Below are 56,231 nucleotides of genomic sequence, written 5' to 3'. Positions count from 1 at the left end.
GCCTGGTGGAGGGGGATCTGGTCGAGCACCCGGCCATCGGCGGCGATCACCGCCGAGATGCCGGTCGGGGTGGCGCGAATGATCGGAACGCCCTCCTCGATCGCGCGCAGCCGTGCCTGGGCAAGATGCTGGGGCGGGCCCCAGGTGCCGAACCACGAATCGTTCGATGGGTTGAAGATCACCGCCGGCCGATGCGCCGGATCGATCACCTGGCCCGAAAAGATGATCTCGTAACAGATGTCCATGCCGACATCGCCGAAGCCGGGCATGGCGATGGTGCGCGGCTTCGGTCCGGCGGCGAAATCGAAGTCGCCCGGCACGAGCCGTTGCAGCCCAACGGCGGTGAGCAGCGGCCGCAGCGGCAGATATTCCCCGAACGGTACGAGATGCGCCTTGTCATAGCGCGCGCGGATCGCCCCCGTCGCATCGATCGCGAAGATCGAGTTGGTCCCGGCCGCGAGCTCCCCGGCGCGGTCGAACTGCAGCGCATTGCCGCCACTGAGCACGATATCGCGCGGGCCTAGCAAGGCGGCGATCCGCTGGCGCACTGCGCGGGGATCGCCGCGCCAGTAATAATCGGCCGGGTAGCCATCCTCGACATAGAGGCGCAGCGCCCCTTCCGGCCACACGATCAGCCGCGGGCTGGCGCCCGGGGTGCCCGACAGTGCCGCCAGCGCGCGCAGGCTGTTCTCGGGATAATCCTGGGTCGGGCGCTCCTCCTCGCCGAGGTTGGTCTGGACGATCCGGACCCGCGTCGGCGTGGCTCCGCCGGGCGCCAGCGGCGGATGGAGCAGCGCTGACAGCGCGGCCAGCGCAGCGACCGCCACCGGCAACCGCCAGTGCCGCGCCGCGGCGAGCAGCAGGCTGCCGGCCACGACGATCGTCAGCCCCGACAGCGCATAGGTGCCGGTCTGCGCCGCAATCCCGGCAAGGCGCGGCAAGGGCACCCAGATCGCCGCGAGTGGATTCCACGGATAGCCGGTCAGCATCGTGGCGCGCAGCCATTCGGTGACGATCCAGGCCGCGCCGAAGACCAGCACATAGGCCGGGCCCGGTGCCGCACGCCGGTCGCCAGTCGAGCGCGGGCTGGCGAGGCGCCACGCGAGCCCCGCCGCCAGCATCGGATAAAGCGCGAGATAAAGCGCGGCGAGCAGCACGCCGACATAACCGAGCCAGTGCGGCATGGCGTCCTGATAGACGAACGGGTGCTGCAGCCAGTTGTTGCCCAGCGCGAAATGCCCGACCCCGAACAGCCAGCCGCGCCACAGCGCCTGGCGGAGCGTCGGTGCATCGTGGATCAGCGCCAGCCACATCGCGAAACACGCCAGCGTGACCGGCCACAGACCGAACGGCGCGAACCCGGTCGCCGCCGCCGCGCCGAGCAGGAATGAGAACAGGCCCGCGCGGCCCGTCGCGATCCGTCGCAATTCGTGGGCGCGAGTGTCGAGCAAGACCGTTCCTCCCGTCGCGCCGGACCGCTCCGGCTGCCTGGTTCGTATGCTGAACGGGAGAGCGCGGGACAAGCCTGTCAACGTGTCGATCGGTCGCGGGGTGACGCCGCGCCCGATTTGGCGCTATCACGCCGCCATGACGCTTCGGCCCTTCCATCTCGCTTTCCCCGTGCATGATCTAGCCGCCGCGCGCGCCTTTTACGGCGGTGTGCTGGGTTGTCCGGAGGGGCGCAGCGCCGAGACATGGATCGATTTCGATCTGTTCGGCCACCAGATCGTCGCGCATCTCGATCCAGCCGCGAAGCCCGTCGCGGTGGCGAATCCGGTCGACGGCCATGACGTGCCGGTGCCGCATTTCGGCGTGGTGCTGACCATGGCCAATTGGCAATCCCTCGCCGACCGGGTGGCTGCCGCCGGCATCGGCTTCGGGATCGCGCCGCATATCCGTTTCCGCGGCCAGCCGGGCGAGCAGGCGACGATGTTCTTTCGCGATCCCAGCGGCAACGCTCTCGAGTTCAAGGCGTTTGCCGATGACGCGATGTTATTTGCCACCTGACGAAGGTGGCCCAAGGAGTTCTGCATGACTGATCCGATCGTCGTCGATATTCCCCACAAGCTCGGTCTCGCCGCGGCGCGCGCGCGGATCGACAAGGGCGTGGGCAAGCTCGCCTCGTTCGTGCCGGGCGGCGCCGTCACCGATCATCGCTGGGAAGGCGACACGCTGGTGTTCACGGTCGAGGCGATGGGCCAGCGCGTCGCCAGCCGGCTCGACGTGCTCGAAAGCCGGATTCACGCGAGCTTCGATCTGCCTCCGATGCTGCGCCTGTTCGCCGAAAAGATCCGCGACAAATTATCGAAGGACGGGGCGAAATTGCTCAAATAACCGGCCGCGACCGGGGAAAACCCAACGGACCCTAGTCGGTCTGGACGCGGATCACGCCGATGCGCAGCAGTTCCTCTACGCTGCGCGCGAAGTTGGTGAGCATTCCCTCCAGGAACGGTTCGAGCTGGCGGCTCTGGATAACGCCGGAGGGCAGGCAGACGCCACCGCGGGGATCGTCGACCAGCAGGCCTGCCTCGATCATCCGCGCAACGTGTCGGCGCACCGTTTCGCGCGGCAGGCCGCTCGCGGTAGCGACGGCGTTTCGGGAGATCGGCACGACCCATTCGCGCGGCACCGGATCCGTACCCATCAGGGGCTTGGGAATGTTGCGCTCGCGCATCAGCCGCTGCACATTTGCTACCGCGACCGTCGCATAGATCAGCAATTCGGTCGGCCCGACCGGTGTGCTCGCGGCCAGCGTGCGCTGCATCGTCAGATAGAGGTTCATCAGCGAGCAGACGGCGACCCGCCAATTCTCGTCGATCCTGGCAGGATTGGTAACAACTCGTTCGCTCATCGGCATGCCCCATCCGGTGATATGGCCGGGACGGCCCTGTTACCCGTTATGGGTAACACGATATTTTCTCTAAACTATCAAACGCCTTCGGGGAAGCTATACCGCAGTCGGCGAGACTGATTCGATTGGCACGCGGGGACAGCGCGCCATCCGGTTAGGGGAGGCGCGCGACCGGCTTCTGCCGCGCACGCGCGACACGGGCTGCGGCGGCTTCGGGGGAGGCCAGCCGCAGCCCGCAGCCACCCCGCAGTTCCGCGGTTATTTCGCCGCGACCCGCCAGATCACATTGCCCACATCGTCGGCGACCAGCAGGGCGCCGGTCTTGTCGGTTATCACGCCGACCGGGCGGCCTTGTGCTGCGCCGTCCTGGTTGAGGAAACCGCTCAGCACGTCGACCGGCTTGGCGCCCTTGGCCGGGAAGCCGTTGGTCCCGAACGGGACATAGACCACCTTGTAGCCCGCGACGGGCACCCGGTTCCACGATCCGTGCTGGCCGACGAAAGCGCCGTTGGCGAAACGGGGCCCGAGCTTGGCATCACCGGCAAAGGCCAGGCCGAGCGAGGCGGTATGGGCGCCGAGCGCATAATCCGGCCGTTTGGAATATTGCTGAAGCTGCGGGTTGCCCGGCTCGACCCGCTTGTCGGGATAACCGCCCCAATAATACCAGGGCCAGCCGAAATTGTCGCCGAGCGAGACCTGGCTCATATAATCCGGCACCAGATCCGATCCGAGCATGTCGCGTTCGTTGACCGTAACCCACAGCTCGCCGCTCTTCGGCTCGATCGCGAGGCCGTTGGGGTTGCGCAGCCCGGCGGCAAACACGCGGAACGTCTTCGCCTCGGGATAGACCTGCAGGATGTTCGCGCGGTAGCGCTCGGCCTCGATCCCGTTCTCGGCGATGTTGCTGGTTGATCCGACCGTCACGTACAAAGTCTTGCCGTCGGGCGCCGCGATCACGTTGCGCGCCCAGTGATTGCCGCCCGGGCTAAGCTTGACCACGGTTTCCGGCTTGGCGGCGATCCGCGTCTCACCCTCCTTATAGGGCACGCGCACCAGCGCGTCGGTGTCGCCGATGTAGAGGTAGCCCCCCATCAGCGCCATGCCGAAGGGCGAGTTGAGCCCGGACAGCAGCACCGTCCTGCTTTCGGCGACACCATCGCCATCGGCATCGCGCAGCAAGGTGATGCGGTTGGCCGAGGGCACGCCGGCGCCGCCCTTCTTCATCAGATAGCCCATCACCATGCCGGCGATCCCGCCGCCCTCGCGTGGCGGCGAATTGGTTTCGGCCACCAGAACGTCGCCATTGGGCAACCGGTAGAGCCAGCGCGGATGATCGAGCCCGCGCGCGAACGCCTTCACGGCCAGTCCCGCTGCCGGTGTCGGCGCCGCGCCTTGTGGCCAGCCGACTGCGTCCGCCACCTTGATCGTCGGGAAGCTCTGCACGCGCGGCGACCCAATTGTGGGCCGCGGACCCATCACCTGCTCCTCCTTGAGCTGCGCGACGTCGGGCTGGCGCAGCCAGAACCAGAAGGCGATGGCGGCGACAATGAGGATGCCGGCGATGATCAGGATGTGTTTGCGCATGAGATAAGGTTACGCCAGCGTCCGGGTGAAAGGAAGGGGTATCCCCTGCGACATTACGCGCCCGCGCGCGGGCGTTCCGGTCAGGTCCCCGCGGGATGTGCCGCCCGCCCGCGCTTGTCGTGTTCAAGCGGCCTTACAGCCCGTCGGTGAAGGCGGGCCGCGGCCGATCGAAGCGGTCGGCGATCATCACCTGGTCCAGGCCGTGGCGAAATCATCGACGAACTTCTGCTCCTCATCGCTGGCGGCACAGACTTCGGCGATGGCGCGCAACTCCGAGTTGGAACCGAACATCAGGTCGGTGCGCCTCGCCGTCCATTTTTGCTCGTTCGATTTGCGACAGGTGCCGGCAAACTCGTGCTTCCCGGATGCGATGGCGCGGTGGCCTTCCAGGTCGCCGAGAAGCTGCGGGAGGCCATCGCCACCCATGAGTTCGGTAAGGTCGGCACGGTCCCCTGCAGCTTTGGCGTCGCCCAATATGTTCTGGTAGAAACCGGCGCCGAACTCATCGCGCGCGCCGATGCGGCCCTCTATTTCGGTAAGTCGGGTCGCCTGGCACCGCTGAGCGGGCTCGAGAAAGATGGGCTGACCTCGGTTGCCTAGCCGCAGGCCTGTATAGCGGGAGGTCGAGGTGGCGGCCTGAGGCCCGCCGCACGCATGTTGTGGCGCTAGTCCGGGACAGAGCCCGCGACCACGGACCGGATGGGACCTAGCACCGGCATAAGGATCGAACGGATCTGGACCGGTCTTCAAAGGCCGTGCGCGGCGTGACGGTAAATTACGGAGCAGGTGGTGGGCGATCGTGAATGAAGTCTCGGCATTTACGACTGGCGATCGTTTCAACCGCGTCGCCGAATCTGCCAGAGGACGGGTCTGGAGAGTCGCACCGTAGCGCCGTTTCTCATGGCCGGTCGCTTTTTCGGCTCCGCACGGCGCGCAGACGCGCTCGCTCAGCTTTCCCGCAGCACATCGATCTCCCGGTCGATCGTGCGCTTCAGCGCGGTGACGAGATCCGGGTCGATCGCGCTGATCTGTTCCAGCCGGCGCTGGAAGATGCCGGCGGACATGGTGAGGATCACATCGGCCAGGATCGCGCGGTCGCGCTCCTTCTCCGGCTCCGGCGCTAGCATCTCGAGCGCCGCGATTATGCTGCGCTGCAACCGATCATGCACGGATCGGAAGATGGCGGCGATGCGCGCGTTGCGCGACGATTCGGCGATGATCTCCGCGACCAGCCGGTAATCCTTGTCCCCGTCGCCGGCGACGAAATGGGCGATCCACGCACGCACCGAGTCGGCATCGCACGCCTCGACCGCGCCGCCGAGTTCGCCGACCGCGAGCAGCGGCTCGAGGTCCAACTCGACGATTGCCGCTACGATTTCCTCCTTGTTCGCGAAATCGCGGTAGATCTGGCCGACCAGCACGCCCGAATGCTTGGCGATCTGCGCCATGCCGGTATTGTGGAAACCGTTCTCCGCAAACAGCATCCGCGCGGTCGCGATGATCCGCCCACGCCGTTCCTCCGCCCGCGTCGGCGGGGCAGGGCACAGGGACAGGCCAGCCAGTTTTCCCCCGCTACAAAATGGTTTCAATGCTTGACCCTCCTTTCTCTTCGCACTAGCAGCAAATGTGAGTGAACGATCACTCACATAACGCCTCTCGTGAGAATTGCATGTCTTTTATCAGATTCGCCGCGTTGTCGCTGCTGCCCTTCGTGGCCGCCTGCGGTTCTCAGGGGGCGCAGCAGCCGCCGGCCGCCACTCCCGAGGTCAGCGTCATCACCGTGCAGCGCCAGGCCGTCACACTGAGCAGCGAGTTGCCGGGGCGCACCACTGCCTATGAGACGTCCGAAGTCCGCCCGCAGGTCAATGGCCTGATCGTCGCGCGGCTGTTCACGGAGGGCGATCAGGTCCGCCGCGGTCAGCCGCTCTATCGAATCGATCCGCAGCCTTATGTGACTCAGGTCGCCAGCGCCCGCGCCGCTTTGGCCCGCGCCCGCGCTGCGATCGCGTCGAGCGCCGCGTTACAGCGGCGTTACGGCGAGCTGGTCAAGATCAACGCGATTTCGAAACAGGATTACGACAACGCCCTCACGGCGGCACAGCAGGCCACGGCCGATGTCGCCGCGCAGCAGGCGGCGCTCGCCAACGCCCAGATCGATCTTGCCCGCACCACTGTGACGGCGCCGATCAGCGGCCGGATCGGCCTGTCGGTCGCCACCACCGGCGCGCTCGTCACCGCTGGGCAGGCGACGGCGCTCACGACAATCCAGCGCATCGACCCCGTGTTCGTCGATGTCAGCCAGGCCAGCGCCGATGTGCTCCGCCTGCGCCAGCGCATCCTGGCCGGTCAGCTTTCGCGCGGCGGCCAGGCGGCGCGCGTGCGTCTCCGGCTCGAGGATGGCAGCCTCTATCCGATCGAGGGCACGCTGCAATTCACGGACGTGAGCGTCGATCCCGCGACGGGGACTCAGACGATCCGGGCGGTGTTCCCCAATCCGCGCGGCCTGTTGCTGCCCGGCATGTATGTCCGCGCCGAGCTGGTCGAGGGTACCGAGGCAGCGGCGATGCTGGTCCCCCAGCGCGCCGTCAGCCGTGACGAGAAGGGTCAGCCGACCGTGCTGGTCGTCGGCCGGGGCGGCAAGATCGAGCAGCGCGTGCTGACGGCGCCGCGCACCGTCGGAGAGAATTGGCTGGTCACGGCCGGGCTGCAGCCAGGCGACAAGGTCATTGTCGAGGGCGCTGCGATGTTGCGCCCCGGCACGCCGGTCAAGGCAGTGCCGTGGAATCCCAATGCGAAGCCCGCGGCTCCGGCTGCCCCCGCACAGGCGAAATAACCCCTTATGTCCCGCTTTTTCATTGACCGGCCGATCTTCGCCTGGGTCATCGCGATCGTCCTGATGCTGGCCGGCATCCTCGCCATCCGCAGCCTGCCGATCGCGCAGTTCCCGTCGATCGCGCCGCCCGCCGTCACGATCAGCGCGACCTATCCGGGCGCTGATGCCCAGACGCTCGAAAACACGACGACTCAGATCATCGAGCAGCAGATGAAGGGCATCGACAACCTTCGCTATTTCTCGTCCTCATCCTCCTCGGCCGGCACCGTCACGATCACGCTGACGTTCGAGCAGGGCACCGATCCGGACATCGCTCAGGTCCAGGTGCAGAACAAGCTGCAGGCGGCGACGCCGCTACTGCCGCAGGAAGTCCAGCAACAGGGCATCCGCGTCGCCAAGTCCACGTCCAACTTCCTGGTCATCGTCGGCCTCTATTCGGCCGACGACAGTCATAGCGGGAATGATCTGGCCGATTATGTCGCCGCCCGGCTGCAGGATCCGCTGAGCCGCGTACCCGGCGTTGGCGATACGCAGGTGTTCGGCTCGCAATATGCAATGCGCATCTGGGTCGATCCGCTCAAGCTCAATGCCGTTCAGCTCACCATGGCCGATGTGACGAGCGCGGTGCAGGCGCAGAACGCGCAGGTTTCCGCCGGCCAGATCGGCGCCGAGCCGGCGCCGAAGGAGCATATGCTCAACGCCACCGTCTCGGTCCAGTCGCGCCTGCAGACGCCGGCCGAGTTCGGCGCGATCCGGCTGAAGACGAGCACGGCCGGCGCGGTCGTGCGCTTGTCCGACGTCGCCCGGGTCGAGTTCGGCGCCGAGCAATATGGCTTCAACGTGCGCTTCAACGGCCACCCGGCGTCCGGCATCGGCATCAAGCTCGCGCCCGGCGCCAATGCGCTGAGCACGGTCGATGCGGTCAAGGCGCGCGTCGCCGAGATCTCGAAGACTTTCCCGGCCGACATGAAGACCGTCTATCCCTTCGATTCGACGCCCTTCGTCCGGCTGTCGATCAAGCAGGTGATCGAAACCCTGGTCGAGGCGATCGTCCTCGTCTTCCTCGTCATGTTCCTGTTCCTGCAGAATTTCCGCGCCACCCTGATCCCGACGATCGCGGTGCCGGTGGTGCTGCTCGGCACCTTCGCCGTCCTGTCGCTTGCCGGCTTCTCGATCAACACGCTTACGCTGTTCGGCATGGTGCTCGCGATTGGCCTGCTGGTCGACGACGCGATCGTCGTGGTCGAGAATGTCGAACGCCTGATCCAGACCGAGGGGCTGAGCCCCAAGGAAGCTGCGCGCAAGTCGATGGACGAAATCAGCAGCGCGCTGGTCGGCATCGGTCTGGTGCTGTCCGCGGTGTTCCTGCCGATGGCGTTCTTCGGCGGATCGACCGGCGTGATCTACCGCCAGTTCTCGATCACGATCGTCTCGGCGATGGTGCTGTCCGTGCTGGTCGCCCTGATCCTCACGCCCGCGCTCTGCGCGACGATCCTGAAGCCGCACGATCCGTCCCGCGGCCAGGGCAATGGCCTGCTCGCGCGGTTCTTCCGCTGGTTCAACGACAAGTTCGAACGCGGCCAGGTCCGTTACGAACATGGCGTGCAGCGGACTGCGCGCAGCTGGAAGCGTTCGCTGCTCGTCTATGTCGGGATCGTGCTTGTCATGGGGCTGCTGTTCGTCCGCCTCCCGTCGGGCTTCCTGCCCGACGAGGACCAGGGCACGCTCATCGCGCTCGTCCAGGGTCCGGCCGGATCCACGACTGCGCGCACGGACAAGGGCCTCGATCTCGTCCGCGATCACTTCCTGACCGCCGAAAAGGACAATGTAGCCGGCGTGTTCACGATCAACGGCTTCAGCTTCGCCGGCCAGGGGCAGAATGCCGGCCTCGCTTTCGTTCCGCTGAAGGATTGGGAAGATCGCCCTGGCGCTGCCAACAAGGCGCAGTCGATCGCCGGCCGCGCGATGGGGCCTTTCTCACAATATAAGGACGGCCTGATCTTCGCGATCGTGCCGCCGGCTGTGCAGGAACTGGGCAATGCCACCGGCTTCGACGTTCAGCTGGTCGACGAAACCGGTATCGGCCACGACAGGCTGCTCGCCGCGCGCAACATGCTGCTCGGCATGGCCTCGCAGGACAAGCGCCTCGCCCAGGTGCGCCCGGTGAGCCTCGACGACGCGCCGCAGCTCAAGGTCGATATCGATCAGGACAAGGCGCGTGCGCTGGGCATCGATCTCGCCTCGATCAACGCGACCATCGCGAGCGCCTGGGGCGGCGCGTATGTGAACGACTTCATCGATCGCGGCCGCGTGAAGCGAGTCTATATCCAGGCCGATGCGCCCTATCGCCTGCGCCCGGAGGATATCGCCACGCTGTTCGTGCGCGGCGAGAACGGCCAGATGTCGCCCTTCACTGCCTTCTCGACGGTGACCTGGGCGAATGCCCCGGTGCAGCTGACGCGCTATAACGGCCAGGCTGCGATGCAGATTCAGGGTGGGGCCGGCCCCGGCGTCAGCAGCGGCGCGGCGATGACTGCGCTCGAGGAACTGCACGCGAAGCTGCCGCCCGGCACTGCGCTGCAATGGACCGGGCTCAGCTATGAGGAGCGCCTGTCAGGCGGCCAGGCCCCGGCGCTCTACGGGCTGTCGCTGCTGATCGTGTTCCTGTGCCTCGCCGCGCTGTACGAAAGCTGGTCGGTGCCGATCTCGGTCCTGCTGGTGGTGCCGCTGGGCGTGCTCGGCGCGGTGCTGGCGGCCGCCATCACCGGGCTGAACAACGATATCTACCTGCAGGTCGGGCTGATCACGACGATCGGCGTGTCGGCCAAGAACGCGATCCTGATCGTCGAATTCGCCGAGGAACGGATCGCCGAGGGCATGAGCGCCTTCGACGCGGCGGTCGCGGCGGCGAAGCTCCGCCTCAGGCCGATCCTGATGACCAGTCTCGCCTTCGTGTTCGGCGTGATGCCGCTTGCGCTTTCCACCGGCGCCGGGGCGGGCGGGCAGAATGCGATCGGCCGCGCCGTGGTCGGCGGCATGCTCTCGGCGACCGTGCTGGCGATCTTCTTCGTGCCGATGTTCTTCGTCGTCGTGATGCGCCTGTTCGGCCATGGCGTCCCCGCCAAGCCTGCCGCGCACGACCATCCGGGTGGCGCATCCGCCCCCCAGGGAGCCTGATTGTGAATAGCCCATCCCGTTCCATCCTCGCCCTGCTGGCGCTGTCGACCGCGCTGGCCGGTTGCAACCTTGCGCCCACCTATGTCCGTCCGGTCGGCGCGGTGCCGGCGGCACTGCCGTCAGGCGGAGTCTATCCGCCGGCGGCGACGGATGCGGCCGATGTCAGCCGCATCGGCTGGCGCGATTTCTTCACTGATCCGCGCCTGCGCTTGGTGATCGAAAGCGGCATCGCCAATAACCGCGATCTGCGCATCGCGGCCGGCAACGTGCTCCAGGCCCGCGCGCAGGTGCGGGTCCGGCGGGCCGATATGCTGCCGACGGTCAATGCCACGGGCTCAGCGACCTTCACCAACAACGCGACCGGCGCCGGCTCGGCGGGCGGCACGGGAGGCGTCGGGGCCACTGGCTCGTCCGATCTGGAGATCTATTCGCTGAATGCCGGCGTATCGGCCTTCGAGGCCGATCTGTTCGGGCGGGTGCGCAATCTCAGCCGCGCCGCGCAGGAGCAGTATTTCGCTTCGGAGGAGGCGCAGCGCGCCACCCGGATCAGCCTGATCGCCGAGATTGCGACTGCCTGGCTGACCATGGCGTCCGATCAGGACCAGCTCAGCATCTCCCGCCAGACGCTCGCCGCGTTCGAGGAGACGCGCCGCCTGACCAGCGAGCAATTCCGCATCGGCGTCGCCTCGGAGCTCGAGGCGCGCCAGGCCGACACCAACTATCAGTCGGCGCGCAACGACATCGCAGCGCTCACGACGCGCGTGGCGCAGGACCAGAATGCGCTCAACCTGCTCGTCGGCACCACCGTGCCGGTCGATCAGCTGCCCGACGGCCTCGGTGCCGGCGCCGCCACGCGTGATGCGCTGCCGGGCGGTATCTCATCCGACGTGCTTTTGCGACGGCCGGACGTGCTTCAGGCTGAACACCAGCTGATCGCTGAGAACGCCAATATCGGCGCGGCGCGCGCCGCCTTCTTCCCGACGATCTCCCTGACGGCGACGGTCGGCACGATCTCCACCGCGCTGTCCGGCCTGTTCGGTGGGGGTAGCTTCACCTACAGCGCCGGCCCCTCGATCGGGCTGCCGCTGTTCGATGGCGGCCGCAACCGCGGCAACCTGGATTATGCCAAGGCGTCACAGCAGGTTGCCGTCGCAACGTATGAAAAGGCGATCCAGACCGCGTTCCGCGAAGTCGCCGATGCGCTGGCGCAACGCGGCACGATCGACGAACAGGTGTCGGCCCAAGCCGCGCGCGCCAACTCTGCCCAGGTCGCCGCGCGCCTGTCCGATGCGCGCTACCGGGCGGGGGTGGATTCCTTCCTCGTCGCCCTCGATGCGCAGCGCACGGCCTATGCCGCGCAACAGCAGCTCGTCACGACTCGCCTGTCGCGCGCGAGCAATCTGATTGAGCTGTACCGGTCGCTGGGTGGCGGCCTGCAATAAGCGGCTTGCGTAGAACAGGAATTGGCATACTCTCCCTTCAAAATAGGAGAGCAAGCGATGGAAAACCTGAAGACGCTCCAAGGCTCGGGTGACGAAAGCCTGGTCATCCTGCAGAGCCTCATATGCCTGCTGCGCGAGAAGAACCTGCTGAGCCGCGCCGATATCGAGGAATTGTGCGACCGCGTTGCGCTCCGCGCCAAGCAGTGTGAAAACGCGCCGTTCCCGTGCAGCGAGAATATCGCAACCGCCGCCGCCACCGAGATGGCCCGGATCGGCGGCTATATCGGCACCCGTTATGGCGGCAAGCATCGCCGCGGCACCATCTCCGGCGGGCATTGATTCAGCCGGTTTGATGGACTTCGGCGCTGGGCTCGTCCGTACCGCGCCCTCGATCGACTCAGCCTCGGCGCCGTTGACGCGAGAGGCGTGCCTGTACGGCGTACCGTCCCGCGCTTTCTCCTGACGGCTTCCGCCGCGAATTCAGCCCCGCGTCAGCCTTCGTCGGTCTCTTTCGTATGCGGCGGATGCAGGCGGACCCGCTCGACTCGGGTCGGCTCGGCCTCGATCACCTCGATCGTCCAGCCGCTCTCATGCGTGATGCATTCGCCCTTTTGCGGCACATGCCCTGCCAGCACCGCGGCCAGGCCACCGATCGTGTCGATATCGCCATCGACTTCGGCCAGCCGAGGGTCGATCGTGTCGCCGATATCCTCAAGCTCGGCGCGCGCGTCGGCTTCCCAGGCGCCGCCGTCTAACGGCACGATCAGCGCTTCGGGCGCATCGTCATGCTCGTCCTCGATGTCGCCGACGATCTCCTCGATCAGGTCCTCGATCGTGACGAGACCTTCGGTCCCGAAATATTCGTCGAGCACGATGGCGAGATGCACGCGCTTCTGCCGCATGTCCGCCAGCAGATCGAGCGCCCCGCGCGACATCGGCACATAGAGCGGCTCGCGGATCAGATCGGCCAATGTCTCCGGATGCGGCGCGCCGGTCGCCAGGATCGCGAACACGTCCTTGATATGGACCATGCCGATGATCGTATCGAGTTTCTCGCGGTACACCGGCAGGCGGCTGTGCCCGGCCTCGGCGAACAGCTTCACCAGCGCGTCGAAACTGGTCTTCTCTTCCACCGCGACGATGTCCGCGCGCGGCACGCCGACATCGCCCGCGTCGCGCTCGCCGAAATGCAGCAGGTTGCGCACCATCTGGCGCTCGAGCGGGGAAAGGTCGCCGGCCGCATCGGGCTCGGGATCGTCCTCATGCGCGTCGATCGCGTCCTCAAGCTGTGCGCGGAGCGATTCGTCCCCCGGATCACCGAAGATGAAGGAGCGGAAGGAACGCCATATGCTGCCTTCCCGGGATCCGGCCCCGTCGGTCTGGTGTGCGGTGCCGGTGCTACTGTCGCCGTCGGGCATGGTGGTGTGTCAGTCCTCGCGTATCAGATAGGGGTCGCCGAGCCCGAGGGATTTGAGCGCATCGGTCTCGATCCGCTCCATCGCCTCGGCCTCATGGTCTTCCATATGGTCATAGCCAAGTAAATGCAGCGTGCCATGCACGATCAGATGCGTCGCGTGATCTTCGAGCGAAATCGCCCGCTCGGCCGCTTCGTTGGCGCAAACCCCATGGGCCAGCACGATATCGCCGAGCAGCACTTCGCCATCGTCCGAATTCTGCCCGATCGTGTCGAGCAGATCGGCCTGCACCATGGGGAAGCTCAGTACATTGGTCGGCCTGTCCTTCTGGCGGTACTGCGCGTTCAGCGTCTGCACTTCCTCGTCCGTAGCGAGACGGACGGATATCTCGATCAGTGCGGTCGCGGTCAGCATGTCGCCATGCTCGGTACGCTCCATCGCAGCAGTGGCGGCGCGCAGGGCGAGCGCCTGCCAGTCGATGGTCTCGGGCCAGGGGGCTTCGATCGAGAGGGCCGTTTCAAGCATCAGGCGAGGTCCGTCCTGGCGAAGTCGTCGCCCTTGTAGAGAAGTCGGGCATCATTGGCCTTGGCGCAGGCATAGGCGAAACAATCGCCCATGTTCAACGCAGCCGGGTGGCGGCCTTTGCCATAGGCTCGATAAGCTTCGAGCGCGAGCGCCGCCTCGCGTCCGCCGATCGGAACGAGCCGGAGTGGGCGGGCGGCCGCGGTGTCGGAGACTTCGCGTCGCGCATCCTCGACCGGATAGCCGTAGGAGCGGCACAATGCCGCCACTGCCTCCCACTCCGTCATTGCTGACCACAGGGGATCTGCATCATCGCGAACCTGGATCGCTAGCGAGGCTTGTTCGGGTTCCCCAGCAATGATCGCGACCAGCGCGGAAGCATCAACGAAAAGGGTCAACGACATCCTCCTCGCCGGAGAGCCAGTCGTGAAACGCCTTGTCGGCCTTCAACCGGGTCGGCTTTGGCATAGGATGGTCGCGACGATATTGCGCCAGCCATTCAACGAAATCAGGCCTGGGCTGCGCTTCGCCCAATTCGGCCTTGCGGCGTCGAAGCAGATCGCGAACGATTTCGGTCTTGGTAGTGCCCAATCGGGCTGCCAGCTCGGTCGCGAGCGCTGCCGTTTCGCTGTCCTTGATGAAAAGGGATGCCATGGTGAGGTCTCCGGGATATCCCTAATCTATAGCGGGATATCCTTATGTTCAAGCATCGACACCCTCGTAAGCCTCGACGATCCGCCCGACGATCGGATGCCGCACCACGTCGCCGGCGCCGAAGCGGCAGATGGACAGCCCCTCGACGCCCTCCAGCCTGCCGACGGCGTCGTTCAGCCCTGAAGCCGCCATCCCGCCGGGCAGGTCGGTTTGCTTGGGATCGCCGCACACCACCATTCGGCTGTTCTCGCCAAAGCGGGTCAGGAACATCTTCATCTGCGCCGGCGTCGTGTTCTGCGCCTCGTCCAGGATGATGAAGGCGTCGGCCAGCGTCCGGCCGCGCATGAAGGCAATCGGCGCGATCTCGATCTCTCCGCTGAGGATGCGGCGCTCAACCTGTTCGGCCGGCAGGCAATCGTTCAGCGCGTCGTAGAGCGGCCGCAGATAGGGATCGACCTTCTCTTTCATGTCGCCGGGAAGGAAGCCGAGCTTCTCGCCCGCCTCCACTGCCGGCCGCGACAGGATCAGCCGCTGCACGCTCCCGGTGATCAGCTGCGCGACGGCCTGCGCCACTGCGATATAGGTCTTTCCGGTGCCTGCCGGCCCGAGCGCGAAGATGATGTCGTTGTCGAGCAGCGCGCGCATGTAATGCGCCTGCGCTATGGTGCGCGGCACGATCGTCTTCTTGCGCGTGCGGATCATGATCTGCGGCCCGCCGACATCGGCGCGGACGATGCCGTCCAGCGTCGGCTCGGCGGACATGGTGATCACTGCCTCGACCAGGCCCTGATCGACGCGCTCGCCCCGGACGATGCGGTTGTACAGGCCCTGCAGCACGTCGCGCGCTTCCGCGACCGATTCCGCGCGTCCTTCCAGCCCAACGCGGTTGCCCCGCGCTGTGATGTACACACCCAGCCGGCTCTCCAGCTGCAGCAGGTTCTTGTCGAACTCCCCGAAGAGCTGCGGCATGAGTTGGGGCTTGTCGAACACGATCTCGGCACGGCTGCGATCACCGGACTGGGCGGGGACAGGCTTGCGGCTCATGCGGTTCCTTCAGGCGGGAGGGAGGAGAGGGCAACGACGCCACCGGAACGGGCCGCGAACGGCGGTGTTCCGGAAAAAGGGCGAGTCTGCTGCATCCGCTCGCGAGTTTGGCAGGTCGCGTGCCGCTAGGACAGAGGCAAACGCGCAACAGTGCGATCTTTCCGACGCAGACGCTCAGGCGAACTCGCGCACTTGCTCCACGCCCGACACCGAATTGGGCCAGGCCGCTTCGATCTCCACTTCGACCATGTCCCCGATCACGCCGCCCGAGACGAGATGCACCGATTGCAGCCAGGGCGACTTCCCGATCAGCTGGCCGGGTAACTTGCCCTTACGCTCCAAGAGCACGCCGCAGCGCCGCCCGACGCTCGCCCGGTTGAACGCCTCCTGGTCGCGGTTGATCGCTGCTTGCAGCCGCTGCAGGCGCTCGTCCATTACCTCGGCCGGGACCTGATCGGCCATGTCGGCGGCCGGGGTGCCGGGGCGCGGGCTGTATTTGAAGCTGAACGCCTGCGCATAGCCTACCGCGTCGATCAGGCTCAGCGTGTCGGCGAAATCCGCCTCGGTCTCGCCCGGGAATCCGACGATGAAATCGCCGGACAGCGCGATGTCCGGCCGCGCCGCGCGCACGCGATCGAGGATGCGCAGGTAGGAATCGCGGCTGTGGCTGCGGTTCATCGCCTTGAGGATGCGGTCGCTCCCCGCCTGGACCGGCAAATGCAGGAACGGCATCAGTTTCTGGACGTCGCGGTGCGCGTCGATCAGGCCCTGAGTCATGTCGTTGGGGTGGCTAGTCGTGTAGCGGATCCGCGCCAGCCCGGCGATCGAGTCAAGCTCGCGCACCAGCGCATCGAGTCCGCCGGTGCGCCCGGTCGCATCCTCGCCCGTCCAGGCATTGACGTTCTGGCCAAGCAAGGTGATCTCGCGCGCGCCGGCATCGACCAGCGCCTTAGCCTCGTCGACGATCGCCGCCCAGGGCCGGCTGACCTCGGCGCCGCGCGTATAGGGCACGACGCAATAGGTGCAGAATTTGTCGCAGCCTTCCTGCACCGTCAGGAACGCCGATGGCGGTACGCGGCGGCGCGCGGGGAGGTGGCCGAACTTGGTCTCGACCGGCATGTCCGTGTCGAGCGCCGTTTCGCCTCGCGCTGCCTTGGCAACGAGGTCGGGCAAATTGTGATAGGCTTGGGGCCCGACCACGATATCCACCTTGGCGCGACGCACGATTTCCTGGCCCTCCGCCTGTGCGACACAGCCGGCGACCGCGATCATCGGCGCGCGGCCATGTTTGCGCAGCCGCCCGATGTCGGAATAGACCTTTTCGGTCGCCCGCTCGCGGATGTGGCAGGTGTTGAGCACGATCAGGTCGGCGGCGTTGGCGTCGTCGGTCGCGGTCATCCCGTCGGCGGCCATCAGCTCGCTCATCCGGTCGCCGTCATACATGTTCATCTGGCAGCCGAACGACTTGACGTGGAAGGTCTTGGGGGTGGGTTTCATGATGGCGGCGCTATAGGCGGGGGCGGGCGGTGCGGCAAATCCTCCGCACCCTTGTCGGTGGCAGGCGCCTCGTAGCGCACCGCGTCGACTGCATGCGCGAACGGACGCAGCGGGTGCCCGAGTGCCTCGATCAGCGCTTCCTCGATCCGCCGCCGGCTCTCGGCCGCGATCGCCTTGCGGCCCGGAAAATCGTGTGGGTAAAAGGGTTCGAGGAAATGCACGCGCATCCGGAACGCGCCGCGCCGCGCCAGCAACCGCTTGGCATTGTCCAGGCCCGTTTCCGCGCCGATCCAGCCGATCTCCTCGCCGGCCGCGCCGTAATCGAGCAGCACTGGCTGCACCAGCACGCCGGGCGGCGGTGGTTCGAGCACGCGCAGCATCGGTGTCTTGAACGGCAGCAGCGACTTGCCGTCAGTGGTCGTGCCTTCGGGAAAAACCGTCACCGACCAGTTCTCGGCCAGCGCGTCGCGCAGCTGATTGATCTGCTCGGCGACGCCCAGCCGGTTCTCGCGCTTGACGAATACGGTGCGGTTCAGCGTCGAGAGCCAGCCCACCACCGGCGCCGCGCGGATCTCCTCCTTGGCGACGAAGGCAGTGCCACTCTGCCCGGCGATCGCCAGGATATCGATCCAGCTGAGATGGTTGGAGATGTAGAAGACGTCGCGCTTCAGCGGCACGCCGACCCGCTCGACCCGCGCGCCGGAAACGCGCGCCGCCCAGCCGAGAAAGATCTTCGGCCAGGGCGATCCGATCCGGAGCATGCGCCACAGATAATGGAGTGGCACGGTGAGAAGCAGCCCGAGCACGAGCCCCGCGGCGCGCAACGCGATGCGCAGACGGCCGGCCAGATCGATCGGCGAAGGGCGCCCCGCAGCTGCTTCGGCGCGCCGATGCGCTGCCACGGCCAGAGCTTCGGCCAAGCGGCCTAGACCTTGCGGTCGAGGGCCACGCCGTACAGCTCCATGCGGTGGTCGACGAGCCGGAAGCCGAGCCGTTCGGCGATAGCCTTCTGCAATTGTTCGAGCTCGGGATCGACGAATTCGATCACCCGGCCAGTTTCGACGTCGATCAGGTGGTCATGGTGCGATTCAGGTGCCGGCTCGTAGCGCGAGCGGCCGTCGCCGAAATCATGGCGATCCAGGATCCCGGCCTCCTCGAACAGCCGCACCGTGCGATACACGGTCGCGATCGAGATGCCCGGATCGATCGCCGACGCGCGAGCGTAAACCTTCTCGACATCGGGATGGTCCTCCGCTTCGGACAGGACGCGCGCGATGACGCGGCGCTGGTCGGTGATGCGCAGGCCCTTTTCATTGCACAGGGCTTCGAGATCAATCTTGCGTGGCATGGCCAGCATGTAGTCTCTTTGGGGTTATTGATAAAGGGCAACCGACTCGCAATAAGCCGCCCCGCGCCGCCCCATGGCGCGCCGGACGCCGGGTACGGCAGCAGCCCCGTCCTCATCGGACAGGGCCGCTGCCTTCCCTCGCATCGGCGCGATGCGTCCCGTTACCGGGTCTTGCGGCGCTTGGTGCCCAGGCCGATCTTCTTCGCCAGCGTGCGGCGCTGCTCGGCATAGTTGGGCGCGACCATCGGATAGTCGGCGGGCAAGTTCCACTTGGCGCGGTACTGCTCCGGCGTCAGCTGATAGTGGGTCATCAAGTGCCGCTTCAACATCTTGAGCTTCTTGCCGTCCTCGAGACAGACGATGAAGTCCGGCTTGATCGAAGAACGCACTGAAACAGCCGGTTCCTGCTTTACTTCGGGCGCCGGCGCGGCGCCGCCCAGGCCAGCGAGTGCGCCATGCACATTCGCGATTAGCACCGGCAGATCCGAGACCGCGACGCTATTGTTGCTCACATGCGCGGCGACAATATCCGCAGTCAGCGTAATCAAGGTCTCCTGCAACTCGTTTTGCGTATCCATTGAAATCCTTTCGACCCGTTATTCAGCCGCATTGATTGCGCAGCCTTGGCGAGCGCTATCCTACTTTGGATCGCAACACGCAAGTAACAAGTGGAGAGTCGAAAAAGAGCTCAGCGTAGATCGCGGCTATAGGTAAACGCGTTGAAAGCCTGGCCGGCGTTGCCGCGGTAATAATTTCGGCGTTCACCGACCTTAACGAATCCTGTATGGTGATAAAGCTTAATGGCTTCATTACCTTCGCGGACTTCGAGGTGAAGATTAATCGCTTTAAAACTATTGGCATCGTTAATGACGGAACTTAACAATGCCGCTGCAACGCCGCGCCGCCGAAGTGCCGGGACCGTCGCCAGCAATAACAACTCGGCTTCGTCGGCGACGACGCGTGACAAGGCAAAGCCGGCCGGCACCCCGTCCAGGCTTGCGATCGTCAACCATACGCCCGGCATGGCGAGGATGCCGAGGCACTGGTTGCGCGTCCACGCCTCGCCGTAGCGTGGGTCGAACGCCTGTTGCATCACCTGATCGACCAGGACGAGATCGGCCACGCCGCCGGTGCGCAATTCGATCATCTGCAGCGTGGTGCTCATGCGACGGGGGCGGGAAGCGGCTTCGCGTCGGGCGCGCGGCCATAGATCGGGCGCGGCGGGAGGGCGGTGAGCGGCGCCGGCAGCAGCACGGCATCGGCCGCGCACGGCAATGCCTCGGTCAGCGACGCGGCGGGATCGAGCGGCAGCAGGAAGCGCACGCCATTGCCGATTGCGGGGCGGGCGCCGAGCGCGGCGAGCGCTGCTTCGGGCCTGAGCGAGGCGAGCGCCGAAAGCGGCGCGAGCTGAGCATCGAAGGACTGCATGAAGACTTCGCCATGCCCGCCTTCCAACACGACGGCAAGGCTGGACCATCCCCGATGCTGTGCGAAACCGGCCGCCGCAACCAGTGAGAGCGAGGAATAGCCGAATGCCTCGGCGCCCCAGCCAAGCGCCAGCCCGCGCGCGGCGGCGATGCCGACGCGCACGCCGGTGAAGCTGCCGGGCCCGCAATCGACCAGGATACGCGGCGCGCGCCCGCCGTCGGGCAGCTCGGCGATCATCGGCACCAGCCGCTCGGCATGGCCGCGCCCGACCACCTCATGGGCGGCGGCAATCACCGCGCCTTGCTCGATCAGCGCGACCGAGCAGGCAGCGGTGGCCGTTTCGATGACCAGGGTGCGCGCCGTCATGCGCGCTCTCCCCGGAGGGCAGAGGTCAGTTCAGGCAATAGTGTTGAACCGTTCGAACGCGGGCCGCGGCGAGCGATCGAAGATCGTCGCGGGATCGCCATGCCCGAGGGTGGAGATGAAGTTGGAGCGCACCGCCGGCGTATCGGCGAAGAAGGCCGCATCGACCTTGCCATTGTCGAAGCCCGACATCGGCCCGGTATCGAGCCCGAGCGCACGCGCCGCGACGATGAAATAGGCGCCCTGCAGGGTCGAGTTGCGCATCGCCGAGGCTTCGCGCAGCTCGGCGTTGCCGTCGAACCAGCTCTTCGCGGTCTGGTTGTGCGGGAACAGTTCGGGCAGATGTTCGTGGAAATTGGTGTCCATGCCGACGATCACCGTCACCGGCGCAGCGAGGATCTTCGGGGCGTTCTGCGCGCTGGCGCAGGCGGCGAGCTTCGCCTTGGCCTCGTCGCTCACGCACCACACGAGCCGGGCGGGCAGCTGGTTGGCCGAGGTCGGGCCCCATTTCATCAGGTCCCAGATCGCATGCAGCTCGGCTTCGCTGACCGGCGCATCGGTATAGCCGTTATAGGTCCGCGCGGTGCGGAAGATCGTATCGAGTGCAGCGTCGGACAGCTTCTCGCTCATGCAATATTCCTCGATTCAGGGGCATCCTGCCGGTGAAAGGGGTAAGCACCGGGCCCGGGCAGGCCGCGCCGCGCGCAGATCAGACCGCGCGGACTTCGGTGACTTCCGGGACATAATATTTGAGCAGCTGCTCGATCCCGTTCTTCAGCGTCGCGCTGGACGACGGGCAGCCGGAGCAGGCGCCCTGCATCTGGAGATAGACCTTGCCCTTGTCGAACCCGCGATAGACGATGTCGCCGCCATCGTTCGCCACGGCCGGGCGCACCCGCGTCTCGATCAGTTCCTTGATCTGCACGATGATGTCGGCATCGGCCGGATCCTCGGCGAAGCTCTCGTCGGCGGATGGGACCGCGATGGCGCCGGCATTGCCGGGCCGGAACAGCGGCATGTTCGCGCTGAAATGATCGAGCAGCAGGCCGAGCACGTCGGGTTTCAGGTCGATCCAGTCGACGCCGGGCGCCGCGGTGACGGAGATGAAGTCGCGCCCGAAGAACACGCCGGTCACGTCGCCCAGCCCGAACAGCGCATCGGCGAGCGGTGACGCTTCGGCTTCCTCCGGCGTGGCGAAGTCGCGGGTGCCGGCATCCATCACGGCGCGGCCGGGCAGGAACTTGAGGGTCGCCGGATTGGGCGTGGTTTCGGTTTCGATCAGCATGAGTCGCATGTGGGCCGGCGCGCGCGCCGGATCAAGGCGCGATGTGGAAACGCAGCGTTGGGCCGCCGACAAGCCAGGCCGCATTGCCTCCGTTCTGGTGCCAGCCCTTGTTGACCGCTTTCCCGCATTCGCCACAATTTCAGGCACATCAGGGAGGATAGCAGCATCATGTCGACTCAGCGCTCCGCCAATGTCAGCGTCACCAACAACACCAATGGCAATGCCAATATCGTGCTGTTCCACAGCAACAGCAGCAACGGCACTCAGCGCGGCACATGGTCGGTCGGCCCGGGCGAGACGACGCCCCCGATGCAGGTGCTGTTCCGCACTGGCTTCGGCGCCGGGGGGACCCTCGATTACTGGTCCGTGATGCTGTTCGTGAAGGACGGGTCGGACGCCGGGCTCTATATCAACAGCGGCACGGTCACGGATCGCTACTGGAAGGAATGTCAGCTCCAGCGCGCGGATGCCGATCAGTCGATCACCCTGTCGGTCAGCACCGGCACGTTCGACGTCGCGCTCCATTCCGGCGGCTGCAAGGACGAGATGACCCGCCTCACGCCCGCGCCCGCCCAGCCGATCAGCCACGTGTTCGTGGTGATGCTGGAGAACCGGTCGTTCGATACCATGTTCGCGATGTCGGGCATTCCCGGCATCACCGCGGCGACGACGCAGGATTCCAACAGCTATACCGATCCGAACGGCACCATCACGACCTTCAACGTCCAGTCCGGGGCGCCGCTCAGCATGCCGACCGATCCGGGGCATGAATTCCTCGACGTGGTCGAGCAATTGTGCGGCCAGAATTCCACTTGGACGCCGGGCGGCCCTTATCCGTCGATAAACAACAGCGGGTTCGCGGCCAATTACGCGACCTCCACCACCGAGGACCCGCATGTCCCGCCGACGCTGGACGAAGTGCAGTTCATCATGGACTGCTTCGACACGCAGCAGCAGTTGCACGTGATCAACACGCTGGCCCAGCAATTCTCGCTCTGCGATCGGTGGCATTCCTCGATCCCGGGGCCGACCTGGCCCAACCGGTTCTTCCTGCACGGTGCTTCGTCGTCCGGGTTCGACGACAGCCCGAGCAAAGGGCAGATGGCCGGCTGGGAGCTGCCGCGCGGCGGCTTCCAATATCCCAATGGCTCGATCTTTCAGCGGCTCGATTCCGCGTCGATCCCGTACCGCTTCTACAATGATTCGAGCTCGACCTTCCACAGCCTGTACAGCGACGATCCGTTTGCCGGATCGGCGCTCGGGGCCGTCCCGCAGGTGTCGGCACTGAGCGGCGTGACGGTGACGGACATATACTCGCTCGATCACTTCGCATCGGATCTGCAGGGCCCCTATCCCTATCCCTACACCTTCATCGAGCCGCATTATGGAGACATCAGCGGGGGCACCTATGCCGGCGGATCGTCGCAGCATCCGATGGACGACGTCTATGGCGGCGAAAATCTGCTCTCGGCCGTGTTCCGGGCGATCCAGACTTCGCCCTACTGGAATTCGAGTTTGCTGGTGATCCTCTATGACGAGCATGGCGGCTTCTACGATTCCGTCCCGCCGCCCGGTGCGATCGCCCCCGGGGACAACCCCAGCTACGGCTACAACACGCATGGCTTCGATTTCACCACGCTCGGCGTGCGCGTGCCGGCTGTGCTGGTCTCGCCGCTCGTCGCATCCGGATCGGTCGATTCCACCCTTTACGACCATTCCTCGGTGCCGAAACTGCTCGAGTCGCTGTGGGGGCTCTCCTCCCTGACCGACCGGGACGCGGCGGCCAATTCGCCGCTCGGCACGCTCTCGCAGGCCAGGCCGCGCACGGACCGGGTCGAGCTGCCGACCCCGCTGCCGCCGATGCGGGCGGCCAGGGTGCCGCTCACCACGGCGCAGCGCTCCGCGCTGCTGGCGCAGCCCGTGCCCGAATCCGGGAACCTGGTCGGTGCGCTCGCCAATCTGCGCAAGGCCGATGCCGAGCTGTCGGGCGGCACGCCCCCGGAACTCGCCGCCATCGCCGCGCGCCAGGCGACGATCCGCACCCGCGGCGATGCCGAGGCCTATGCGGTCGAAGTGCTGAGCAAGGTGCGCCTGATCCAGCAACAGCGCCGACTGGCAAAGCTCGGCGCGGTCTGACGCGCCGGGGCCGATCGCGGCGATTCCCACGCTGACCTTTCTTCCTCCTGCTTGCGGGAGGGGCCGGGGGAGGGCATGCCCGTGCGCTGGACGGGAGAAGCAAGTGACGGCCTCATGAAGCGCATCTTCCCGGCCGCGGCGATCGGCGGCCTGCTGGTCCTCGCGGCGTGCCAGCGTAAGGTCGAGACGCCCGTGCCGCCGCGCGTCGAGACGCCCGCCGTGTTTCCGGATCGCTCCTCCACCATCGTCGTACCGATCTCGGCGCGGCTGGCGGATCTGGAAAAGGGGCTCAACGCGCGCATCCCCAAGGCGCTGTGGCAGACCAACAAGCCGGGCCAGAGCTGCGTCCCGCCGCAAAGCGTCAAGGTATTCGGCAAACGGCTGAAGGTCACCCCGACGATCCGCTGCACCATTATCGGCCGGGCAGAGCGCGGCTGGATCCGGCTGGGCGGGCAGGGCGACATGCTGACCATCACCATGCCAGTGCACGCGACGATCAGCGTGCGGGATGTCGGCGGCATCATCAAGCAGGAGACGGCAACCGGCGCGGCCGAGGTGCGCGCGCATGCGCGGCTCTCGATCGACAACAACTGGGCGCCGACGGCGAAGGTCCGCATCGATTATGACTGGACCGATCCGCCCGGCATCGATTTCCTCGGCCAGCGCATCCGCTTCGTCGAAAAGGCCGACAGCAAGCTGCAGGGCGTGATCGCCGGCCTCGAAAAGAGCCTGCCCGCCGAGCTGGCGCGGATGCGCGCGCAGGATCGGCTGGCCGAGCTTTGGGCCAAGGCCTTCACCTCCGTCATGCTCAATCGCGAGCGGCCGCCCGTATGGATGCGGATCACGCCGCGGCGGCTCGGCTTCGGCGGCTATCGCATCGCCGGAGGGCAGCTCGAGTTGAAGCTCGCGGCGGAGGCGCTGACTGAAACCTTTGTCGGCGATCGCCCGGCCGATCCCGTGGCGACCCCGCTGCCGCCGCCATCGCGCGACACCGGGGCCGAGGGCCTGCGCTTCTACATCCCGGTGCTGGCCGATTTCCGTCAGCTCGAGCCGGTGGTCGAGCGCGCGCTCCGCAAGCTCGCGCGCAAGGGCATCAACCTCGCCGGGATCGGTCCGGTCGATGCCGAATTCGGCAAGGTGACGATCTATGCCACCACCGGCGGGCGGCTGGCCGTCGGCGTCAAGGCCAAGGTGAAGGCGCGCCAGGTCGGCTTCGCCGCGGCGCAGGGCGAAGTTTGGCTTTCCGCCGTGCCCTATAACGACGCGAACTCGCAGGTCGTGCGGGTGCGCGATCTGCAGCTGACCGAGAAGATCGACAGCACCGCGGTCAACCTCCTGCTCTCGCTGTTCGGCGACGAGCAGGTGCGCGAAGGCATTCGCGCCGGCCTGGTCCATGATTTCGCGCCCGATTACCAGAAAGTGCTGCTCGCCGCGCGCAAGGCGATGACCGGGCGGCGCGAAGGCGATTTCCTGATCGACGCGACGGTGACGAAGGTGACCAACGGCACGATCCAGGTGACGGGGCAGGGGCTGTTCATGCCCGTCGCGGCGGACGGTGAGGCACGGATCCTGTATCGGCCGGTGCGATAGGGTCCGCGAGATCGTAGCGCGGTTGTTCGGGAAGGGGTGAAGTCGATGCGGTGGATGGCAATGATCGCGGTGGGCATCGCCCTCATCAACACACCGGCGCTCGCCGAAACCCGCTATGTCCATGCCGGCCGCCTGATCGATACCGAAAAGGGCGTGGTGCTCACCGATCGGCTGATCCGGATTGAGGATGACCGCATCGTCTCGGTCGCGCCCTGGGCGCCGCCGCCGGCCGGGGCCGCGCTCATCGACTGGTCCGCCTATACCGTGCTGCCCGGGCTGATCGACATGCACACGCATCTCGCCGACTGGGGGCAGACAGCCAATGTCGCCGAGCCGCTGCTGCACAGCCAGCAGGAGATTGCCTATGTCGGCCTGCGCAATGCGCGCGCGACGCTGGAGGCGGGGTTCACCACCGTGCACGATGTCGGCACGTTCCGGGCGTTCGGCGATGTCGAGCTGCGCAATGCGATCAACCGCGGCGACGTGGCCGGCCCGCGCATGAACGTGGTCGGCGCCTATATCACCATTCCCGGCGGCGGCGGCGAAGTCACCGGCTTCGCGCCCGACGTGAAGGTGCCGGACGACATGCGCGTCGGCGTCGTCACCGATGCCAATGATGTGCGGCTCAAGGTGAACCATCTGTTCCAGCGCGGCGCGGATTCGATCAAGCTGATCGCCACCGGCGCGGTGCTGGCCGAGGGGACGGAGCCCGGCACGCTCGAATTGTCGCCAGAGGAGATGCGCGCGGCGGTGGAGACGGCGGCGGCGCATGGCAGCTGGGTCACCGCGCATGCCCACGGCGCGGCCGGCATCAAGGCGGCGATCCGCGCCGGCGTGCGCTCGATCGAGCACGCCTCGCTGATCGACGACGAGGGCATCGCGCTGGCCAGGGCGAAGGGCGTGTTCCTCGACATGGATATCTATAATGGCGATTATATCGAGGAGATCGGCAAGCGCGACGGCTGGCCCGCCGACCATCTGCGCAAGAACCGCGAGACCACCGACGCCCAGCGCGAGGGCTTCCGCAAGGCCGTGAAGGCCGGCGTGAAGCTCAGCTTCGGCACGGACGCCGGCGTCTATCCGCACGGCCGGAATGCGCGGCAGTTCAGCTATATGGTGCGCTACGGGATGACGCCGATGCAGGCGATCCAGGCCGCGACATTCGTCTCGGCCGAGCTGCTCGGCTGGTCGGCCGATGTGGGCGCGATCGCGCCCGGGCATTTCGCCGACATGATCGCGGTAAAAGCCGATCCGCTGGCCGATATCGCCGCGCTGGAGCGAGTGGATCATGTGATGAAGGGCGGGGTGGTGGTGCGCTGAGATGGGGCGAACGGCCTGTTTGCAAGCATAGGGGCGCGTGGGAGCGTTCGGTCGCGGCGGGGGCAAAGGACTCGTGTTGGGGAATGTGGCGATCTGCGGAATTTGCCGGAGTAATCGCCGATTTATGTCACCCGCTTGCGAGAGGCGCGTTTTGAAGCTGTTCTTCGGGCGTGCGGGGCCTTTATTGAGGGTTGGCATTTCCATGCTTTTCTCAATTTGGGGCGCTAGTGATGGGCGGCGCTGGCGGTTCATGTACGGCATTTGATCTATTCCTGCCGAGTTATGTCACTGGCATGGGATTTTCTTGGTTTATAGTTTGAGGCTCGTTTTTGGGGCATTGTGCGGACTCCTGGCCCTCGGTCGGCCTCGGGAGATTTCAGCATGGATGCGGGGTTGGTTGAATCGGTCAGCCGCTCAGCTTTTTAAAGCCGGCCCTGTGAGACTGCTGGCGCTGGGCACATCGCAAAGTGATTTTGGCAATTCGGTTCGATCGTGATGTCGCGCAAACGCTCACGGCGAAGCGCGGGCCGAAGACGATTGGATTCAGGAGTTAAGTAAACTGTCACCGAAATTCATTGCCCCTCGTCGGAATTAGGTGCGGCGATAGTAGCGGTTGAACCGTTGGGCTCAGGCCTTACCTAGAGATATGTTCTCGGCATGTCCGGGTCGGGGGTGTCAAATGGAACTAATCACTGTCGGTGAGATGGACGATCTGCCCGACGATCCGGCAACGGCCTTCGTTCAGCTCGAGCGCATTTGCCGCACACGCCTCAATGCAATGACTGGCGAAATGGAGCGATATGAGCACGGCGATGATCTGCGACTTGAGTATATCACGGTCGTGGCTGCTGCTGCTGCTGCCTATGGGATAGCGGACTTTGGTGAAGCGAGCGAGCTTCGTCACGACGATTTCCGGACGGTATATCAGCGAGCAATAGCGGTCGCTACCAGACTGGCTATCGAAGGTAAGCGGGCGAGAGAGCTAACAAGTGTTGCCCTCCCGATCGCGGCAAAAGAGCGTTTGAAGAAGCATTTGTTGGAATTGAGGGCGGCGGTCCAGCAGTCGGGGTTGGACGACCGCAAGAAAGCCATTTTGAACAAACGCCTAGACTCATTCGATTCGGAGCTAGGCAAAGAAAAGAGCAGCGTCACGATTATCTTAGTTGGAGTAGCGCTGGTGACGGCTGCTTTGAGCCAAGGCACGGGTGCGATCACTGGTGCCGAAGACGCTATCATTAAACTGCCGGAGACGGTCAACGCGATCAACATTCTGCTAGGTAGGGAAAAGTTACGGGAAATTGAGGCTGCGCCGGATCCGCTGCCTCTCCCGTCTCCCGTCCTGCCGAAGGCCCTTCCCAACCCTGCGAAGCCCGAGGTCGCGTCGCGAACACGCGCTGACTTCGCTGATGACCTAGATGATGTGCCGTTCTAGGCATTCCGTCTGACGAGGACGGCCTGCGCCGCACCTTCGGCCATCTCCAACGGCGCTATACGAGCTACATCAACGCGCGCGCCCGGCGGACCGGATATCTTTGGCAGGGCCGCTTCGGCTCGGTCGCGGTCGACGAGCCCAATCTGTGCAATGCGCTGCGCTACTTCAGCCTCAACCCGGTTCGCGCCCGCCTCGTGAAACGCGCCGCCGACTGGCCTTGGTCGAGCGTGCGTGCGCACCTCGCGGGCAGCGATGACGGGCTCGTCACGGTTGCGCCGGCGCTTGCGCGGATCGACGACTTCGCTGCGTTCCTGGCGGACGATATCGACGAGGCCGCTGCCTATGCAGCACTGCGCAAGGCGGAGAGCCGTGGGCGCCCGATCGGCGACGCGGATTGGGTCAAGATGCTTGAAGCGCGGACAGGGCGGGCGCTCACTCCGGCGAAGCGCGGCCGAAGGCGCGCACGGGGTAAAGGGGTTAAGTAAACCGTCACCGAAACCGGTGCCAGAGAAGAGCGACTAGGCCGCCTTGATCATTTCGCAGCTGTACAGGCGAGCATTGAGCCGTTCGAGTTCCGTGATGCGACCGACAGCAGTAATGCGGTCACCAATCTCGACTATCTCTAATCGCTCTCTGTCTCGGGCAAAGTGAAGCCATATAAACCGTACCAAGTGGTCAGGATGCGAGACCATGACTAATGTTTCGTCCTCGCTCTGGCTCACATTCTGGACCGCCAACGAAACCTCGATCCACTTCCCTAAATACGGCCGTGCGATAGCCGCTGCCTGAATGTTGGTTTTACCCACCAGCATGTCCATCAGTTCAGGCAAGGTTCGATTCTGAACAAAAACCCGATCCCTTGGATCTTCCCATCGCCGTATATGATCTAGAGGTGACTCAACGGCGGTAGGCAGGTCTTGAGGTTCGGTAGACACTGGCAATGGTTCCGCGCGTGCTTTTCCGGCCTTGCGCTCAAGGTGCGCGATGCTGTCATCACGCAATTTGATCCGGTGTTCTAAACCATCAATTACGGCTCGGTATCGCCATTCCATCAAACGCCAGACCGCCACCGCAGCGATTATCACGCAAACCGCAAACGGGACAGGGGCTTGGCCGACCACTGCTAGCTGGTGCCCAATGGATGCCGCGAGATCGTCAAAACCCATGCTGGCGTCATATCGCTAGCGCCTTGGGTTTGTGAACTGTACATCGCTAATAAATTGCGAGACGAACGCTGGACAGTCAAAACCTTAGAATTGGCGCTTTTTTCGTTCTCACCCGCGGTTCGTCGTTACCATCGATTCAAACTCCCCGCCAAATCGCGCATCCAGCGTCCCATGACCCAAGGACGCCCCCCGACCTACGCCCCCAAAAACGCCGAGATCGCGCGCAAGGCTTATGAGCTTGGCGCGGTCGACGACGATGTCGCCGACATGTTCGATGTCTCGGTGCGCACGCTTTATCGCTGGCGCATCCAGCACAAGGCGTTCGCGGATGCCTGTGCGGTCGGCAAGGAATATGCCGACGAATGGGTCGCGGCATCGCTGTACCAGCGGGCGCGGGGGTTCGAATATACCGCCGAACGCGTGTTCATGTTCGCCAAATCGGAAGAACCGATCATCGCGCGCTATGCGAAGCGGGTGCTCGGCAATCCGCGCATCGCGCTGCAGTGGCTGCGCATCCGCCAGCCCGAGAAATGGCGCATCCCGCGCGACGACGAGGGCAAGGAAGAACTCTCCGACATCATCGAACAGGCATTCGCCCGGGCAGCGGAAAGGCGTCGCAATGAGCAGGATAAAGACTGAATCGAAGCGCCGGCTGGCCGACCGGATGGACGAACTGCGGCACGATCCGCTGGGCCATGCCAATCTGGTCTATCCCTGGGGGCACGGGGTGCTGCGCGGCGTCTCCGGCCCCCGCGCCTGGCAGCGCGCGGTGATGGAAAGCATCGGCGCGCATCTCGCCGATCCGGCCACGCGGCACACGCCGTGCCGCATCGCGCGCGCTTCCGGCCACGGCATCGGCAAGTCGGCGCTGATCGCGATGCTGATCAAATGGGGGCTGGATACCGGCATCGACACGCGCATCGTCGCCACCGCCAATACCGAGAGCCAGCTGCTCACCAAGACCGGGCCGGAGATCGTGAAATGGCACAATCTGTCGATTACGAAGGACTGGTTCCGCGCCACCGCGACCGCGCTCGTCTCCACCGTGGCCGATCATGATCGCAGCTGGCGATCGGATCTCGTCACCTGGAGCGTGGTCAACACCGATGCCTTTGCCGGGCTGCACAACCAGGGCAAGCGCATCATCCTGATCTTCGACGAAGCTTCGGGCATCGCGTCGAAAGTATGGGAAGTCGCGCTCGGCGCGCTGACCGACGAGGAGACCGAGATCGTCTTCCTCGCCTTCGGCAATCCCACGCTCAACAGCGGCGCGTTCCATGATTGCTTCAACCGCCACCGCCATTTGTGGGACACGCAGCAGATCGACAGCCGGACGGTCGAGGGGGTGAACAAGGCCTATCTCGACGAGCTGGTCGCGACCTATGGCGAGGACAGCGATATCGTCCGGGTTCGCGTGCGCGGCCAGTTCCCGACGGCGTCCTCGATGCAGTTCATCTCAACCCTGCTGGTCGATCAGGCGCGGATGCGCGAAGCGTACGGCCTCTCCACCGATCCGCTGATCTTCGGCCTGGATTGCGCGCGTTTCGGCGACGATCATTCGACCTTGGCGATCCGCAGCGGCCGGGATGCGCGGTCGCGCCCGTGGAAGCGCTGGCAGGGGGTGGATGCGATGACGCTCGCCGGCGACGTCGCGTTCCAGGCCGAGATGCTGAAGCCCGATGCGGTGTTCGTCGATGCCGGCAATATCGGCGCCGCGGTGATCGACCGGTTGCGCCAGCTGGGCGTGGCGAACGTCCATGAAGTGTGGTTCGGCGGCAAGGGCCGCGACGCGCAATGGGCGGGCGAACTGCGCGTGCAGACCGCCAACAAGCGTTCCGAAATGTGGACCAACATGCGCGGCTGGCTGGAGGGCGGGGCGATCCCCGACGACGAGGAACTGGCGACCGACCTGACCGGCGTGGAATATGGCTATGCCGCCGACCAGGTGTCGATCCTGCTCGAGAAGAAGGCGCACATGAAGGCGCGGGGCCTTGCCTCGCCCGACGATGCCGATGCGCTGGCGCTGACCTTCGCCGAACCGGTCGAGCCGCGCGAGAGCGTCTATTGGCCGCCGCCGCGCCGCCGCGATAATTTCAACGAGATGACCGAGGAGGAAATCCACGCCTGGACCTACCGCGAGGTCTATGACCCGAGCTTCGATTATTATTATCGGCCGTGAGAGGGGCTTCTAATCCCTCCCCTTCTAATTCCTCCCCGTTCCGGGGAGGAATTAGCGGGAGGAACTACACATCCAGCTGCTTCACCGCTTCGTTCCATGTCTGGATATTGTTCCGCGCCTCCTGAACGAAGGCGGAGCGGCGCACGACGCCGAGGAACAGGTCGGCGACCCATTTGCCCGGGCGGCGCAGCGGGCGTTCGAACTGGATGAGCAGCACCACGCGGGTGCCGGCCGTGTCGTTCCACACTTCGTGATCATAGGTGTCGTCGAACACCAGGGTCTCGCCCTCGGCCCAGCGCACGGTGCGCTCGCCCACGCGCATGCGCACGTCGCCGTCGCGCGGCACGATAAGGCCGAGATGGCAGGTGATCAGCCCCTTGGTCACGCCGCGATGCGCCGGAATGTGCGTGCCCGGCGCGAGGATCGAGAAGAAGGCGCTGTTGAGCCGCGGGATGCGCGCGACGATCGCCGCCGTCTTCGGGCATTGCGCGAGATTGTCGTGGATCGGGTAGCTGTAGCCCCACAGGAAAAAGGAGCGCCACATGTTGGGCGCGGCGATCGCGCGGTGATCGGGCGAGATGGTGGCGAGGCTGGGCGAGGCCTCGCCGGGCAGCGCGGCGGCGATCGCCTCGTCGCGGATATCCCGCCAGTGCGCGCGCAGCAGCGCCGTCCAGGCAAAGGTGCGCACGTCGATCACCGGCTCGTTGGGGACGAGCGACGAGGACGCGATCAGCCGGTCGAACAGGCCGCGGAAATGCTTGCCCCATTTGATGATCAGCGGGCGGTTGCGATCGGCCGACAAAGCGGGACGGGCGGCAACGCCGTCACCGCCGGGAATCCGGCCGCTGCTCGCGGGCCTGCCCGATTCGCGCCACAAAGCGGCCCCGCCCGATTCCATACTGACGCCCATACGCTACGCACCCGCTCGCGATGCGCCGGCCCGGAAAAGCCGCACTCGCACCCGCCGTCGTCCCGCCCTGACGATGGGACAGCCGAGTCGTTAACCGCTGTCTTGGTCCAAAACGTGGCGATGGCGTGGAGTTTCACGGCAGGTTCATCTAATCGACACCAACGCTGGCGGCGGCCGGACAAGGCCGTTAGGATCGTCACCATGCACTTTACCCCGCGCGCGCTGCGCCTTTCGCTCATCGCTTCGCTGCTGCTCGGCCTCGCGCCGACGGTCAGCGGCCAGACCGTCCCGGCGACCGCCCCCGCGTCCGGCTCCAACATCGCGAACCGCGATCCGTGGCTCTACAAGGGCAGCGACATCATTCCCGACGCCGCCTGGCGCTTCGGTACGCTGACCAACGGCCTGCGTTACGCGGTGCGCAAGAACGGCGTGCCGCCGGGCCAGGTCTCGGTGCGGGTGCGGATCGACGCGGGCTCGCTGATGGAGACGGACGACGAGCTCGGCTATGCCCATCTGATCGAGCATCTCTCGTTCCGCGGCTCAGAATTCGTGCCCGACGGCGAGACCAAGCGCGTGTGGCAGCGCTTCGGCGCGACCTTCGGCTCGGACAGCAACGCCCAGACCACGCCGACTCAGACGGTCTACAAGCTCGACCTGCCGAGCGCGACCGAGGCCTCGCTCGACGAGAGCCTGAAGATCCTGGCCGGCATGGTCAGCAAGCCCAACATCACGCAGGCTGCGCTTGCCGCCGAGCGACCCGCGGTGCTCGCGGAGCAGCGCGAGCAGCCCGGCCCGCAGGTGCGCCTGTCGGATGCGATGAACGCGCTGCTCTTCGCCGGCCAGCCCTTTGCCGACCGCTCGCCGATCGGGCACACCAAGACGCTGGAGGCCGCGACCTCGGCCACGGTCAAGGCGTTCCACGATCGCTGGTACCGGCCGGAGCGCGCCGTCGTCGTCGTCTCGGGCGATCTCGATCCGGCAGTGTTCGAACGGCTCGTCGCCAAATATTTCGGCGCATGGCGCGGCACCGGGGCTGCCCCGGCCGAGCCCGATTTCGGCGTGCCCGATGCGAGCAAGCCGACCACCCGCACGATCGTCGAGCCCGGCCTGCCGACCATGGCGATGATCGCCGTGCTGCGGCCGTGGAAATTCAACGCCGATACGGTGGTGTTCAACCAGAACCGGCTGGCCGACATCATTGCGACCGCCGTGATCAATCGCCGCCTGGAGACGCGCGCGCGGGCCGGGGGCAGCTATCTCTCCGCCCGGGTCGGCATCGACGATCCGGCGCGATCGGCCAATGTCACCTTCGTCCAGGTTGCGCCGGTCGGCGACGACTGGGAAGCGGCGATCAAGGACGTCCGCGCCGTGATCGCCGATGCCCAGGCGGCGGCGCCGTCCCAGGCCGAGATCGACCGCGAGCTGGCCGAGCAGGGCTCGGGCTACAAGACGATGGTCGATACCGCCCGGGCCGAGGCCGGCAGCAAGCTGGCCGACGACATGGTCCAGGCCGTCGACATCCGCGAGACCACGACCACAGCCGCCGTGATCCAGGACGTGTTCCTCGACGCGCGGCGCAAGGGCATGTTCTCCCCGGCACGCATCCTCGCATCGACGAAGCGCATCTTCAGCGGCGTCGCGACGCGCGCGATCGTCAACGCGACCAAGCCGGAAGACGATGCCGCGACCCGGCTCGCCGCGGCGCTCAACGCCGATGTGAAGGGGCTCGCCGGCGCGCGCACCACCCAAGCCGCAGTCGATTTCTCGAAGCTGCCCAAGCTCGGTCCGCCCGCCACCGTCGTCACCCGGCAGCGCATCGCCGAGTTCGACCTGGAGAAAGTGGTCTTCTCCAATGGCGTGCGGCTGATGGTCTATTCGACGCCGTCGGAGGATGACCGGGTTTATGTCCGCGTACGCTTCGGCGGCGGCTATAACGCGCTGCCGGCCGATCGCGAGACGCCGGCCTGGGCGGCCGATTTCGCGCTGATCGCCGGCGGCATCGGCAAGCTCAAGCAGGGCGATATCGACGCGATGGCCGCCGGGCGGCGCATCGGGCTCGATTTCGACGTCGACGACGATGCGTTCCAGCTCGCCGCGCTGACCTCGCCGCGCGACCTGTCCGACCAGCTCCGCCTGATGGCGGCCAAGCTCGCCGCACCGGCCTGGGACCCGAGTCCGCTCGCCCGCGCCAAGACGGCTGTGCTGGCCAATTATGCCGGGCTCGAATCGTCGCCTGACGGCGTGCTTGCGCGCGACCTGGACGGCCTGCTCCGCGCCGGCGATCCGCGCTGGGGCACGCCGAGCCGCGACGAGATCCGCAACACCACGCCCGAGGCGTTCCGCGCCCTGTGGGAACCGCTGCTGGCGACTGGCCCGATCGAAGTGCAGGTGTTCGGCGATATCGGCACCGAGGACGCGATCAAGGCCGTCGCGCGCAGCATCGGCGCGCTCAAGCCGCGCACGCCGTCCGCCGGACCGGTGCCGCCGGTGCGCTTCCCCGATCATGTCGCCACTCCGGTGGTGCGCACGCATGACGGCCCGGAGAACCAGGCGGCAGCGGTGATCGCCTGGCCGACCGGCGGCGGGATCGAAGGCATTTCGGACAGCCGCCGGCTCGACGTGCTTGCCGCGATCTTCAGCGACCGGCTGTTCGATCGCCTGCGCTCCGAGGCGGGAGCGAGCTACAGCCCGAGCGTCTCGAGCAACTGGCCGATCGGCCTGCCCGGCGGCGGGCGACTGATGGCGGTGGGTCAGGTGGCGCCCGTCAACCTGCCCCTGTTCTTCAAGCTCTCGCGCGAGATCGCGGCCGATCTGGTCGCCAACCCTGTCAGCGACGACGAGCTGAAGCGCACGACGGGGCCGATGGTGCAGGCGCTGATGCGGCAATCGACTGGCAACCAGTTCTGGATGATCCAGCTCGAAGGCGCGACCTATGATCCCCGCCGGATCGATGCCTTCCGCCGCGTCCTGAGCGACATCTCGGGCCTGACCGCGGCCGAGCTGCAGGAGACGGCCCGCAAATATCTGCGGCCCGACGCCGACTGGACGTTGGAGGTCGTGCCGAAATCCGTGGCGGGGACAGTGGCGGCGGCGAAATAATTCCCTCTCCCGGCGGAAGGGTGAGGGCGAGGGGTTGCGCTCAAGTCACCCTCATCCGGCGCTTCGCGCCACCTTCTCCCGAAGGGAGAAGGAGAGTGCCGTCGATTCAACAAACCGTCCCGCCATGCTGAAACACGGGTATGCTACCCCTTGTACAGCGCGTCCAGCCGGGGCCCGTACGCATCGCGCAGCACGTGCCGCCGGATCTTCAGCGAGGGTGTGAGCTGTTCGTTCTCAATCGTGAAATGCCCATCGGCCAGGATGAAGCGGCGCACGCGCTCGACCACCGACAGGTCCTTGTTCACGCGCTCCACCGCATGGCCGATCGCGGTGCGGAATTCGCTGTTCTGGGCGAGCCGCGCGAAATCGCAGGCGTCGCCGTTCTTCGCGCACCATTCCTGGGTCCATTCCGGATCGGGCACCAGCACCGCGACCATATAGGGCTTGCGGTCGCCATAGATCATCGCCTGGGCGATCTCGGGCTGCAGGGTCAGCATGCCCTCCACCTTTTGCGGGGCGACATTGTCGCCCTTGTCGTTGACGATGATGTCCTTCTTGCGGTCGGTGATCTTGATCCGGCCCTTGTCGTCGATCAGGCCGATATCGCCGGTGTGCAGCCAGCCATCCTTCAGCACGCGCGCCGTCTCGGCGTCGTTGCGCCAATAGCCGTGCATCACCAGCTCACCGCGCACCAGGATCTCGCCATCCTCGGCGATGCGCACTTCGGTATTGGCCAGTGGCGGGCCGACCGTATCCATGCGCAGCCCGGCCGAGGGGCGGTTGCACGAGATGACCGGTGCCGCCTCGGTCTGGCCATAGCCCTGCAGGAAGGTCAGCCCAAGCGACTGGAAGAAGATGCCGACTTCGGGCGTCAGCGGCGCGCCGCCCGAGACCATCGCCTTGATCCGCCCGCCGAAGCGCTTCTGGATCTTGGGCTTGAGCGTCGCCTTGAGGAGCAGGTTCATCGGCTGGTCGAACAGGCTCAGCCGGCCGTCATATTGCTTGGCGCCGATCGCCTGGGATCGTTCCAGCAGATAGCTGGCGAACTTGCCCTGCTTCTCGATCGTCTTGGAAATGCGCGTGCGCAGCACCTCGAACAGGCGCGGCACCACCACCATGATCGTCGGCCGCACTTCCTCGATATTGGAGGCGAGCTTGTCCAGCCCTTCGGCATAATAGATCTGCGCGCCGAGCCCGATCGGGAAATGCTGCCCGCCGGTATGCTCATAGGCGTGGGAGAGCGGCAGAAAGGACAGGAAGACCTCGTCGTCCCAGCCGAAATCCTCGCTGATCACGGTGCAGCAGCCATTGACGTTGTGCAGGATCGCGCCGTGGTGCTGCATCACGCCGCGGGGCGCGCCGCCGGTGCCGCTGGTGTAGATGATGCAGGCCGTGTCCTCGCGCGTCGCGGTGCTGACGATCGCCGCCGGATCGGTCGCATGGTCGGCGATCAGCCCGGACCAGCTATGCACCTCAAGCGTGCCGGGCTGAGTGACGCGGAGATCCTCGATGCCGATGATGATCTTGGCATTGTCCGCGCGGATCGCGGCGGGCAGCAACGTCCTGGCGAGCTTCGCGGTCGACACGATCACTGCCTTCGCGCCGGAATTCTCGATGATATGGGCGTGGTCGCGCTCGGTATTGGTGACATAGGTCGGCACGGTGATGCAGCCGGCCGCCATGATCGCGAGGTCGCTGATGCACCATTCGGGCCGGTTCTCGGAGACGAGCATCACCCGGTCCCCGGGCTCGAGCCCGATCGCCTTCAGCGCGGCGGCAAGGCTGGCGACCTTCGCCGCGGCCTCGGACCAGCTCATCGAGACCCAGGCGCTGCCGGCCTTATGCCACAGGAACGGCTGGTCGCCCTTCTCGCGCGCGCGCGCCAGGAACATGGCGACCAGGTTCGGAAAATGTTCGAGCGTCCGCATGGTCTCTCCCCGGGGAAAAGCGCGCCGTGTTCGGCTGCGCGGGTATCATTCGCTGAGCGCGGTGCCGACGCTGCGCGGATCGGCCGCGCCGATCCAGCCCGTCTTCGTGCGTTCGGCCGCATTCGCCTTGAGCCCGAGGCTCGAGACGACGACCTGATGGCCCAGCCGTTCGAGCGGAGCCGCCATCGGTTCGAGCGACGTGCCCTTTTCGAGGATCAACGTCCGGCCGCTGAAATAGATCAGTCCCTGCCCGATCGACTCCTTCGCGTTCATGCCCCAGTCGAGGTGCGCGATCAGCGCCTTGGCCACCTGCATGATGATCGTCTTGCCGCCGGCCGCGCCGACGGTGAAGATCGGCCTGCCCTTGCGGTCGTAGACTATCGTCGGCGCCATTGACGACAATGGCCGCTTGCCCGGCTCGACCCGGTTGGCCACCGGCGCGCCGTCCTTCTCCGGCGCGAAGGTGAAATCGGTCAGCTCGTTGTTGAGCACATAGCCATTGGCCAGTAGCTGGCTGCCGAACGGCCCTTCGACCGTGGAAGTCATGCCGGCGATGTCGCCGGCCTTGTCGACCGCGATGAAATGGGTGGTGCCGGGCACTTCGTTCTGCGCCGCGACCGTGCGCGCCTGTGCGCCGGGCGGCGTACCCGCCTCATAGACTGCCAGGGTCTTGTCGGGCGAGATCAGCCGCGATCGTGTGGCCAGATAGGCCGGATCGATCAGCCCCTTGACCGGCACCTGCACGAAATCGCTGTCGCCGAGATATTTGTCGCGATCGGCATAGGCCAGTTCCATCGCCTCGCCGATCAGATGCCAGGCGACCGGCGAGGTCGGCCCGAGCTTCTTCAGGTCGAAGCGCTCGAGCATGCCGAGGATGCCGAGCACCGTCACTGCGCCCGAGGAGGGCGGGCCCATGCCGCAGATCTTGTAGCTGCGGTAGAAACCGCAGACCGGCGCACGCTCCTTCGCCTGATAGGCCGTCAGATCGGCGAGCGTGATGTCGCTGGCGTTGACCGTCGTGCCGGTCGCGGCGGCGACGATCGCCTTCGCATTCTCGCCCGTATAAAATGCCTCGGGCCCCTCATCGGCGATCCGGCGCAGGATCGCGGCGAGCGCCGGGTTCTTCATCGTCGAGCCGAGCGCGGGTGCCTTGCCATCGACGCTGTACTGCTTCGCGATCTCCGGGAAATTGCCCCAGATCCGCGCCATGCCGGAAACGCGGTCGTTCAGCGGCTTGGTGACCTGATAGCCATTTTCGGCCAGCGTGATCGCGGGCGCGAACAGCGCCTTCCACGGCAGCTTGCCCCATTTGCGATGGGCCAGCGCCATCAGCCGGATATTGCCGGGCACGCCAATCGATCTGCCGCCCTGGAATGCCTGGCCGAAGGGCAGGGGCTGGCCGGCCGAATCGAGGAAGCGCTGCGGCGTCGCCGCGGCGGGGGCAGTCTCGCGGCCGTCGATCGTCTCCATCCGGCCGGTCTTGGCGTCGTGATGGACCAGGAAGCCGCCGCCGCCGATGCCGCTCGATTGCGGCTCGACCACCGTCAGCGCGAGCATGATCGCCATCGCCGCATCAGCCGCGCTGCCGCCCTCCCGCAGGATGGTCTGCCCTGCCTGGGTCGCGCGCGGATCGGCGGAGGTGACCATGCCCTGGGCGAAGGCGGCTGGGGATATGAGGAGGAGGACGAACGCGAGCAGGAGCTTCTTCATGGTGCCACGTGGTAGCGGGGGCGGGGGCTACGTCAACCGGCCCCGACCGCATCGGCGACATGGGTGAAGCCGTCCCGCGCGAGCAGCCGCGCAAGGCCGCGCGTGATCCGGCGCGGCAGGCCCGGCCCGGCATATACCAGCGCGCTGTAGAGCTGCACGAGGCTGGCCCCGGCGCGGATCCGGGCATAGGCCTCTTCGGCGCTGTCGATGCCGCCGACCGAGATCAGCGGCAGGGCGCCGCCGGTAGCCGTGCGGAAATCGGCGAGGCGCTGACGGGCGAGCGGGGCGAGCGGGGCGCCGGAGAGGCCGCCGGCCTCCCCCGCGTGCGGGGACTGCAGGCCGGGCCGCGCGATCGTCGTGTTGCTGACGATCAGGCCGTCGATGCGCTGCTCGATCGCGGTGCGCGCGATGGCGTCGATCGCCGCAGCGTCGAGATCCGGCGCGACCTTCAGGAACAGCGGCGTCGACCGCGTCGGCAGGCGCCGCGCGGCATCGGCCGCGGCGAGCAGCTCGGCCAGCGCCGCGCCGTGCTGCAGGTCGCGCAGGCCCGGCGTGTTGGGAGAGCTGATGTTGATCGTGACATAATCGGCGACCCGCGCCGCCCGGGCGACGCCGTGGCGGTAATCGGCGATGCGGTCGGCCGCGTCCTTGTTCGCGCCGACATTGATGCCGAGCACGCCGCGGCGCTTCGCGGCGATCGCGCGGGGCAGGGCGGCGTCGAGCCCGCCATTGTTGAAGCCCATGCGGTTGATCACTGCCCTGTCCTCCGTGAGCCGGAACAGGCGCGGGCGTGGGTTGCCGGACTGGGGCAGCGGGGTGAGCGTGCCGATCTCGACCGCGCCAAGGCCCAGGCCGAAGAATCCGTCGATCGCCCGGCCGTCCTTGTCGACCCCCGCGGCCAGGCCGACCGGATTGGCGAAGGCCAACCCGGCGACGACGGTGTGCAGGCGGGCTTCGTCCCGGCCCGCGGCGAAGGGTGTGCCCGCCCGGCCCCAGCTTTCGAGCAGCGCGATGGTCAGGCCGTGTGCGCGCTCGGCGTCGAAGGCGAACAGGGCGGGGCGGAGCAGCGGGAATATCATCGGGGCGCTTTGGCATCGCCGCGCGCGCGGGTCAAAAATCGCGCGGTTGCGACGGGCGTGCGACGAGTGCGACGGGGCTGCGACGAATATGACCATTTTGGCGCTTTCGTCCAATACAGCCGGGGTTGGGCCTGTTTTAAGCAACTTGCGACCCGAAGAGCTCCCAACAGGGGTCTCTTTCACTAGGGCCCGGCCGGCTTGCCGACCGGGCCCCCTTTTCTTCGGGGCCCCTGCGGTTTAGGTGTCGCTTCTGTACAAAAAAGGGGGCGCGGACATTGGCCGACATCCAGCTGGACTATAGCGTCCCGGCGGAAGACCTCGCCGAATACATCACCCTGTTCTATCATTTCCGCGCCGACGTCCCGATGTTCGAGGATACCGAGCGCGCGGATCATGCCCAGCTGCGCTTCCGTCTGTCGTCCGGCGCAACGGATTATTGCTTTCCCGACGGCACGCTCCAGCAGGATGTCGCCGACGTGCATGTCATCGGGCCGACCAGCGGCGCCATGCGGGTCCGCTGCGTGGGCCCGGTCTGGGTGCTCGGCATGGGTGTGACCGCGACCGGCTGGGCAGCGCTGATCGGCAACGACGCGTCGAGCATGCTCAACCGAGTCATCGATGCCGCCGACCTGTTCGGCGGACCCAGGCTGCGTGCCGCTGCGACTGCGATGCGCCGGGCGCCCGACATCGCCGCACGAGTGGCGATCGCCGAGGATCTGATCCGCGAGCTACTGCGCGGCTGCGACCGCGCGTCGACGGCCTTTGTCCAGAAGGTCGACGCCTGGCTCGCGGGAAGTCCCTCGCCCGAGATGGAGGACCTCGTCGCTGCAACCGACCTCTCGCGCCGCCAGGTCGAGCGCAAGTGCAAGGCGCTGTACGGTGCCCCGCCCAAGCTGCTGGCGCGGAAATACCGGGCATTGCGCGCGGCGGTGGCGCTCGTTGCGGAAAGCCAGACGGTCGACGATCTGATCGCGCGCGGCTTCTACGACCAGTCGCACCTGATCCGCGAGGTCAAGCAGTTCACCGGGCACACCCCGCGGCAGATCAAGGCGGAGCCGTCGCTGTTGTCGCAACTGACGATCGAGCGCCGCGTCGCGCTCGGCGGTCAGGTGAGCCCGCTGATCAGCGATACCTGATTTCTTTCCCCCCGCCAGGCTTGGGGAGGAACAGGCAAAACTTGATTGACCTCAAGCCTCCGCGCGCCCACATGCCCAATCGGAACGAATCAATCCGATTGGACTTCATGCGTCTTTCCAGCCTTGCCGACTATGCGGTCGTGATGATGTCCGCCGCCGCGCGCCATTGCGGCGGGCTGGCGCGGCTCAATGCGACCCTGCTCGCCGAGGAGACCGGCCTGCCGCTGCCGACGGTGCAGAAACTGGTCAGCCGCCTGTCCGCGGCCGGGCTGATCGAGAGCACGCGCGGCACTGGCGGCGGCTTTCGCCTTGCGCGGCCGGCGGCGGCGATCAGCCTTGCCGATATCGTTGAGGCGATCGAAGGGCCGATCGCGATGACGGCCTGTGTCGACAATGGCAGCCATGATTGCTGCATCGAGGAATCCTGCCGGGTGAAGCCGCACTGGAATGTCGTCAACGGCGCGGTGCGCGGCGCGCTGGCGGGCGTGAGCCTGGCCAGCCTGTCGGGCCTGCCCGCGGCGCCGTTCGTGCCGGGCAAAGTCGAGCATAGTTTGAGAGTAGAGGCGTAACATGGCCACCAAGAACGCCGAGGCCCATGCCGCCGCGAACAAGACCTACGAATGGGGCTTCCACTCGGACATCGAGCAGGAATTCGCGCCCAAGGGCCTGAGCGAGGACACGGTTCGCTTCATCTCGGCCAAGAAGAATGAGCCCGAATGGATGCTCGACTGGCGGCTCAAGGCCTATCGCCTGTGGCTGACGATGACGCCGCCCGACTGGGCCAAGCTCAACGTGCCCCCGATCGATTACCAGGACGCCTATTATTACGCCGAGCCCAAGGCCAAGCCGAAGATCGGCAGCCTTGACGAAGTCGATCCCGAGATCCTGCGCGTCTACGAGAAACTCGGCATCCCGATCGCCGAGCAGAAGATGCTGGCCGGCGTCGAGGGCGCGCGCAAGGTCGCGGTCGACGCGGTGTTCGACAGCGTCTCGGTCGCGACGACCTTCCGCAAGGAGCTCGAAGCCGCGGGCGTTATCTTCCGCTCGATCAGCGAGGCGATCCGCGAATATCCCGACATGGTGCGCAAGTGGCTCGGCAAAATCGTGCCGCAGCACGACAACTACTTTGCCGCGCTGAACTGCGCGGTCTTCTCCGACGGCACCTTCGTCTACATCCCGGAAGGGGTGCGCTGCCCGATGGAGCTGAGCACCTATTTCCGCATCAACGCGGAGAATACCGGCCAGTTCGAACGCACGCTGATCATCGCCGACAAGGGCTCCTATGTGAGCTATCTCGAAGGCTGCACCGCGCCGATGCGCGACGAGAACCAGCTCCACGCCGCCGTGGTTGAACTGGTCGCGCTCGACGATGCCGAGATCAAATATTCGACCGTGCAAAACTGGTATCCCGGCGACGAGAACGGCAAGGGCGGCATCTATAATTTCGTCACCAAGCGCGCTCTCTGCCAGGGCAGGAACAGCAAGGTCAGCTGGACCCAGGTCGAGACCGGCAGCGCGATCACCTGGAAATATCCCAGCTGCGTGCTCGCGGGCGAGAACAGCGTCGGTGAATTCTATTCGGTCGCGGTGACCAACAATCGCCAGCAGGCCGATACCGGCACCAAGATGATCCATCTCGGCAAGGGCAGCCGCTCGACCATCGTGTCGAAGGGCATCAGCGCCGGCCGCTCCGACAACACCTATCGCGGCCTGGTTCGCGTTGCCCCGACTGCGGAGGGCGTGCGCAACTTCACCCAGTGCGATTCGCTGCTGCTCGGCAGCGAATGCGGCGCGCATACCGTGCCCTATATCGAGGTGCGCAACCCGTCGGCGCAGATCGAACATGAGGCGACCACCTCCAAGATCAGCGAAGACCAGATGTTCTACGCCATGCAGCGCGGGCTCGATTCCGAGGCCGCGGTGGCGCTGATCGTCAACGGCTTCGCGCGAGAGGTCCTGCAGCAGCTGCCGATGGAATTCGCGGTCGAGGCGCAGAAGCTGCTGGGGATTTCGCTCGAGGGGAGCGTGGGGTGATGCTTCTGCTACCTCTGCTACTGCTGAGCCAGACAGGCGAGGCCGATTGCGCGGCCGAACTCAGGTTGGACGGGGTCGGCAAGCCGGCCGCCGTCCAAGTGGAAGCATATGCCGATTGTCTGAACGGCCACATGGGAACCGAGATCCAGCTTCGCTCCTCCTGCGAAGGGCCCCGGGGCATAGCCGCCGATTATCATGGGCCGGCCAAGGCGAAGGAACGCGTGGCGCTCGCCCTGCGATGGCTCGATTCGATGGTACGCGAACGAGCGGTCTGCGAAACACATCTGAAAGTCGGATCGTAATGCTGAAAATTGAAAACCTTCACGCCGAAATCGACGGCAAGGAAATCCTCAAGGGCCTCTCGCTTAGCGTGAACGCGGGCGAAGTGCATGCGATCATGGGGCCGAACGGCGCTGGCAAGTCGACGCTCGGCTATGTGCTCGGTGGGCGCCCCGGTTACGAGGTGACCTCGGGCACAGTCACGTTCGCGGGCGTGGATCTGCTGGAAATGGCCCCGCATGAGCGCGCCGCCGCCGGCCTGTTCCTCGGCTTCCAGTATCCGGTCGAGATTCCCGGCGTCTCCAACGTCCAGTTCCTGCGCGAGGCGCTCAACGCGCAGCGCAAGGTCCGAGGTGAAGCGCCGCTGTCGGGCGGCGAGTTTCTCAAGCTGGCGCGCGCTCAGGCCGACCTGCTGTCGATGGACCAGGAAATGCTCAAGCGTCCGGTCAATGTCGGCTTCTCCGGCGGCGAGAAGAAGCGCAACGAGATGGTGCAGATGGGCATCATTGCCCCGAAGCTCGCGATCCTCGACGAGACGGACAGCGGCCTCGACATCGACGCGCTCCGCGTCGTCGGTGACGGCATCAACCGCATCATGCGCGCGCCCGACAAGGCCGTGCTGCTGATCACCCATTACCAGCGGCTGCTCGATTATGTTCAGCCTGATTTCGTGCATGTGCTGGCCGATGGCCGGATCGTGCGCTCCGGCGGGCCGGAACTGGCGCATGAGCTCGAGCGCGAAGGTTACGGAGCGCTGGCGGCGTGAGGTGCGCGTCGCCTTCTCCTTCTCCCCTTGTGGGAGAAGGTGGCCCGAAGGGCCGGATGAGGGGGAGTGTGTCTCGGCACGCTCGTCCCCCTCACCCTCCCATGCTTCGCATGGGCCCCTCCCTCTCCCACAAGGGGAGAGGGGAATGAGTGACGTTCTCAGCCTCCCCACCCGTCACGACGAAGCCTGGCGCTACAGCGACCTCGACGCGGTCGCGGCTGTCTGGCCGATCGCCGCGCCCGAGGTGATCCACGTTGCTGCGGGCGAGGACTTCACTCGCGTCATCGTGCAGGACGCCCCGACCGACGCCGTCGCGATCTGCGATTACACCGTCGTCCTCGCGGCCGGTGCCCGTGCGACCTTCCACATCCTCAACACCGGCGGCAGGTTCGGCCGGATCGCGATCGACGTGACCTTGCACGACGGGGCGCATTTCGAGCTGGGCGGGGCGATCCTCGGCGGCGGCGAGCAGACGCTCGAGATCGTCACCACGATGCGCCACATCGAGCCGAACGCGACCAGCAACCAGGTCGTTCGCTCGGTGCTCGGCGGGCGGGCGACGGGCAGCTATCTCGGCAAGGTCGCGGTGGCGCGTCATGCGCAGAAGACCGATGCCAGCCAGTCGGTAAAGGCGATGCTGCTGACCCGCACCGCGACCGCCAACGCCAAGCCCGAACTGGAGATCTACGCCGACGATGTGAAATGCGCGCACGGCGCGACGGTTGGCGAACTCGATGCGATGGCGCTCTTCTACCTCGCCAGCCGCGGCATCGCGCCGGCCGAGGCCAAGGCGCTGCTGCTGCGCGCGTTCATCGGATCGGTGTTTGACGGCGTGGCGGATGCGGTCGCTCGGGAGGCGGTGGAAGCCGCGGCGCAGGCTGCGCTGGAGCGGATGCTGTGATGGGCGCCACTCTGTTCTCCCTCTCCCAGCGGGAGAGGGAAGGGGCCCATCGCTTTAGCGATGGGAAGGGTGAGGGCGATCGGAATGGCTAGTCACCCTCACCCTTCCGTCGCTTCGCTCCTCCCTCCCTCTCCCGATGGGAGAGGGAATATGAGCCCCCTCGACCTTCTCGCCGATTTCCCGGCCATCCCCGAAGGCTGGGCCTATCTCGACACCGCTGCGACGGCGCAGAAGCCGCAGCCGGTGATCGACGCGATCACCCGCGGCTATGCCGAGACCTATGCGACGGTGCACCGCGGCGTGTACCAGCGCTCGGCTGACATGACGCTTGCCTATGAGGCGGCGCGCAGGCGGATCGGGCGGTTCATCGGTGCGGGCAGCGCCGACGAGATCGTGTTCGTGCGCGGCGCGACCGAGGCGATCAACCTGGTGGCGCAATGCTGGGCGCGCGAGCAGCTGAAGGCAGGCGACCGCATCCTGCTCTCCACGCTCGAGCATCATTCCAACATCGTGCCGTGGCAGATGGCGGCCGAGCGGGTCGGCGCAGTGATTGATGTCATCCCGCTCACCGCCGACCACCGGATCGATCTTGACACCATGGCGGCGATGATCACGCCGGCGCACAAATTGGTCGCGCTGGCGCATGTCTCCAACGTGCTCGGCTCCGTGCTCGACGCGCGCCGCGCCGCCGACATCGCTCATGCGGTGGGCGCGAAGATCCTGCTCGACGGCTGCCAGGCAGTGCCGCGCATGGCGGTCGACGTCGCTGCGCTCGACTGCGACTTCTATGTCTTTTCCGGACACAAGCTCTACGGCCCGACCGGCATCGGCGTTCTCTGGGCGCGGCCCGAACTGCTCGAGGCGATGCCGCCCTATCAGGGTGGCGGATCGATGATCGATCGGGTGACCTTCGCCAGGACCACCTACGCCCCGCCGCCGGGCCGGTTCGAGGCGGGCACGCCGCATATCGTCGGCGCGCTCGGGCTGCATGCAGCGATCGACTATGTCGAGCGGATCGGGCTCGACGCGATCCACAGGCACGAGACGGCCCTGGTCGCTACGACGCGCGAGGCGCTGTCGCAGATCAATTCGGTCACGCTCTATGGCCCGGAGGATTCGGCCGGAATCGTCAGCTTCTCGATCGAGGGGGTGCATCCGCACGACATCGGCACCATCTTGGACGAGGAACGCGTGGCGATCCGGGCTGGCCATCACTGCGCGCAGCCGCTGATGGAGGCGCTGGGCATAGCAGCGACCGCCAGGGCGAGCTTCGGGGTATATAACGGGCCGGCTGACGTGGCGGCGCTGGTGCGTGGCATCGAACGCGTAACGCGAATTTTTGGGTAGGGATCTTCGATGAACGAAGAACGCAGGATCATGGTTGAAGAGGTCGATTCCGTCGAGGCGCCGCCCAAGGCGCGCGTCGATGGCGGGGTGACGGAAAATTTCGAGCGCAAGCGCGATTATCTCGAAGGCTTCCTATCGCAGAAGCCGCAAGGCCTGGCCGCGGGCGAGCCCGGCGGGGACTTGTACGAGGCGATCATCGAGGCGCTCAAGGAGATCTACGATCCCGAGATTCCAGTGAACATATACGATCTCGGCCTGATCTACGGCGTCGAAGTGACGGATGACGGCCATGCGGTGGTGACGATGACGCTCACCACGCCGCATTGCCCGGTGGCTGAATCCATGCCGGCCGAGGTCGAGCTGCGCGTCGGATCGGTTCCGGGCGTGGGAACGGCCGACGTGAATCTCGTCTGGGATCCGCCATGGGATCCGCAGAAGATGAGCGACGACGCGAAGCTTGAGCTGGGGATGCTGTGATGGCGACGACCGCGCGCGTGCGCCCTGCGGCGCTGATCCTGACCCCGACTGCCGAGGCGCGGATTACGGAACTGATGGCCAAGGCCCCCGAGGGCACGATCGGCGTGAAGCTGTCGACTCCGCGCCGCGGCTGTTCGGGGCTCGCTTATTCAGTCGACTATGTCAGCGAGGCCAAGCCGTTCGACGAACGCATTGACACGCCCGGCGGCACGCTGTTCGTCGATGGCGGGTCGATCCTGTACCTGATCGGATCGACCATGAACTGGGTCGAGGATGATTTCACCGCCGGCTTCGTGTTCCAGAACCCCAACGCCAAGGGCGAATGCGGGTGCGGCGAGAGCTTTACCGTCTGACGCCCGCTCTCTCCCTCCGAGGAGAGGGAGCATTCAGGCCGGCTTTTTGCGCATCAGCGCCGTGCGCAGGCAGGAGCACACTTCCTCGTCGCGCTGGTTGATCATGCGGTGGCGGAAGGTCACGAGCCCTGCATCAGGGCGCGACTTGCTCTCGCGCAGCTCGATCACCTCGGTCTCGCAGCGCAGCGTGTCGCCGATGAACACTGGCTTTGGCATCACCAGTTTGTCGTAGCCGAGATTGGCTACAAGCGTGCCGAGCGTCGTATCGCCGACTGACACGCCGATCATCAGCGCGAAAGTGAAGGTGCCGTTGACGACGATCCGGCCGAATTCGGTGCCGGCGGCATATTCCGCGTCCAGGTGGAGCGGCTGCGCATTGTGGGTGAGCGTGGACATCAGGAGATTGTCGGTCTCCGTCACGGTGCGGCGAATCTCATGTAGAATGCGGTCGCCGACCTGCCATTCGTCGTAGAAGCGGCCGGCCATCAGCCCATGCCTCCCAGCGTCCGCCCCGCGGTCCAGCCACCATCTGCCGGCAGCACGACACCCGAGACATAGCGCGCATAGTCGGAGGCAAGGAACAGGCAGACATCGGCAACATCGTCGACTGTGCCCATCCGCCCGAGCGGCACCGACTTTGCCGATTTGGCCTTGGCCTCGGGCGTCGGCGCCAGCCGCTCCATCCCCTCGGTCCCGGCGATCGGCCCCGGCGAGACGGAATTCACCCGCACGCCTTCCGGTCCCCATTCGATCGCCAGCGTCTTGGTGATCATATCGACGCCCGCCTTGGCGGCGCAGACATGCACCTGGAACGGCGTGGCGATGAACGCCTGGGGCGCAGAGATGTTGATGATGCTTGCCCCCGGCTTGGTCAGATGCTCGTACGCGGCGCGCATGACATGGAAGGTGCCGAGCGTGTCGATCTCGGTAACGGCCTTGAACCCGTTCGAACTCAGCATCGCCGCTGCGACCGGGAAATTGCCCGCCGCGCCCGACACCAGCACGTCGATCGTGCCGCGTTGCGCGCGGAAATCGTCGATCGCCGCCTTCACCGCATCATAATCCCGCACGTCGAGGCTGTAGCCGAGCGCGGGCGTCTCGCCCGCCAGCGCGGCGACGGCGGCATCGACCTTGTCCTGGCTGCGGCTGGCCACGGCGAGCTTCGCGCCGCGCCGGGCAAAGGATTTGGCGATGCCCAGGTTGATGCCGCTGGTCCCGCCAAAGACCATCACGGTCTTTCCGGTGAAATCGAAGCCGTCGGCCATATCCATCCCCTCTTGTTTTTCAGAGCTTCAGCTTGAACCCGGCATGGCTCTTGATCCAGCCCATCCGCTCGTAGAATCGATGCGCGTCGGTGCGCGTCGACATCGAGGTCAGCTGCGCCATCGTGCAGCCGCGCTCGCGGAAGCGCTCGACTGCCCATTCGATCATCTGCCGGCCCAGCCCCTGGCCGCGCAACGCGCTCGAAATGCGCACCGCTTCGATCTGCCCACGCCAGCTGCCGCGAAAGGCGATGCCGGGCAGGAAGCTCAGCTGCATCGTGCCGACCAGCCTGCCGTCGAGATCGGCGACGACCTGCAGCTGGTTCGGATCGGCGTCGATCGCCTCGAATGCGGCGATGTAGCGCTGGTCGAGCGGCAGGCGCGGATCCTCGCGACCCTTGCTCTGGGCGTCGTCGTCGAGCAGCGCGACGATGGCGGGGAGATCGTCCGCGGTGGCGGGGCGGAAGACGACCCCGCTCACGCCGCCCGCTCGATCCGCGCGAGCACCGCGCCTTCGCTCACCTGGCCGCCAGTCTCGGCGCTCAGTTCCGCCACAATGCCATCGAACGGTGCGACGAGGCTGTGCTCCATTTTCATCGCTTCGAGGGTGAGCAGCTTCTGGCCCTTGGTGACCGTGTCGCCCGCCGCCACTGCGACGGCGATGAGCCGGCCAGGCATGGGCGAGAGGATTGCGCCGTCGGCCGCAGTGCCGGCGGCACCTGCCCCTTCGACGCGATATGGGCGGGTCTCGAACGCTGCGCCTTTCTCAAACAACGTCGTGGACTGGCCGATTTGCACATAGCCCGGATTGTCGTCGAAATAGGAACCGCGGCCCCACTCGCCGACATAATCGACCTCAATGGCCCGGCCATCGACGGCCAGCCGTACGCGACGGTTGGCCGGAGCATTCAACCGGAACCCGAGCATTCCCCGCAATCGATCGAAATCCGGATCGCCAACTTGGCCGGGCACGAAATCGTCGTGGAATATGGCCTGGTCAGCCGCCGCCTGAAGCAGCGCCGCGCCAGCCTCAGGTGCGCTTGTGAGCTCTTCGACGTGATCGGCGATGAAGCCGGTCGTCACATCGCCCGCCGCGAAAGCTGGCTCCTTCAACAATCGCGCAAGAAACCAAGCATTGGTCTTCACCGGCTCGCACATCACATGCGCGCAGCCATCGGCAAGCTCGGTCAATGCTTCTTCGCGCGTTGTCGCATGAGCGACGAGTTTCGCGATCATCGGATCGTAGAAGGGAGAAATCACATCGCCTTCTTCGACGCCCGTTTCGATCCGCACGTCTTGCGGCAGCCACAGATAATCGAGCGGGCCGGTCGAGGGGAGGAAGCCGGTCGCGGGATTCTCGGCATAAAGCCGCGCTTCCATCGCCCAGCCGTTGATGCTGAGCTCATCCTGCCGCTTCGGCAACGCCTCCCCCGAGGCGACGCGCAACTGCCACTCGACCAGATCCTGCCCGGTGATCTCCTCGGTCACCGGATGCTCGACCTGCAGCCGCGTGTTCATCTCCATGAACCAGATGCGGTCGGCGCGCAGGCCCTCGCTCGCATCGGCGATGAACTCGATCGTGCCGGCACCGACATAGTTGACCGCCTTGGCCGCTTTCAACGCCGCGGCGCAGATCGCTTCCCGTGTCGCCTCGTCCATGCCGGGGGCGGGGGCTTCCTCGATCACTTTCTGGTGGCGGCGCTGCAGCGAGCAGTCGCGCTCGAACAGATGGACGACATTGCCGTGGCTGTCGCCGAACACCTGAACTTCGATATGCCGGGGCGAGAGGATGTATTTCTCGATCAGCACCTGGGTGTTGCCAAAGGAGGACGCCGCCTCGCGCTGGCAGGACAGCAGCGCGTCGGCGAAATCCTCCGGCGCGTCGACCCGGCGCATGCCCTTGCCGCCGCCGCCTGCGACGGCCTTGATCAGCACCGGATAGCCGACCTTGGCGGCCTCCGCCGCGAGGCGTTCGGGCGACTGGTCGGCGCCGAGATAGCCGGGGGTGACCGGCACGCCGGCGGCGATCATGCGCTCCTTGGCGGCATCCTTCAGGCCCATGGCGCGGATGCTGTCGGGGTTGGGCCCGACCCAGATGATGCCGGCATCGATCACGGCTTGCGCAAAATCGGCGTTCTCGGACAGGAAACCATAGCCGGGATGGATCGCCTCGGCCCCCGTCTGCCGCGCGGCGGCGATGATCTTCTCGCCCACCAGATAGCTCTCGCGCGCCGGGGAGGGGCCGATGTGCACTGCCTCGTCGGCCTGGCGCACGTGCAGCGCCTTTGCGTCGGCGTCCGAATAGACCGCGATGGTGCGCACGCCCATCGCCCGCGCGGTGCGGATGATGCGGCAGGCGATCTCGCCGCGATTGGCGATGAGGAGGGACTTCAGCAAGATCAGCCCTCGCAACCCGTGGCGCGCGCGGTCCAGGTGATGTTGACGATCTTCCACGTCCCGGCTTCGCGGACGAGGTCGAAATGATCCATGCCGCAATGATGCGCCTTGCCGTCGATGAAGAAGGTGTAGGGCGCCCAGACCATCGCGATATCGCCGTCGATCTCGATCGCGGGGTTGCTGATGCGCTCCTCATATTTCTCCGGGCCGGGTTTGACGCTGGCGGCGAACTCGGCCCAGGTCATGTGGCGGATGGTATGCACGCCGTTGGGTGCCTCATTGGCGACGGTGGCGCCGCCTTCGGGGCGGAGTGGCGCCAGGATCGCCGCCGGATCGCGCGCGGCGAGCCCGGCGAACAGCGCGTTGATCGGCGCCATCACCGCGCCCTCGTCCGTGCCGGGGGGTGGCAGGCCGGTGCCCTTGGGCATCGGCTGAACCGGCGTGATCTGGGCGAGAAGGGCAAGCATCAGGGACATTCACAGGACTCCATGGCAGGGCGCCGTCTCGACGGTCACGATGATATTCCGAGCTCATCGTCCATCGATTCCCAGACGAGAAAGGGCGGATGAGCCGGTTCGTACGCAAAGGCGACAAAGGCCGCGATCACTTCGTCGATCGTGAAACGCGAGCCACCCGCCGGCCTGGCCGCCCGGAAATGGTGGACCGGATTCTGCGATCGCCGTTCGATGACGTAGCCATCGCTCTCGCAGGCGGCCTGCATGAAATCGCCATCCGACAGGGTCAGAATCGCGAAGCTGTTCCTGCTGTTCGGTGCGAGGACACGCAACTGCGCATCCAGCGTCGCGGCATTGGGCCTTGGGAATACCAGGCCGTCTTCGAGCTCGAATTCCATCGCTTACATCCTGAACACGCCGAACGACGCCTTTTCCGGAACCGGCGCGTTCAGCGTCGTGGCAAAGGCCAGCCCGAGCACATCGCGCGTCTGCGCCGGGTCGATGATCCCGTCGTCCCACAGCCGCGCCGTTGCGTGCCAGGGGTTGCCTTCGTCTTCGTACTTCTGGCGGATCGGCGCCTTGAACGCTTCGGCCTGATCCTCGCTCCAGCTCTCCCCATCGCGGTGCACGGTGGCGAGTACCGAGGCGGCCTGCTCGCCGCCCATCACCGAGATCCGGCTGTTGGGCCAGGAAAACAGGAAGCGCGGGCTATAAGCCCGGCCGCACATGCCGTAATTGCCAGCACCGAAGCTGCCGCCGATCAGCACCGTGATCTTCGGCACGCTCGCCGTCGCCACTGCGGTGACGAGTTTGGCGCCATGCTTGGCGATTCCTTCCGCCTCGTACCGGCCGCCGACCATGAAGCCGGAGATATTCTGCAGGAACAGCAGCGGAATGCGGCGCTGGCAGGCCAGCTCGATGAAATGCGCGCCTTTCACCGCGCTCTCCGAGAAGAGCACGCCGTTATTGGCGAGGATCGCGACCGGAATGCCCCAGATATGCGCGAAGCCGCACACCAGGCTCGATCCGTAGAGCGCCTTGAACTCATGGAACTCGCTGCCATCGACCAGCCGCGCGATCACTTCGTGCACGTCGTAGGGCGCCCGCACATCGCTCGGCACGATGCCGTATAGTTCCTCGGTATCGAACTTCGGCGCCCGCGGTTCGACCAGCGCGATGTCGGGCTTGCGATTCTCCGGCAGGGTGGAGACGATGTCGCGCACGATCGTCAGCGCATGCTCGTCATTCTCGGCGACATGGTCGACCACGCCGGACTTGCGGCCATGCGTGTCCGCCCCGCCCAGTTCCTCCGCCGAGATCACCTCGCCCGTCGCCGCCTTCACCAGCGGCGGCCCAGCGAGGAAGATCGTGCCCTGGCCGCGCACGATGATCGTCTCGTCGGACATGGCGGGCACGTAAGCGCCGCCCGCGGTGCAGCTGCCCATCACGCAGGCGATCTGCGGGATGCCCTTGGCGGACATGTTTGCCTGGTTGAAGAAGATCCGCCCGAAATGATCGCGGTCGGGAAATACATCGGCCTGGTGGGGCAGGTTCGCGCCACCCGAATCGACCAGATAGATGCAGGGCAGGCGGTTCGCCTCGGCGATCTCCTGCGCGCGCAGATGCTTCTTCACGGTCAGCGGATAATAGGTGCCGCCCTTCACCGTCGCGTCGTTGCACACGATCATGACCTGCCGGCCGGAGACCCGGCCGATGCCGGCGATCACGCCAGCACCCGGCACTTCGCCGTCATACATGTCGCACGCGGCGAGCTGGCCGATCTCCAGGAAGGGCGAGCCGGGATCGAGCAGCCGCTCCACGCGGTCCCGTGGAAGCAGTTTGCCGCGCGATACATGCCGCTCCCGGCTTTTCTCGCCGCCACCCAGCGCCGCCCTGGCGACGTCGGCGCGCAGCCGTTCGGCCAGGGCCCGGTTGTGCGCTGCATTGGCGCGGAAGGTCTCGCTCTCCGGCGATAGCTTGGTGTCGAGAGCCGGGGCGCTCATGATTGCATCCTCATTATTGGCAATGACTAGACAGCGGCGGCGCGATTGGGAAGCGCGCGGGAACGGACAGGTATCTGGCGTTACCAAAAACGCAGGTGTATTTCGTGCCTCATACACCTTGGAGAGGGTTTTTCATGAAGCGTCCAACGATCTTTCTCGCCGCCCTGCTCGCGACCACTGCCTGCACGCAGAGCGCAACCACGCCGGTCGCTGGCACCGCGATCGGCGTCGACGTGGCCGGAATCGACAAGGCGGTTAAGCCGGGCGACGATTTCGACTCCTATGCGAATGGCGGCTGGCGCGCGAAGACCGAAATCCCGGCCGACCGGTCGAGCACCGGCATTTTCCTGCAGGTGTTCAACGTCGCAGAGGGGCGCAACGCGGCCCTGATCGCCGAGGCCGCCAAGGCCAATGCCGCGGCTGGCACCGATCAGCGCCGGATCGCCGATTACTACACGGCGTTCCTCGATACGGCCGGCATCGAACAGCGCGGCCTCGTGCCGATCAGGCCCGAGCTCGATGCTATTGCCGCGATCGCCGACAAGCCGGCGCTGGCCAGGGCGCTGGGCGCCGATCTGCGCGCCGATGTCGATCCGCTCAACGCGACCAATTACCACACCGAGCATCTGTTCGGCCTGTTCGTGACTCAGGCGCTCGACGATCCGGCCAGGACGGTGCCCTATCTCCTCCAGGGCGGCATCGGCCTGCCGGAGCGCGACTATTATGTGTCGCCCAAGCCCGAGATGGCGCAGATCCGGGCCGCCTATAAGGCCTATCTGGCGAAGATTTTCACGCTGGCCGGCATGAGCGATCCCGCCGCACGTGCCGAGCGGGTGATGGCGCTGGAGACCAGGATCGCGACGCGCACGTCGATTATGTGACGAGCCAGGATCCGCACAAGGCGAACAACCCATGGACGCGGGCCGACTTCGCGAAGAAGGCGCCGGGGCTCGACTGGGACGCCTTTTTCGGCGCGGCCGGGCTCTCCGGCCAGCAGGACTTCATCGTCTGGCATCCGACAGCGACCGCAAAGCTGTCGGCGCTGGTCGCGAGTGAACCGATCGAGGCGTGGCGCGACTGGCTGGCCTTCCATCATATCAACACCGTCACCGCGGTGCTGCCCAGGGCGTTCGACGATGCCTCGTTCGAATTCTTCGGCAAGACGCTGAGCGGTACGCAGCAACCGCGTCCGCGCGACAAGCGGGCGATCAGCGCGGTGAACGTCAATCTCGGCGATGCCGTCGGCCGGAGCTACGTCGCGAAATTCTTCCCGGCCTCGTCCAAAACCGACATCCAGAACATGGTGAAGAACATCCTCGGCGCCTTCGACAAGCGCGTCGCGGCGCTGACCTGGATGGCGTCCGCGACCAAGGCCGAAGCGCGCCGGAAGATCCAGACGATGAGCGTCGGCATCGGCTATCCCGACACGTGGCGCGATTACGGATCGCTCGAGATCAAGGCCAACGATGCGCTGGGCAATGTGCAGCGCGCGCAACTGGCCGAGTACCGGCACCAGCTCGGCAAGATCGGCAAGGCGCCCGACAAGGGCGAATGGTGGATGACGCCCCAGACGGTCAACGCCGTCAATTTGCCGTTGCAGAATTCGCTCAATTTCCCGGCCGCGATCCTTGAGGCGCCCTTCTACGATCCCAGGGCGGATGCCGCGTCGAACTATGGATCGATCGGCGCAGTGATCGGGCATGAGATCAGCCACAGCTTCGACAATGTCGGCGCTGAATTCGATTCGACGGGCAAGCTGCGCAACTGGTGGACGCCCGCCGATTTCGCGCATTTCAAGGAACAGAGCGCGGCGCTCGTCGCGCAGTACAACGCCTATGAAGCGCTGCCCGGTCTCCACCTGAGCGGCGAGCAGACGCTGGGCGAGAATATCGCCGATGTGGCTGGCCTGACCGCGGCCTATGATGCCTATCATGCTTCGCTGGGCGGCAAGGCGCCGCCGGTGATCGACGGGCTGACCGGGGACCAGCGCTTCTTCCTCGCCTTCGCGCAGAGCTGGCGCGAGAAGACGCGGGAGAAGGCGATGCGCCAGCAGATCGCGACCGATGGCCATTCGCCCGGCAGGTTCCGCGCGCAGACCGTGCGCAATATCGATGCGTGGTACGGCGCCTTCGCGGTTCAGCCGAACCAGAAGCTCTATCTGGCGCCGGAGAAACGCGTGAAGGTCTGGTGATCCGGAAAGGGGCGGAAAATTCCGCCCCTTGCTGCTATAAGGCTGGCACAACGGCACCAGGACCACCGTCCACCCGCGAACAGGCGGGGGATGGCGGCCCGCGGACCGCAACGATAAGTCGATGGAGCGGGCGAGATGGGCGGATTGATAGAATATTTTTCTACCGCCTCGGTCCACTCGCCGCTGCGCCTCGATTATTGGAACATGATCGCCTCGGAGAGTTCGGCCGGCCTGTCGATCGACAGCGGGAACCGCGCGTTCGATGGCGCGCTCGAGCGCTGGCAGATCGGCGACCTCACGCTGATCCGGGCGCGTGCCGAGCGGTCCAGCGTTCACCGCGCCGCGCTGCCCGCCAGCGAGGAGCGGCTGCGGGTGCATCTGCAGCTTCGCGGCGTATGCGAGCAATATCATCTCGGGCGGGAGATCGTGTTGCGCCCCGGCGACCTGTCGATCTGCAGCAGTGCCGACGCGACGCGCATGGAGGCTGGTGGGCATGAGATATTGGTCCTCGATGTAAGCCGATCGGCGCTCGAGCAACGCGTGCCCGGGCTGGACGATCATCTGGGCTGCCCGACGCCCGCGACATCCCCCGCCGCCCATAGCTTCGCCGAATTCGCGCGGGCGCTGTGGCGCGAGGC

55 protein-coding genes and 1 pseudogene (2 of these 56 only partly in view) are annotated in these 56,231 nt (G+C 66.0%); 26 read left to right on the top strand and 30 right to left on the bottom strand.

Translation table 11 applies throughout. From position 1 onward, the window contains the following. A protein-coding gene (gene lnt, locus U1769_RS14775) for an apolipoprotein N-acyltransferase (protein WP_332717390.1) crosses the window boundary here: on the bottom strand, positions 1–1,451 show its 5' portion. It extends 133 nt beyond the left edge of the window; the window shows 1,451 of its 1,584 coding nt (coding positions 1–1,451); the start codon lies at positions 1,449–1,451; the stop codon falls past the left edge of the window. 136 nt (positions 1,452–1,587) lie between these two features. On the opposite strand from lnt, the gene U1769_RS14770 reads away from it, so the two are divergent. Together U1769_RS14770 and U1769_RS14765 are read left to right on the top strand one after the other, a co-directional pair. After that, positions 1,588–2,007, top strand: a complete 420-nt coding sequence (locus tag U1769_RS14770) for a VOC family protein (protein WP_332717387.1) — start codon at positions 1,588–1,590, stop codon at positions 2,005–2,007. 24 nt (positions 2,008–2,031) lie between these two features. After that, on the top strand, positions 2,032–2,334 hold the full coding sequence (locus U1769_RS14765; RefSeq protein WP_332717385.1) for a polyhydroxyalkanoic acid system family protein: 303 nt from the start codon (positions 2,032–2,034) through the stop codon (positions 2,332–2,334). Positions 2,335–2,365: 31 nt separating this feature from the next. Here U1769_RS14765 and U1769_RS14760 read toward each other — a convergent pair whose 3' ends face one another. The 4 genes from U1769_RS14760 to U1769_RS14745 form a co-directional block, all read right to left on the bottom strand. After that, positions 2,366–2,851: a hypothetical protein gene (locus U1769_RS14760; RefSeq protein ID WP_332717382.1), complete on the bottom strand. Its 486-nt coding sequence runs from the start codon at positions 2,849–2,851 to the stop codon at positions 2,366–2,368. 258 nt (positions 2,852–3,109) lie between these two features. Then, on the bottom strand, positions 3,110–4,435 hold the full coding sequence (locus tag U1769_RS14755; protein ID WP_332717379.1) for a PQQ-dependent sugar dehydrogenase: 1,326 nt from the start codon (positions 4,433–4,435) through the stop codon (positions 3,110–3,112). A gap of 186 nt (positions 4,436–4,621) precedes the next feature. After that, the gene (locus U1769_RS25650) at positions 4,622–4,909 is read right to left on the bottom strand and encodes a hypothetical protein (protein WP_443030356.1); all 288 of its coding nucleotides are present in this window, start codon (positions 4,907–4,909) and stop codon (positions 4,622–4,624) included. Positions 4,910–5,382: 473 nt separating this feature from the next. Further along, complete coding sequence (locus U1769_RS14745; protein ID WP_332717377.1) at positions 5,383–6,024, bottom strand: TetR/AcrR family transcriptional regulator; 642 nt, start codon at positions 6,022–6,024, stop codon at positions 5,383–5,385. Positions 6,025–6,104: 80 nt separating this feature from the next. On the opposite strand from U1769_RS14745, the gene U1769_RS14740 reads away from it, so the two are divergent. From U1769_RS14740 to U1769_RS14725, 4 genes are read left to right on the top strand one after another with little or no spacing between them, the layout of a single operon-like run. Next, the gene (locus tag U1769_RS14740; protein ID WP_332717375.1) at positions 6,105–7,268 is read left to right on the top strand and encodes an efflux RND transporter periplasmic adaptor subunit; all 1,164 of its coding nucleotides are present in this window, start codon (positions 6,105–6,107) and stop codon (positions 7,266–7,268) included. 6 nt (positions 7,269–7,274) lie between these two features. After that, on the top strand, positions 7,275–10,445 hold the full coding sequence (locus U1769_RS14735) for an efflux RND transporter permease subunit (RefSeq protein WP_332717372.1): 3,171 nt from the start codon (positions 7,275–7,277) through the stop codon (positions 10,443–10,445). A gap of 2 nt (positions 10,446–10,447) precedes the next feature. Next, positions 10,448–11,887, top strand: a complete 1,440-nt coding sequence (locus U1769_RS14730; RefSeq protein WP_332717370.1) for an efflux transporter outer membrane subunit — start codon at positions 10,448–10,450, stop codon at positions 11,885–11,887. Positions 11,888–11,944: 57 nt separating this feature from the next. Further along, positions 11,945–12,226, top strand: a complete 282-nt coding sequence (locus U1769_RS14725) for a hypothetical protein (RefSeq protein WP_332717367.1) — start codon at positions 11,945–11,947, stop codon at positions 12,224–12,226. A gap of 152 nt (positions 12,227–12,378) precedes the next feature. On the opposite strand, the gene U1769_RS14720 is transcribed toward U1769_RS14725, so the two are convergent. The 13 genes from U1769_RS14720 to U1769_RS14660 form a co-directional block, all read right to left on the bottom strand. Further along, positions 12,379–13,305 carry a hemolysin family protein gene (locus U1769_RS14720; protein WP_332717364.1) on the bottom strand — a complete coding sequence of 309 codons (927 nt, stop codon included), beginning with the start codon at positions 13,303–13,305 and terminating at the stop codon, positions 12,379–12,381. Between the two features lie 9 nt (positions 13,306–13,314). After that, entirely contained in the window at positions 13,315–13,827 is a 513-nt protein-coding gene (ybeY, locus tag U1769_RS14715; RefSeq protein WP_332717361.1) for an rRNA maturation RNase YbeY, read from the bottom strand. Continuing rightward, positions 13,827–14,228, bottom strand: a complete 402-nt coding sequence (locus tag U1769_RS14710; protein ID WP_332717357.1) for a type II toxin-antitoxin system VapC family toxin — start codon at positions 14,226–14,228, stop codon at positions 13,827–13,829. The genes ybeY and U1769_RS14710 overlap by 1 nt, the downstream gene beginning before the upstream one ends. Next, a complete protein-coding gene (locus U1769_RS14705; RefSeq protein WP_332717354.1) occupies positions 14,206–14,478 on the bottom strand; it encodes a type II toxin-antitoxin system VapB family antitoxin in 273 nt (90 codons plus the stop codon). Before U1769_RS14705 ends, U1769_RS14710 begins: the two co-directional genes overlap by 23 nt. 48 nt (positions 14,479–14,526) lie before the next feature. Beyond that, a complete protein-coding gene (locus tag U1769_RS14700) occupies positions 14,527–15,522 on the bottom strand; it encodes a PhoH family protein (RefSeq protein ID WP_332717351.1) in 996 nt (331 codons plus the stop codon). Between the two features lie 174 nt (positions 15,523–15,696). After that, entirely contained in the window at positions 15,697–17,019 is a 1,323-nt protein-coding gene (gene miaB / locus U1769_RS14695) for a tRNA (N6-isopentenyl adenosine(37)-C2)-methylthiotransferase MiaB (protein WP_332717349.1), read from the bottom strand. Continuing rightward, entirely contained in the window at positions 17,016–17,939 is a 924-nt protein-coding gene (locus U1769_RS14690) for a lysophospholipid acyltransferase family protein (protein WP_332717346.1), read from the bottom strand. The genes miaB and U1769_RS14690 overlap by 4 nt, the downstream gene beginning before the upstream one ends. A 5-nt stretch (positions 17,940–17,944) precedes the next feature. Continuing rightward, entirely contained in the window at positions 17,945–18,367 is a 423-nt protein-coding gene (locus tag U1769_RS14685; RefSeq protein ID WP_332717344.1) for a Fur family transcriptional regulator, read from the bottom strand. Between the two features lie 161 nt (positions 18,368–18,528). Beyond that, the gene (locus U1769_RS14680; RefSeq protein WP_332717342.1) at positions 18,529–18,945 is read right to left on the bottom strand and encodes a Ros/MucR family transcriptional regulator; all 417 of its coding nucleotides are present in this window, start codon (positions 18,943–18,945) and stop codon (positions 18,529–18,531) included. A 110-nt stretch (positions 18,946–19,055) separates the two neighbouring features. Continuing rightward, positions 19,056–19,532, bottom strand: a complete 477-nt coding sequence (locus U1769_RS14675) for a GNAT family N-acetyltransferase (protein ID WP_332717339.1) — start codon at positions 19,530–19,532, stop codon at positions 19,056–19,058. Beyond that, positions 19,529–20,161: a tRNA (adenosine(37)-N6)-threonylcarbamoyltransferase complex dimerization subunit type 1 TsaB gene (gene tsaB, locus U1769_RS14670; RefSeq protein WP_332717336.1), complete on the bottom strand. Its 633-nt coding sequence runs from the start codon at positions 20,159–20,161 to the stop codon at positions 19,529–19,531. Before tsaB ends, U1769_RS14675 begins: the two co-directional genes overlap by 4 nt. Positions 20,162–20,191: 30 nt before the next feature. Next, positions 20,192–20,788: a malonic semialdehyde reductase gene (locus U1769_RS14665; RefSeq protein WP_332717334.1), complete on the bottom strand. Its 597-nt coding sequence runs from the start codon at positions 20,786–20,788 to the stop codon at positions 20,192–20,194. 79 nt (positions 20,789–20,867) lie between these two features. Next, positions 20,868–21,443 carry a NifU family protein gene (locus U1769_RS14660; RefSeq protein ID WP_332717331.1) on the bottom strand — a complete coding sequence of 192 codons (576 nt, stop codon included), beginning with the start codon at positions 21,441–21,443 and terminating at the stop codon, positions 20,868–20,870. A gap of 168 nt (positions 21,444–21,611) precedes the next feature. On the opposite strand from U1769_RS14660, the gene U1769_RS14655 reads away from it, so the two are divergent. The 5 genes from U1769_RS14655 to U1769_RS14635 all read left to right on the top strand — a co-directional run bounded on the left by U1769_RS14655 (position 21,612) and on the right by U1769_RS14635 (position 28,406). Next, positions 21,612–23,579 (top strand): alkaline phosphatase family protein, encoded by a 1,968-nt coding sequence (locus U1769_RS14655; protein WP_332717326.1) that lies wholly within the window; start codon positions 21,612–21,614, stop codon positions 23,577–23,579. A gap of 114 nt (positions 23,580–23,693) precedes the next feature. Next, positions 23,694–25,169, top strand: coding sequence for a DUF4403 family protein (locus U1769_RS14650; RefSeq protein ID WP_332717324.1), 1,476 nt, complete (start codon positions 23,694–23,696; stop codon positions 25,167–25,169). A 45-nt stretch (positions 25,170–25,214) separates the two neighbouring features. After that, on the top strand, positions 25,215–26,489 hold the full coding sequence (locus U1769_RS14645) for a Xaa-Pro dipeptidase (RefSeq protein WP_332717322.1): 1,275 nt from the start codon (positions 25,215–25,217) through the stop codon (positions 26,487–26,489). Positions 26,490–27,168: 679 nt separating this feature from the next. Continuing rightward, a complete protein-coding gene (locus U1769_RS14640; RefSeq protein WP_332717320.1) occupies positions 27,169–27,921 on the top strand; it encodes a hypothetical protein in 753 nt (250 codons plus the stop codon). Between the two features lie 227 nt (positions 27,922–28,148). Continuing rightward, positions 28,149–28,406 carry a hypothetical protein gene (locus tag U1769_RS14635; RefSeq protein ID WP_332717318.1) on the top strand — a complete coding sequence of 86 codons (258 nt, stop codon included), beginning with the start codon at positions 28,149–28,151 and terminating at the stop codon, positions 28,404–28,406. Between the two features lie 33 nt (positions 28,407–28,439). Here the strand turns inward: U1769_RS14635 and U1769_RS14630 are convergent, their stop codons facing one another. Next, the gene (locus U1769_RS14630; RefSeq protein ID WP_332717315.1) at positions 28,440–29,087 is read right to left on the bottom strand and encodes a hypothetical protein; all 648 of its coding nucleotides are present in this window, start codon (positions 29,085–29,087) and stop codon (positions 28,440–28,442) included. A gap of 54 nt (positions 29,088–29,141) precedes the next feature. Here U1769_RS14630 and U1769_RS14625 point away from each other — a divergent pair, with 54 nt between their 5' ends. Next, positions 29,142–29,726: a hypothetical protein gene (locus U1769_RS14625; protein WP_332717312.1), complete on the top strand. Its 585-nt coding sequence runs from the start codon at positions 29,142–29,144 to the stop codon at positions 29,724–29,726. After that, on the top strand, positions 29,707–31,266 hold the full coding sequence (locus U1769_RS14620) for a terminase (protein ID WP_332717310.1): 1,560 nt from the start codon (positions 29,707–29,709) through the stop codon (positions 31,264–31,266). Before U1769_RS14625 ends, U1769_RS14620 begins: the two co-directional genes overlap by 20 nt. A 64-nt stretch (positions 31,267–31,330) precedes the next feature. Here the strand turns inward: U1769_RS14620 and U1769_RS14615 are convergent, their stop codons facing one another. Then, the gene (locus U1769_RS14615; protein WP_332717307.1) at positions 31,331–32,176 is read right to left on the bottom strand and encodes an aspartyl/asparaginyl beta-hydroxylase domain-containing protein; all 846 of its coding nucleotides are present in this window, start codon (positions 32,174–32,176) and stop codon (positions 31,331–31,333) included. A 201-nt stretch (positions 32,177–32,377) separates the two neighbouring features. Between U1769_RS14615 and U1769_RS14610 the strand changes: the two genes are divergently transcribed. After that, complete coding sequence (locus U1769_RS14610) at positions 32,378–35,275, top strand: M16 family metallopeptidase (RefSeq protein ID WP_332717304.1); 2,898 nt, start codon at positions 32,378–32,380, stop codon at positions 35,273–35,275. Positions 35,276–35,418: 143 nt separating this feature from the next. Here U1769_RS14610 and U1769_RS14605 read toward each other — a convergent pair whose 3' ends face one another. The 3 genes from U1769_RS14605 to U1769_RS14595 are packed head-to-tail and all read right to left on the bottom strand — an operon-like array spanning position 35,419 to position 39,992. Then, positions 35,419–37,203 carry an AMP-dependent synthetase/ligase gene (locus U1769_RS14605; RefSeq protein ID WP_332717302.1) on the bottom strand — a complete coding sequence of 595 codons (1,785 nt, stop codon included), beginning with the start codon at positions 37,201–37,203 and terminating at the stop codon, positions 35,419–35,421. A gap of 45 nt (positions 37,204–37,248) precedes the next feature. Beyond that, on the bottom strand, positions 37,249–38,913 hold the full coding sequence (ggt, locus tag U1769_RS14600; protein ID WP_332717300.1) for a gamma-glutamyltransferase: 1,665 nt from the start codon (positions 38,911–38,913) through the stop codon (positions 37,249–37,251). Between the two features lie 32 nt (positions 38,914–38,945). Beyond that, positions 38,946–39,992 (bottom strand): quinone-dependent dihydroorotate dehydrogenase, encoded by a 1,047-nt coding sequence (locus U1769_RS14595; protein WP_332717297.1) that lies wholly within the window; start codon positions 39,990–39,992, stop codon positions 38,946–38,948. 275 nt (positions 39,993–40,267) lie between these two features. Here U1769_RS14595 and U1769_RS14590 point away from each other — a divergent pair, with 275 nt between their 5' ends. The 9 genes from U1769_RS14590 (at position 40,268) to U1769_RS14550 (ending at position 47,285) form a co-directional block, all read left to right on the top strand. Next, entirely contained in the window at positions 40,268–41,128 is an 861-nt protein-coding gene (locus tag U1769_RS14590) for a helix-turn-helix domain-containing protein (RefSeq protein WP_332717295.1), read from the top strand. A 107-nt stretch (positions 41,129–41,235) separates the two neighbouring features. Continuing rightward, positions 41,236–41,697 (top strand): SUF system Fe-S cluster assembly regulator, encoded by a 462-nt coding sequence (locus tag U1769_RS14585; protein ID WP_332717292.1) that lies wholly within the window; start codon positions 41,236–41,238, stop codon positions 41,695–41,697. Between the two features lies 1 nt (position 41,698). Beyond that, positions 41,699–43,162, top strand: coding sequence for a Fe-S cluster assembly protein SufB (gene sufB, locus U1769_RS14580; RefSeq protein ID WP_332717291.1), 1,464 nt, complete (start codon positions 41,699–41,701; stop codon positions 43,160–43,162). Beyond that, positions 43,162–43,464: a hypothetical protein gene (locus U1769_RS14575; RefSeq protein ID WP_332717288.1), complete on the top strand. Its 303-nt coding sequence runs from the start codon at positions 43,162–43,164 to the stop codon at positions 43,462–43,464. The genes sufB and U1769_RS14575 overlap by 1 nt, the downstream gene beginning before the upstream one ends. Then, positions 43,464–44,207, top strand: a complete 744-nt coding sequence (gene sufC / locus U1769_RS14570) for a Fe-S cluster assembly ATPase SufC (protein ID WP_332717285.1) — start codon at positions 43,464–43,466, stop codon at positions 44,205–44,207. Before U1769_RS14575 ends, sufC begins: the two co-directional genes overlap by 1 nt. Positions 44,208–44,352: 145 nt before the next feature. Beyond that, positions 44,353–45,108 carry a SufD family Fe-S cluster assembly protein gene (locus U1769_RS14565; RefSeq protein WP_332717283.1) on the top strand — a complete coding sequence of 252 codons (756 nt, stop codon included), beginning with the start codon at positions 44,353–44,355 and terminating at the stop codon, positions 45,106–45,108. A 150-nt stretch (positions 45,109–45,258) separates the two neighbouring features. Beyond that, the gene (locus U1769_RS14560) at positions 45,259–46,455 is read left to right on the top strand and encodes an aminotransferase class V-fold PLP-dependent enzyme (RefSeq protein WP_332717281.1); all 1,197 of its coding nucleotides are present in this window, start codon (positions 45,259–45,261) and stop codon (positions 46,453–46,455) included. A gap of 9 nt (positions 46,456–46,464) precedes the next feature. Then, on the top strand, positions 46,465–46,932 hold the full coding sequence (locus tag U1769_RS14555; protein ID WP_332717278.1) for an SUF system Fe-S cluster assembly protein: 468 nt from the start codon (positions 46,465–46,467) through the stop codon (positions 46,930–46,932). Further along, positions 46,932–47,285, top strand: coding sequence for a HesB/IscA family protein (locus U1769_RS14550; RefSeq protein WP_332717275.1), 354 nt, complete (start codon positions 46,932–46,934; stop codon positions 47,283–47,285). Before U1769_RS14555 ends, U1769_RS14550 begins: the two co-directional genes overlap by 1 nt. Positions 47,286–47,318: 33 nt before the next feature. Here the strand turns inward: U1769_RS14550 and U1769_RS14545 are convergent, their stop codons facing one another. From U1769_RS14545 to U1769_RS14515, 7 genes are read right to left on the bottom strand one after another with little or no spacing between them, the layout of a single operon-like run. Further along, positions 47,319–47,771, bottom strand: coding sequence for a MaoC family dehydratase (locus U1769_RS14545; RefSeq protein ID WP_332717272.1), 453 nt, complete (start codon positions 47,769–47,771; stop codon positions 47,319–47,321). Next, entirely contained in the window at positions 47,771–48,550 is a 780-nt protein-coding gene (locus U1769_RS14540; RefSeq protein WP_332717269.1) for an SDR family oxidoreductase, read from the bottom strand. The genes U1769_RS14545 and U1769_RS14540 overlap by 1 nt, the downstream gene beginning before the upstream one ends. Before the next feature lie 19 nt (positions 48,551–48,569). Next, positions 48,570–49,028: a GNAT family N-acetyltransferase gene (locus U1769_RS14535; RefSeq protein WP_332717266.1), complete on the bottom strand. Its 459-nt coding sequence runs from the start codon at positions 49,026–49,028 to the stop codon at positions 48,570–48,572. Next, entirely contained in the window at positions 49,025–50,944 is a 1,920-nt protein-coding gene (locus U1769_RS14530) for an acetyl/propionyl/methylcrotonyl-CoA carboxylase subunit alpha (protein ID WP_332717263.1), read from the bottom strand. The genes U1769_RS14535 and U1769_RS14530 overlap by 4 nt, the downstream gene beginning before the upstream one ends. Before the next feature lie 2 nt (positions 50,945–50,946). Further along, positions 50,947–51,420, bottom strand: coding sequence for a nuclear transport factor 2 family protein (locus U1769_RS14525; protein ID WP_332717260.1), 474 nt, complete (start codon positions 51,418–51,420; stop codon positions 50,947–50,949). Positions 51,421–51,455: 35 nt separating this feature from the next. Further along, positions 51,456–51,797, bottom strand: a complete 342-nt coding sequence (locus U1769_RS14520) for a hypothetical protein (protein WP_332717257.1) — start codon at positions 51,795–51,797, stop codon at positions 51,456–51,458. Positions 51,798–51,800: 3 nt separating this feature from the next. Then, positions 51,801–53,402, bottom strand: a complete 1,602-nt coding sequence (locus tag U1769_RS14515) for a carboxyl transferase domain-containing protein (protein ID WP_332717255.1) — start codon at positions 53,400–53,402, stop codon at positions 51,801–51,803. A 134-nt stretch (positions 53,403–53,536) separates the two neighbouring features. Here U1769_RS14515 and U1769_RS14510 point away from each other — a divergent pair. The 3 genes and pseudogenes from U1769_RS14510 to U1769_RS14500 all read left to right on the top strand — a co-directional run. Beyond that, a pseudogene (locus U1769_RS14510) lies at positions 53,537–54,765 on the top strand (M13 family metallopeptidase); the annotation flags it as partial. After that, positions 54,757–55,593, top strand: coding sequence for a M13-type metalloendopeptidase (locus tag U1769_RS14505; protein ID WP_332717612.1), 837 nt, complete (start codon positions 54,757–54,759; stop codon positions 55,591–55,593). The pseudogene U1769_RS14510 and the gene U1769_RS14505, both read left to right, overlap by 9 nt. Positions 55,594–55,728: 135 nt before the next feature. Beyond that, positions 55,729–56,231, top strand: partial view of a helix-turn-helix domain-containing protein gene (locus U1769_RS14500; protein WP_332717253.1) — the 5' portion only. It continues 439 nt past the right edge of the window; the window shows 503 of its 942 coding nt (coding positions 1–503); its start codon is at positions 55,729–55,731; its stop codon lies beyond the right edge, outside the window.

This window comes from Parasphingomonas zepuensis, assembly GCF_036663735.1.
Taxonomy (GTDB): domain Bacteria; phylum Pseudomonadota; class Alphaproteobacteria; order Sphingomonadales; family Sphingomonadaceae; genus Sphingomonas.
This window is presented reverse-complemented; position numbering and strand designations above follow the sequence as displayed.

Excerpts from the sequence above, each read along its gene's own strand:
- U1769_RS14720 (WP_332717364.1), bottom strand. The coding sequence starts at position 13,305 with ATGCCCGACGGCGACAGTAGCACCGGCACCGCACACCAGACCGACGGG.
- U1769_RS14640 (WP_332717320.1), top strand. The coding sequence starts at position 27,169 with ATGGAACTAATCACTGTCGGTGAGATGGACGATCTGCCCGACGATCCG.
- U1769_RS14700 (WP_332717351.1), bottom strand. The coding sequence starts at position 15,522 with ATGAGCCGCAAGCCTGTCCCCGCCCAGTCCGGTGATCGCAGCCGTGCC.
- U1769_RS14520 (WP_332717257.1), bottom strand. The coding sequence starts at position 51,797 with ATGGAATTCGAGCTCGAAGACGGCCTGGTATTCCCAAGGCCCAATGCC.
- U1769_RS14675 (WP_332717339.1), bottom strand. The coding sequence starts at position 19,532 with ATGAGCACCACGCTGCAGATGATCGAATTGCGCACCGGCGGCGTGGCC.
- U1769_RS14650 (WP_332717324.1), top strand. The coding sequence starts at position 23,694 with ATGAAGCGCATCTTCCCGGCCGCGGCGATCGGCGGCCTGCTGGTCCTC.
- U1769_RS14655 (WP_332717326.1), top strand. The coding sequence starts at position 21,612 with ATGTCGACTCAGCGCTCCGCCAATGTCAGCGTCACCAACAACACCAAT.
- U1769_RS14760 (WP_332717382.1), bottom strand. The coding sequence starts at position 2,851 with ATGAGCGAACGAGTTGTTACCAATCCTGCCAGGATCGACGAGAATTGG.
- sufC (WP_332717285.1), top strand. The coding sequence starts at position 43,464 with ATGCTGAAAATTGAAAACCTTCACGCCGAAATCGACGGCAAGGAAATC.
- U1769_RS14525 (WP_332717260.1), bottom strand. The coding sequence starts at position 51,420 with ATGTCCCTGATGCTTGCCCTTCTCGCCCAGATCACGCCGGTTCAGCCG.
- U1769_RS14685 (WP_332717344.1), bottom strand. The coding sequence starts at position 18,367 with ATGCCACGCAAGATTGATCTCGAAGCCCTGTGCAATGAAAAGGGCCTG.
- U1769_RS14585 (WP_332717292.1), top strand. The coding sequence starts at position 41,236 with ATGCGTCTTTCCAGCCTTGCCGACTATGCGGTCGTGATGATGTCCGCC.
- U1769_RS14770 (WP_332717387.1), top strand. The coding sequence starts at position 1,588 with ATGACGCTTCGGCCCTTCCATCTCGCTTTCCCCGTGCATGATCTAGCC.
- miaB (WP_332717349.1), bottom strand. The coding sequence starts at position 17,019 with ATGAAACCCACCCCCAAGACCTTCCACGTCAAGTCGTTCGGCTGCCAG.
- U1769_RS14620 (WP_332717310.1), top strand. The coding sequence starts at position 29,707 with ATGAGCAGGATAAAGACTGAATCGAAGCGCCGGCTGGCCGACCGGATG.
- U1769_RS14605 (WP_332717302.1), bottom strand. The coding sequence starts at position 37,203 with ATGCGGACGCTCGAACATTTTCCGAACCTGGTCGCCATGTTCCTGGCG.
- U1769_RS14735 (WP_332717372.1), top strand. The coding sequence starts at position 7,275 with ATGTCCCGCTTTTTCATTGACCGGCCGATCTTCGCCTGGGTCATCGCG.
- U1769_RS14725 (WP_332717367.1), top strand. The coding sequence starts at position 11,945 with ATGGAAAACCTGAAGACGCTCCAAGGCTCGGGTGACGAAAGCCTGGTC.
- U1769_RS14765 (WP_332717385.1), top strand. The coding sequence starts at position 2,032 with ATGACTGATCCGATCGTCGTCGATATTCCCCACAAGCTCGGTCTCGCC.
- U1769_RS14560 (WP_332717281.1), top strand. The coding sequence starts at position 45,259 with ATGAGCCCCCTCGACCTTCTCGCCGATTTCCCGGCCATCCCCGAAGGC.
- U1769_RS14755 (WP_332717379.1), bottom strand. The coding sequence starts at position 4,435 with ATGCGCAAACACATCCTGATCATCGCCGGCATCCTCATTGTCGCCGCC.
- U1769_RS14680 (WP_332717342.1), bottom strand. The coding sequence starts at position 18,945 with ATGGATACGCAAAACGAGTTGCAGGAGACCTTGATTACGCTGACTGCG.
- U1769_RS14515 (WP_332717255.1), bottom strand. The coding sequence starts at position 53,402 with ATGAGCGCCCCGGCTCTCGACACCAAGCTATCGCCGGAGAGCGAGACC.
- U1769_RS14645 (WP_332717322.1), top strand. The coding sequence starts at position 25,215 with ATGCGGTGGATGGCAATGATCGCGGTGGGCATCGCCCTCATCAACACA.
- ggt (WP_332717300.1), bottom strand. The coding sequence starts at position 38,913 with ATGAAGAAGCTCCTGCTCGCGTTCGTCCTCCTCCTCATATCCCCAGCC.
- U1769_RS14575 (WP_332717288.1), top strand. The coding sequence starts at position 43,162 with ATGCTTCTGCTACCTCTGCTACTGCTGAGCCAGACAGGCGAGGCCGAT.
- U1769_RS14595 (WP_332717297.1), bottom strand. The coding sequence starts at position 39,992 with ATGATATTCCCGCTGCTCCGCCCCGCCCTGTTCGCCTTCGACGCCGAG.
- U1769_RS14565 (WP_332717283.1), top strand. The coding sequence starts at position 44,353 with ATGAGTGACGTTCTCAGCCTCCCCACCCGTCACGACGAAGCCTGGCGC.
- U1769_RS14615 (WP_332717307.1), bottom strand. The coding sequence starts at position 32,176 with ATGGGCGTCAGTATGGAATCGGGCGGGGCCGCTTTGTGGCGCGAATCG.
- U1769_RS14705 (WP_332717354.1), bottom strand. The coding sequence starts at position 14,478 with ATGGCATCCCTTTTCATCAAGGACAGCGAAACGGCAGCGCTCGCGACC.
- U1769_RS14540 (WP_332717269.1), bottom strand. The coding sequence starts at position 48,550 with ATGGCCGACGGCTTCGATTTCACCGGAAAGACCGTGATGGTCTTTGGC.
- U1769_RS14555 (WP_332717278.1), top strand. The coding sequence starts at position 46,465 with ATGAACGAAGAACGCAGGATCATGGTTGAAGAGGTCGATTCCGTCGAG.
- U1769_RS14550 (WP_332717275.1), top strand. The coding sequence starts at position 46,932 with ATGGCGACGACCGCGCGCGTGCGCCCTGCGGCGCTGATCCTGACCCCG.
- U1769_RS14630 (WP_332717315.1), bottom strand. The coding sequence starts at position 29,087 with ATGGGTTTTGACGATCTCGCGGCATCCATTGGGCACCAGCTAGCAGTG.
- sufB (WP_332717291.1), top strand. The coding sequence starts at position 41,699 with ATGGCCACCAAGAACGCCGAGGCCCATGCCGCCGCGAACAAGACCTAC.
- U1769_RS14665 (WP_332717334.1), bottom strand. The coding sequence starts at position 20,788 with ATGAGCGAGAAGCTGTCCGACGCTGCACTCGATACGATCTTCCGCACC.
- U1769_RS14660 (WP_332717331.1), bottom strand. The coding sequence starts at position 21,443 with ATGCTGATCGAAACCGAAACCACGCCCAATCCGGCGACCCTCAAGTTC.
- U1769_RS14610 (WP_332717304.1), top strand. The coding sequence starts at position 32,378 with ATGCACTTTACCCCGCGCGCGCTGCGCCTTTCGCTCATCGCTTCGCTG.
- U1769_RS14505 (WP_332717612.1), top strand. The coding sequence starts at position 54,757 with ATGGCGTCCGCGACCAAGGCCGAAGCGCGCCGGAAGATCCAGACGATG.
- tsaB (WP_332717336.1), bottom strand. The coding sequence starts at position 20,161 with ATGACGGCGCGCACCCTGGTCATCGAAACGGCCACCGCTGCCTGCTCG.
- ybeY (WP_332717361.1), bottom strand. The coding sequence starts at position 13,827 with ATGCTTGAAACGGCCCTCTCGATCGAAGCCCCCTGGCCCGAGACCATC.
- U1769_RS14740 (WP_332717375.1), top strand. The coding sequence starts at position 6,105 with ATGTCTTTTATCAGATTCGCCGCGTTGTCGCTGCTGCCCTTCGTGGCC.
- U1769_RS14545 (WP_332717272.1), bottom strand. The coding sequence starts at position 47,771 with ATGGCCGGCCGCTTCTACGACGAATGGCAGGTCGGCGACCGCATTCTA.
- U1769_RS14710 (WP_332717357.1), bottom strand. The coding sequence starts at position 14,228 with ATGTCGTTGACCCTTTTCGTTGATGCTTCCGCGCTGGTCGCGATCATT.